This window comes from Streptomyces muensis, assembly GCF_021474425.1.
GTDB lineage: Bacteria > Actinomycetota > Actinomycetes > Streptomycetales > Streptomycetaceae > Streptomyces > Streptomyces muensis.
On sequence record NZ_JAKEIP010000044.1, the window covers coordinates 1 to 46100 of the forward strand.

Genomic DNA, 46100 nt, shown 5'->3' on the forward strand with positions numbered 1-46100 from the left:
CCTCCCGCCCCTCCCAGCGGAGCGCTCACGCGGAGCGTGACCGTTTCGCGGTCGGGTGGGTGGGGTCGGTACGATCGCGTAATGCGCGCGCTCCTGGTATGGCGCCGCTACCCACCTTCAGTCAGGAGAGACCGGTGTCAGACGTCCGTGTGATCATCCAACGCGATTCCGAGCGGGAAGAGCGCGTGGTGACGACGGGCACTACGGCCGCCGACCTCTTCGCCGGCGAGCGCTCGATCATCGCCGCGCGCGTGGGCGGCGAGCTCAGGGATCTGTCGTACGTGCTCGTCGACGGGGAAGAAGTCGAGGGCGTCGAGATCTCCTCCGGGGACGGCCTCAACATCCTCCGCCACTCCACCGCGCATGTCATGGCGCAGGCCGTGCAGGAGCTCTTCCCCGAGGCCAAGCTGGGTATCGGCCCGCCCGTCAAGGACGGCTTCTACTACGACTTCGACGTCGAGAAGCCGTTCACGCCCGAGGATCTCAAGGCCATCGAGAAGAAGATGCAGGAGATCCAGAAGCGGGGGCAGAAGTTCGCCCGCCGCGTGGTCACCGACGAGGCCGCCCGCGAGGAGCTGGCCGACGAGCCCTACAAGCTGGAGCTGATCGGCCTCAAGGGCGCCGCCTCCAGCGACGACGGCGCGGACGTCGAGGTCGGCGCCGGTGAGCTGACGATCTACGACAACCTGGACGCCAAGAGCGGCGAGCTGTGCTGGAAGGACCTCTGCCGCGGTCCCCACCTGCCCACCACCCGCAACATCCCGGCGTTCAAGCTGATGCGCAACGCCGCCGCCTACTGGCGTGGCAGCGAGAAGAACCCGATGCTCCAGCGCATCTACGGCACCGCCTGGCCGTCGAAGGACGAGCTGAAGGCGCACCTGGACTTCCTCGCCGAGGCCGAGAAGCGCGACCACCGCAAGCTGGGCAACGAGCTCGACCTGTTCTCCATCCCGGAGCAGATCGGCTCCGGTCTCGCCGTCTTCCACCCCAAGGGCGGCATCGTCCGCCGGGTCATGGAGGACTACTCGCGCCGCCGGCACGAGGAAGAGGGCTACGAGTTCGTCTACACGCCGCACGCCACGAAGGGGAAGCTCTTCGAGACGTCCGGGCACCTGGACTGGTACGCCGAGGGCATGTACCCGCCCATGCAGCTCGACGAGGGCGTGGACTACTACCTCAAGCCCATGAACTGCCCGATGCACAACCTGATCTTCGACGCGCGCGGGCGTTCCTACCGTGAACTGCCGCTGCGCCTCTTCGAGTTCGGGACCGTGTACCGGTACGAGAAGTCGGGCGTCGTGCACGGCCTGACCCGTGCCCGGGGCTTCACGCAGGACGACGCGCACATCTACTGCACGCGCGAGCAGATGTCGGAGGAGCTCGACAAGACGCTCACCTTCGTCCTCGGGCTGCTGCGTGACTACGGTCTGACCGACTTCTACCTGGAGCTGTCCACCAAGGACCCGGAGAAGTTCGTCGGCTCCGACGAGGTCTGGGAGGAGGCGACCGAGACACTGCGCCAGGTCGCCGAGAAGCAGGGGCTGCCGCTGGTCCCGGACCCGGGCGGCGCCGCCTTCTACGGGCCGAAGATCTCCGTCCAGGCCAGGGACGCCATCGGCCGGACCTGGCAGATGTCGACGATCCAGCTCGACTTCAACCTGCCGGAGCGCTTCGACCTGGAGTACACCTCCGCGGACGGCTCCAAGCAGCGTCCGGTCATGATCCACCGGGCTCTCTTCGGCTCGATCGAGCGGTTCTTCGCGGTGCTGCTGGAGCACTACGCGGGTGCCTTCCCGGCTTGGCTGGCCCCGGTCCAGGCGCTCGGCATCCCGATCGGCGACGGGCACGTGGACTACCTGGAGAAGTTCGCGGCGGCCGCGAAGAAGAAGGGCCTTCGGGTCGAGGTGGACTCCTCCTCGGACCGTATGCAGAAGAAGATCCGCAACGCCCAGAAGCAGAAGGTGCCCTTCATGGTCATCGCGGGCGACGAGGACATGGCCAACAACGCCGTCTCCTTCCGCTACCGCGACGGCTCGCAGGAGAACGGCATCCCCTTCGACGAGGCCATCGCGAAGATCGCGCAGGTCGTCGAGGAGCGGGCGCAGGTCTGATCCGGCCCCGTGTGCGCGTCGGAGGCCCTCGGGGAGTTCAGTCCCCCGGGGGCCTTTCGTCGTCCTCGTGGGAGAAGACGTGCAGCAGCCACGAGGCGAAGGTGCCGGTGACGGCCCCGAGCAGGCCCAGCCCGACGGCCATGATCCCCACCGCGATCAGCCGCCCCCGGAACGTGACGGGGGTGAAGTCGCCGTAGCCGACCGTGGCGAGCGTCGAGCACGTCCACCACACGGCGTCCCCGAAGGACCGCAGGGTCGCGCCCGGCGCGCCGCGCTCCTGGTGGTAGACCGAGAGGGCCCCGGTGAAGCCGAGCAGCACGGTGGACAGACCGGCGTAGACGATCACGCGCGCGTGCACGGTGAGCCAGGGCCGTCCGTGCCGGCGCCGGACGGCGTCGTACGCCTTCACGATCTGCAGCGGCCGCAGCAGCGGCAGGAACAGCACCACCGTGTCCAGCGGATGCCGGTGTACGAAGCTCCAGCGCTGTCCGCTGAGCAGCCAGCGCACGGCGTAGTCGGCACCGAACAGCGCCCAGGCGGCGAAGGTCAGCGCGAGGCAGAGGTCGAGCACGGCGTCCGTGAGATGACCATGGCCCAGGACACGGACCGCGTACGAGGTGAGGAAGACAAACGACGCCACGGCGAGAGGGATCTCGGTGTGCCGCTGCCAGCGTGCCAAGCGGTTGTCGTCGTCCACCGGCCAAGCTTGGCTCGGGCCGACCGGGTGCGAGCCCCGGCGACACGCCGCGAACGGACGAAGCCATATGCTGCACGCATGACGAGTGAGCCGGAGCAGCAGTGGGGAGTGGGGATCCAGGACGCGTTCCAGCGTCTGTGGACGCCCCATCGGATGGCGTACATCCAGGGTGAGAACAAGCCGACCGGTCCCGGCGCGGACGACGGCTGCCCCTTCTGCTCGATCCCGGCCAAGTCCGACGAGGACGGGCTGGTCGTCAAGCGCGGCGAGCAGGTGTACGCGGTGCTCAACCTCTACCCGTACAACGGCGGCCACCTGATGGTCGTGCCCTACCGTCATGTCGCCGACTACACCGACCTGACCGAACCGGAGACCGTCGAGCTCGCCGCCCTGACCAAGCAGGCGATGACGGCCCTGCGCACCGCCTCCGGCGCCCACGGCTTCAACATCGGCATGAACCAGGGCACGGTCGCCGGCGCCGGCATCGCCGCCCACCTCCACCAGCACATCGTCCCGCGCTGGGGTGGCGACACGAACTTCATGCCGGTGGTCGGCCACACCCGGGTGCTGCCGCAGCTGCTGGCGGACACCCGGAAGATGCTGGCGGAAGCCTGGCCTGCGGCTTGACATCTTGGCCGCCGGTGGCATCCATCAGCCCGTCCGGCGTTTGAGGACGGGGCCCGCCAGGGCCGAAAGGGGGGTCTGGGGGCGCAGCCCCCAGGGACGGTCACCCAGCCCCCCTCACCCGGCCAACCGCCGGAGGCCTACGCGTCGTATACGTCTGCCTTCCTGGGCGACGGATCCTGCACAGCCGTACTCAAGAACGCCGACCGTGTACCGAACTTCTCCGTGTCCACGCCGTTCTCCGCAAGCACCTTGATCGCCGAGGCGTGCACCACCCGCAGCACCGGCGTGGCCGCGCGCAGTGCGTCGTCGGCCATGAACCGGTGCCGCCACGGCTGATCCGCCCACGCGTGCCGCAGCCCGAACGGCTCGGGCAGTCCTATGGTCCCGCCGAGCCAGTTCAGCAGCGGCGGGTACCAGGAGATCGGGGCGCGGACCGCCAGCCGTACCACCTCGTCGGTGTTGACCAGCGGAAGCTTCACCTTGCGGGTCTCCCACGGCTTGAACGACTTGGTGACCTCCTTGGTCGGGGCCTCCGGCTTCTCCTGGAAGAGCCCGTTCACGGGGCCGAGGGCGTGCCCGGTCACCTCGATGCGCAGCGTCTCGTGCAGCACGGTCACCGTGATCAGCATGGTGATGATCAACTGGCCGTCCCACAGCGTCCACTGGACGCCCAGGTAGTGCCGGTCGCCGCTGCCGAACTGCTGCTTGTTGCAGATGTCCTGTATGGCGTGCGACTTGACCTGGTACGCCTCGACGTCCGTGCCCTCCGGGCGGGAGACGGCCTTGGCGCCCTCGGCGATCGGGGTGACGACCCAGTGCCGTATCGAGGGCTTGGGGAAACCGCCGGTGTTCAGCGGGCCGCGCTCCAGCATGCGCAGCTGGTCGTGGATCGCGCGGATCACGTCCCAGCTGCGGAACGGATGGATCTCCCGGGTGGGGTCGGCGGGCACCAGGTCCTCCGCCAGCTGCCAGCTGCCCCACCGCGTGCCCATGCCGAGTATCCCCTTGGGGCCGGCGTAGAACACTGAGTTGGACTGCTGCTCGGCGCTCAACTTGGCCAGGGACTGGCGCAGTTGCTCGGCCTGGGTCTCGGTGGGGCTGGTCGGCACCGCCTCCGGCACCTTCGCGCCGACGCTGCTGCCGGCCAGCAGGCTGTCCCAGCGCTCCCGCAGGTCCCGCGCCGTGCGCTCGCAGACCTGCTTGGCCCAGAACCAGCCGACCACGGGCATGAGGACCGAGGCCCGCGCATACCAGCCCCAGAAGCCGGTGAACGGCATACGCAGCAGGAACAGCACGGCGAGCGCGCCCGCCGCGACGAGCAGCACGGAGGCGAGGGCGCCGCCGCGCTTCTCGTCGCGCTTGACGATGGTGGAGCGCAGCGTGAAGACCAGCAGCCAGACCAGCAGCCCGGGCAGGAACAGCACACCGCAGACCACCATGATGGCGCTCAGCATCCGGTCGCGGGCCTTGCGGATGTTGTTCGCGGCCAGACAGTGCTCGACGACGACCTGCGGCTCGGCGCCGAAGGACTGGATCAGGGGTTTGCGGCCGCTGCCGAGCATGCGGTCGACCACGGCCCGGGAGAACGCCTCACCCAGGTTGGGCCGGAAGATCTTCGCCCAGCTGCGGCCCGCCTTGACGTCGGTCTGGTGCCATTCGTTGTCGGCCTTCTTGATGTCCTCGAACGCATTGTCCCGGTAGGCCGCCGAGGCCAGCGCGAACGTCGCCGTCTGATCCCCTCCGGCCGTGCGCGGTACCTGCGGACCGAAGATGTCCGCGTAACCGCTCTCAACGGTCATTCCCGCCCCCGATCGCCGCACTGTCGCTTCTGCGGCCTTCCCGACTTCCGTGCTGCGCACACCTGTTGATCAATGATGAGCGTATCCCCCGCCACTGACAATCGTCGGCGGACGGCCGAAGCCGCCCGCCGACGCGGAGGGGAGCGTTCCGCAAGGGTCATGCGGTGGCGCCTCGGGGCCACTTGGTGGCGCCCGGCGCCAACTACGAGGCTTCGCGCGCCTCTTCACGAATCCTTTCCGCGATCTGCGCCGGCATCGGTTCGTGCCGGGCGTACGAACGGTTGAAGCGTGCGGTGCCGTGCGACAGCGACCGCAGGTCGACGGCGTACCGCCCGATCTCGATCTCGGGCACCTCGGCCTTGATGAGGGTGCGGCCACCGCTGGTCTGCTCGGTGCCGAGGACGCGGCCGCGCCGCCCGGACAGGTCGCTCATCACGGCGCCCACGTAGTCGTCGCCGACGAGGACGGACACCTCGGCCACCGGCTCCAGCAGATGGATCTTCGTGTCGGCCGCCGCCTCACGCAGCGCGAGCGCGCCGGCCGTCTGGAACGCGGCGTCGGAGGAGTCCACCGAGTGCGCCTTGCCGTCGCGCAGCGTGACCCGGATGTCGACCAGCGGATGGCCGGCCGCGACGCCCTTGGCCGCCTGGGCCCTGACACCCTTCTCCACCGACGGGATGAACTGCCGCGGCACCGCGCCGCCGACGACCTTGTCCACGAACTCGATGCCCGAACCGCCCGGCAGCGGCTCCACCTCGATCTCGCAGATCGCGTACTGCCCGTGGCCGCCGGACTGCTTCACATGCCGGCCGCGGCCCGCCGACTTGTTCGCGAACGTCTCCCGCAGGGAGACCTTGTGCGGCACGACGTCGACCTGGACGCCGTAGCGGCTGCGCAGCCGTTCGAGGGCGACGTCCGCGTGCGCCTCGCCCAGGCACCACAGCACCACCTGGTGGGTGGCCTGGTTCTGTTCCAGCCGCATCGTCGGGTCCTCGGCGACCAGCCGGGACAGGCCCTGCGACAGCTTGTCCTCGTCGGCCTTGCTGTGCGCCTGGATGGCGAGCGGCAGCAGCGGGTCGGGCATCTGCCAGGGCTCCATCAGCAGCGGGTCGTCCTTGGCGGACAGCGTGTCCCCGGTCTCCGCGCGGCTCAGCTTCGCCACGCACGCGAGGTCACCGGCGATGCAGTGGCTGAGCGTGCGCTGCTGTTTGCCGAAGGGGGCGGAGAGGGCGCCGACGCGCTCGTCGACGTCGTGGTCCTCGTGCCCACGGTCCTCCAGGCCGTGCCCCGACACATGCACTGTCTCGTCGGGGCGCAGGGTGCCGGAGAAGACGCGGACCAGCGAGACCCGGCCGACGTACGGGTCGGACGCGGTCTTCACGACCTCCGCGACCAGCGGCCCGTCCGGGTCGCACAGCTTCAGCTCGCGTGCCTTGCCGTCGACCGTGGTGACCGAGGGCGCCGCGCGCTCCAGCGGCGTCGGGAAGCCACGCGTGATCAGCTCCAGCAGCTCGACCGTGCCGAGCCCCTGCCGGGCCCCGTCGGTCGCGGGGGCGGCGGCCAGGACGGGGTGGAAGACACCTCGCGCGACGGCCCGCTCCAGATCCTCGATCAGTGTCTTGACGTCGACCTGCTCGCCGCCGAGATACCGGTCCATCAGGGTCTCGTCCTCCGACTCGGAGATGATCCCCTCGATCAGCCGGTTGCGGGCCTCCTCGATCCGCGGCAGCTGCTCCTCGCCCGGATCGGACTCCTTGCGCTCGCCGGAGGCGTAGTCGAACAGCTGCTGCGACAGCAGTCCGATCAGCCCGGTCACCGGCGCGTGCCCGTCCGGTCCCTGCGCACCGTGCAGCGGCAGATACAGCGGGAGCACGGCGTCGGGATCGTCCCCGCCGAACGCCTCCGCGCAGATCCGGGTCATCTCCTCGTAGTCGGCCCGCGCGGACTCCAGATGCGTGACGACGATCGCGCGCGGCATGCCGACGGCCGCGCACTCCTCCCACACCATGCGGGTCGAGCCGTCCACGCCGTCCGAGGCCGAGACGACGAAGAGGGCCGCGTCCGCCGCTCGCAGACCGGCCCTGAGTTCCCCGACGAAGTCGGCGTATCCGGGGGTGTCCAGAAGGTTGACCTTGATGCCGTCCCATTCGACCGGCACCAGGGAGAGCTGCACCGAGCGTTGCTGCCGGTGCTCGATCTCGTCGTAGTCCGAGACGGTGCCGCCGTCCTCCACACGGCCCGCCCGGTTCACCGCTCCCGCGGTCAGCGCGAGAGCTTCCACCAAGGTGGTCTTGCCCGATCCGGAGTGGCCGACCAGCACCACATTCCGTACGGACGCGGGGTGGTCGGCCGCTGTAGCCCTGCCGGCGGCTCCGGGGTGTGCGTTCGCCTTGTCGCCCATGATCCTGCCTCCCGTGCACGGTGAGGTCACTGTGGGCGCGGACATACGGATCCGCGTGCGATGGCGGCTCCGTTGACGCCCGCGGTCCTTCGAGCTTTCCACTCCCGTCACGGTGCGTCCATACGGCGGACGTGATCGCGCCGCCCGCACCCCGTGGACCGGCCCGCTCAGGCCGTGTACGAGTGCCCGACGGCCGCCCGCACGCGCGCGTGGCTACGATGGGCCAGCCGGTGGCCAGCAGGGGCCGCACGGCCACACCGACCCTCGGGAAGGCCATGCTGAACAAGTACGCGCGTGCATTCTTCACGCGTGTCCTCACACCGTTCGCCGCGTTTCTGATCCGGCGGGGCGTCAGCCCCGACACGGTCACGCTCATCGGCACGGCCGGTGTGGTCGCGGGCGCGCTGGTCTTCTACCCCATGGGCGAGTTCTTCTGGGGCACGGTCGTGATCACGCTCTTCGTGTTCTCCGACCTCGTCGACGGCAACATGGCCCGCCAGCTCGGCCGCTCCAGCCGCTGGGGCGCCTTCCTGGACTCCACGCTGGACCGGGTCGCCGACGGCGCCATCTTCGGCGGCTTCATCCTCTGGTACGCCGGTGGCGGCGACGACCTCGTCCTGTGCGCCGTCTCGATCTTCTGCCTGGCCAGCGGCCAGGTGGTGTCGTACACCAAGGCGCGCGGCGAGTCGATCGGTCTGCCGGTCGCGGTCAACGGCCTCGTCGAGCGCGCCGAGCGCCTGGTGATCTCGCTGGTCGCGGCCGGGTTCGCGGGCCTGCACAAGTTCGGGGTACCCGGCATCCAGTACCTGCTGCCCGTCGCCCTGTGGATCGTCGCCGTCGGCAGCCTCGTCACGCTCATCCAGCGGGTCGTCACGGTCCGCCGCGAGTCCGCCGAGGCGGAGGCCGCGGCAGCCGGGCAGGACAAGCCGCAGAACGCCTCTCAAGGGAGCGAGGCCGCCAAGTGAGCGCCCAGGACCGCCTCACGGACGCGCTGTACGGCCTCGGCTGGGGCACCGTCAAGAAGCTCCCCGAGCCGGTCGCCGTACGGCTCGGCCGCACCATCGCCGACCTCGCCTGGAAGCAGCGCGGCAAGGGCGTGCAGCGGCTGGAGAGCAACTACGCGCGCGTGGTGCCGGACGCGAGCCCTCAGCGCCTCGCCGAGCTCTCGCGCGCGGGCATGCGCTCGTACCTGCGCTACTGGATGGAGTCCTTCCGGCTGCCCGCCTGGAGCGCCGAGCGCGTCAAGGGCGGCTTCGACCCCAAGGACGTCCACCACCTGACCGACGGGCTGGCCGCCGGGAACGGCGTGATACTCGCGCTGCCGCACCTGGCCAACTGGGACCTCGCGGGCGCCTGGGTCACCACCAAACTGGAGACGCCCTTCACAACGGTCGCCGAACGCCTCAAGCCCGAGACGCTCTACGACCGCTTCGTCGCCTACCGCGAGGGCCTCGGCATGGAGGTCCTGCCGCACAGCGGCGGCACCGCCTTCGGCACCCTGGCCCGCAGACTGCGCGACGGCGGCCTGGTCTGCCTGGTCTCCGACCGCGACCTGTCCGCGTCCGGCGTCGAGGTCGAGTTCTTCGGCGACAAGGCCCGGATGCCGGCCGGCCCGGCGCTGCTGGCCCAGCAGACCGGGGCGCTCCTGCTGCCGGTCACGCTCTGGTACGACGACTCACCCGTGATGCAGGGCCGCGTCCACCCCCCGATCGAGGTACCGGAGTCAGGCACCCGGGCCGAGAAGACGTCTGTGATGACACAGGCGCTGGCCGACGCCTTCGCCACCGGCATCGCCGAACATCCGGAGGACTGGCACATGCTCCAGCGCTTGTGGCTCGCCGACCTGGACCCCTCGAAGGGACCCTCGTGAGGATCGGCATCGTCTGCCCCTACTCCTGGGACGTCCCGGGCGGCGTCCAGTTCCACATCCGCGACCTCGCCGAGTACTTCATCCGGCTCGGCCACGAGGTGTCCGTCCTGGCCCCGGCCGACGACGACACCCCGCTGCCGCCGTACGTGGTCTCGGCGGGGCGCGCCGTACCGGTCCCGTACAACGGCTCGGTCGCCCGCCTGAACTTCGGCTTCCTCTCGGCGGCCCGGGTCCGCCGCTGGCTGCACGACGGCGAGTTCGACGTCATCCACATCCACGAGCCCGCCTCGCCGTCCCTGGGCCTGCTGACCTGCTGGGCGGCCCAGGGCCCGATCGTGGCGACCTTCCACACGTCCAACCCGCGTTCCCGGGCGATGATCGCGGCCTACGCCATCCTCCAGGCGGCCCTGGAGAAGATCAGCGCGCGCATCGCCGTGAGCGAGTACGCCCGCCGCACGCTGGTGGAACACCTCGGCGGCGACGCCGTCGTCATCCCCAACGGCGTCGACGTCGACTTCTTCGCCAAGGCCGAGGCCAACCCCGACTGGCAGGGCGACACCATCGGCTTCATCGGCCGCATCGACGAGCCCCGCAAGGGCCTGCCGGTCCTGATGAAGGCCCTGCCGAAGATCCTCGCCGCCCGCCCGCAGACCAGGCTCCTGGTGGCCGGCCGCGGCGACGAGGAGGAAGCGGTCGAGTCCCTGCCCGCCGAACTGCGCTCCCGCGTCGAGTTCCTCGGCATGATCAGCGACGAGGACAAGGCCCGCTTCCTGCGCAGCGTCGACCTGTACGTCGCCCCCAACACCGGCGGCGAGAGCTTCGGGATCATCCTCGTCGAGGCGATGTCGGCCGGCGCGCCCGTCCTCGCCTCCGACCTCGACGCCTTCGCCCAGGTCCTCGACCAGGGCGCCGCCGGCGAACTCTTCGCCAACGAGGACGCCGACGCCCTCGCCGAGGCCGCCGTACGCCTCCTGGAGGACCCGGCCCGCCGGACGGAGCTGCGGGAGCGGGGGAGCGTGCATGTGCGCCGCTTCGACTGGTCGACCGTCGGTGCGGACATCCTTTCGGTCTACGAGACGGTCACGGCGGGCGCGGCAGCGGTGGCGGCGGACGAGCGAACCGGGGGGAGCGGGCTGCGGGCACGCCTGGGTCTGGCACGGGACTGAGGTCTTTCAGCCCGTCCGGCGTTTGAGGACGAGGCCGTTCAGGCCGAAGCGGGGGTCTGGGGGCAGCAGCCCCCGGTCGACGGCCACGACAGCGACCCCGCACAACACCAACGCCCCGCCTGCCTCCCTGCCAAGCCCGCGCAGCTAGTCTGCGGCGCGTGACCGCAACTCTCATCTGGATCCTCGTAGCCCTCGTCGCGATCGGCCTCTACCTGAGCTGGACCGCAGGCCGCCTCGACCGGCTGCACGCCCGGATCGACGCGGCACGCGCCGCGCTCGACGCCCAGTTGCTGCGCCGCGCCTCCGTGGCCCAGGAACTGGCCACCTCAGGCGTACTGGATCCGGCCGCTTCCATCGTCCTCTACGAGGCGGCCCACGCCGCCCGGCAGGCCGAGGAGGAGCAGCGGGAGGTCGCCGAGAGCGAGCTGAGCCAGGCCCTGCGGGCGGTCTTCGCGGAGCCCCAGCAGGTGGAGGCCGTACGCGACGCTCCAGGCGGCGAGGAGGCGGCCCGTGAGCTGACCGAGGCGGTACGCAGGGTCCCGATGGCCCGCCGCTTCCACAACGACGCCGTACGGGCCGCCAGGGCCCTGCGACGGCACCGCAAGGTCCGCTGGTTCCGACTGGCGGGCCACGCCCCGTTCCCGCTCGCCTTCGAGATGGACGACGAGCCGCCGGCGGCCCTGGTGGACCGGGCGGCCTAGGACGCGCCGAAGTCCGGGAGCGTGAGGGATCCGTCCTCGGCGAGCGCGAACCCGGGGTTGTGCGCGACCTCCCAGGCATGGCCGTCCGGGTCGACGAAGCACCCGGAGTAGAAGCCGACGGCATTGGTGGCCGCAGGCTTGGTGACGGTCGCTCCGGCCCGTTCCGCGGCCGTCAGCAGAGCGTCGACCTCGGCGTCGGAGCGCACGTTGTGGGCCAGGGCGATCCCGCCGAACCCGGCCCCCGTGCCGTCCGTCAGCCCGCAGTCGCGCGCGAGCTTGTCCCGGCCCCACAGGACCAGGGCCAGCCCGCCCGCCTGGAAGAAGACGGTCTCCTCGACCTCCTGTCCCCGCCAGCCCAGGGCCTCGTAGAAGGCCCGCGAGCGCGCCACATCGGAAACTCCCAGCGTGACCAGACTGATGCGCTGTTCCATGCGAGGACACTAACGCCGCACGGGAGCCCAGCTCCGGCAAAACGATCCACCGCCTCACTATTGGCCCTTGAAGTGGCCCCCACCCCTCACGTTTCCTCGTTGCTTGCAGTAGCCCCTTTTCCACCGAGCGAGGTCACCCGTGTCCATCTCCGAAAACCAGGCCCCCGAGACCGGCACCGCGCGCGTGAAGCGCGGCATGGCCGAGCAGCTCAAGGGCGGCGTGATCATGGACGTCGTCACGCCGGAGCAGGCGAAGATCGCCGAGGACGCGGGCGCCGTCGCCGTCATGGCCCTGGAGCGGGTCCCCGCCGACATCCGCAAGGACGGCGGCGTTGCCCGTATGTCCGACCCGGACATGATCGAAGGCATCATCGACGCCGTCTCCATCCCGGTCATGGCCAAGTCCCGCATCGGCCACTTCGTCGAGGCCCAGGTCCTGCAGTCCCTCGGCGTCGACTACATCGACGAGTCCGAGGTCCTCACCCCGGCCGACGAGGTCAACCACGCCGACAAGTGGGCCTTCACCACGCCGTTCGTCTGCGGCGCCACCAACCTCGGCGAGGCCCTGCGCCGCATCGCCGAGGGCGCCGCGATGATCCGCTCCAAGGGCGAGGCCGGCACCGGCAACGTCGTCGAGGCCGTCCGCCACCTGCGCCAGATCAAGAACGAGATCGCCAAGCTGCGCGGCTTCGACAACAACGAGCTGTACGCCGCCGCCAAGGAGCTGCGCGCCCCGTACGAGCTGGTCAAGGAAGTCTCCGAGCTCGGCAAGCTCCCGGTCGTGCTGTTCTCCGCCGGTGGCGTCGCCACCCCCGCCGACGCCGCCCTGATGCGCCAGCTCGGCGCCGAGGGCGTCTTCGTCGGCTCCGGCATCTTCAAGTCCGGCGACCCGGCCAAGCGCGCCGCCGCCATCGTGAAGGCGACCACCTTCTACGACGACCCGAAGATCATCGCGGACGCGTCCCGCAACCTGGGCGAGGCCATGGTCGGCATCAACTGCGACACCCTCCCCGAGGCCGAGCGCTACGCCAACCGCGGCTGGTAAGCACCCCTCCGGCATCCCTCCAAGGACTGCACGTACATGACTGACGCACCCGTCATAGGCGTCCTCGCCCTCCAGGGCGACGTACGGGAGCACCTCATCGCCCTGGCCGCGGCCGACGCCGTGGCCAGGCCGGTGCGGCGCCCCGAAGAGCTCGCCGAGGTCGACGGCCTCGTCATCCCCGGCGGCGAGTCAACGACCATCTCCAAGCTCGCCGTCCTCTTCGGCGTGATGGAGCCCCTACGCGCGCGCGTGCGGGCCGGCATGCCCGTCTACGGCACCTGCGCCGGCATGATCATGCTCGCCGACAAGATCCTCGACCCGCGCTCCGGCCAGGAGACGATCGGCGGCATCGACATGATCGTGCGCCGCAACGCCTTCGGCCGGCAGAACGAGTCCTTCGAGGCGGCGGTGGACGTCAAGGGCGTCGCGGGCGATCCTGTGGAGGGCGTCTTCATCCGCGCCCCCTGGGTCGAGTCCGTCGGCGCCGAGGCCGAGGTCCTCGCCGAGCACGACGGCCACATCGTCGCGGTCCGCCAGGGCAACGCGCTGGCCACGTCGTTCCATCCGGAACTGACCGGCGACCACCGTGTGCACGGCCTGTTCGTCGACATGGTGCACGCGAACCGGACGGCCGAGTCCTTGTAGGATCTCTGGCGTTCGTTCATAGATGGGTTACGCGAAGGAGACAGGCAGATGTCCGGCCACTCTAAATGGGCCACGACGAAGCACAAGAAGGCCGTGATCGACGCCAAGCGCGGCAAGCTCTTCGCGAAGCTGATCAAGAACATCGAGGTCGCGGCGCGGATGGGCGGCGTGGACCTCGAAGGCAACCCGACGCTCTACGACGCCGTACAGAAGGCCAAGAAGCAGTCGGTCCCCAACAAGAACATCGACTCCGCGATCAAGCGCGGTGGCGGTCTCGAGGCCGGTGGCGCCGACTACGAGACGATCATGTACGAGGGCTACGGCCCGAACGGCGTCGCGGTGCTCATCGAGTGCCTCACCGACAACCGCAACCGTGCCGCCTCCGACGTCCGCGTCGCCATGACCCGCAACGGCGGCAACATGGCCGACCCGGGTTCGGTGTCGTACATGTTCAGCCGCAAGGGCGTCGTCATCGTCCCCAAGGGCGAGCTGACCGAGGACGACGTCCTCGGTGCCGTCCTGGACGCCGGCGCCGAGGAGGTCAACGACCTCGGTGAGTCCTTCGAGGTCATCAGCGAGGCCACCGACCTGGTCGCGGTCCGCACCGCCCTCCAGGAGGCCGGCATCGACTACGATTCCGCCGACTCCAGCTTCGTGCCGTCCGTCCAGGTCGAGCTCGACGAGGAGGGCGCCAAGAAGATCTTCAAGCTGATCGACGCGCTCGAGGACAGCGACGACGTGCAGAACGTCTTCGCCAACTTCGACGTCAGCGACGAGATCATGGAGAAGGTCGACGCGTAACGCTGCCGCGAGTTGAGCGGATTCCGGCGGGCCGGTGGGACACACCCCACCGGCCCGCCGCCGTTGTCAGTGGCACCCGATAGCCTGCACAAACTGGGGGTACCGCCCAGCGAAGCTGGGGGAGATCGAAAGGGAGGGCGCGTGCGCGTGCTGGGGGTGGACCCGGGGCTGACCCGATGCGGTGTCGGCGTGGTCGAGGGCGTCGCAGGGCGCCCGCTCACCATGCTCGGCGTCGGTGTCGTACGCACGCCCGCGGACGCCGAGTTGGGCCACCGCCTCGTCGCCGTCGAGCAGGGCATCGAGCAGTGGCTGGACGAGCACCAGCCCGAATTCGTCGCCGTGGAGCGGGTGTTCAGCCAGCACAACGTCCGTACGGTGATGGGCACCGCCCAGGCCAGCGCGGTCGCCATGCTCTGTGCCGCCCGCCGCGGCATCCCCGTCGCCCTGCACACCCCCAGCGAGGTCAAGGCCGCCGTCACCGGCAGCGGCCGCGCCGACAAGGCCCAGGTCGGCGCCATGGTCACCCGCCTGCTCCGGCTCTCCGCGCCGCCGAAACCGGCCGACGCCGCCGACGCCCTCGCGCTCGCCATCTGCCACATCTGGCGCGCCCCCGCGCAGAACCGACTCCAGCAGGCCGTGGCCCTGCACACAGCCAAGGCACCCTCGAAAGGCCGTCTCGCATGATCGCGTTCGTCAGCGGCCCGGTCGCCGCCCTCGCCCCCGACTCCGCGGTGGTGGAGGTCGGCGGGATCGGCATCGCCGTCCAGTGCACGCCGAACACCCTCTCGGGACTGCGGACGGGCCAGCAGACCAAGCTGGCCACCTCCCTCGTCGTCCGCGAGGACTCCCTCACCCTGTACGGCTTCGCCGACGACGACGAGCGGCAGACCTTCGAACTGCTCCAGACCGCGAGCGGCGTCGGCCCGCGCCTGGCCCAGGCCATGCTGGCCGTGCACTCGCCCGACGCCCTGCGCAGAGCGGTCGCCACCGGCGACGAGAAGTCGCTCACCGCAGTCCCCGGCATCGGCAAGAAGGGCGCCCAGAAGCTGTTGCTGGAGCTGAAGGACCGCCTCGGCGAGCCCCTCGGCACGCCCGCCGTCGGCGCACCGGTCACCCAGGGCTGGCGCGACCAGCTGCACGCCGCCCTGATCGGCCTCGGCTATGCGACCCGCGAGGCCGACGAGGCCGTCGCCGCCGTGGCCCCGCAGGCCGAGGCCGCCGAGGGCACGCCCCAGGTCGGACAGCTGCTGAAGGCCGCCCTTCAGTCCCTCAACAGAGCACGCTGAGCGCCGGACCCGACGACACGGGCCGTACGCGCCCGCATACGACACACGCCCGTACGACACCCACCGCGACCCCCGAGGCACACTCCATGAACTGGGACGACACGACCGACACCCCCGCCCCCGAGCGGCTGGTGGGCCCTGTCGCCGACCGTGAGGACCAGGCCGTCGAGGCCGCGCTGCGCCCGAAGGACCTGGACGAGTTCATCGGCCAGGAGAAGGTCCGCGAACAGCTCGACCTCGTCCTGCGCGCCGCCCGCGCGCGCGGCGCCACCGCCGACCATGTGCTGCTCTCCGGCGCCCCCGGCCTCGGCAAGACCACCCTGTCGATGATCATCGCCGCCGAGATGGGCGCCCCCATCCGCATCACCTCCGGCCCCGCCATCCAGCACGCGGGCGACCTCGCGGCGATCCTCTCCTCCCTCCAGGAGGGCGAGGTCCTCTTCCTCGACGAGATCCACCGCATGTCCCGGCCCGCCGAGGAGATGCTGTACATGGCGATGGAGGACTTCCGCGTCGACGTGATCGTCGGCAAGGGCCCCGGCGCCACCGCCATCCCGCTCGAACTGCCCCCGTTCACCCTGGTCGGCGCCACCACGCGCGCGGGACTGCTGCCGCCCCCGCTGCGCGACCGCTTCGGCTTCACCGCGCACATGGAGTTCTACGAGCCCGCCGAGCTGGAGCGCGTCATCCACCGCTCGGCGAACCTGCTCGACGTCGAGATCGAAGCCGACGGCGCCACTGAGATCGCCGGCCGCTCCCGCGGCACCCCCCGTATCGCCAACCGCCTGCTGCGCCGGGTCCGGGACTACGCCCAGGTCAAGGCCGACGGGATCATCACCAGGGACATCGCGGCGGCCGCCCTCGCCGTCTACGAGGTCGACGCCCGCGGACTCGACCGCCTCGACCGCGGCGTCCTGGAGGCCCTGCTGAAGCTGTTCGGCGGCGGCCCGGTCGGCCTGTCGACACTCGCGGTCGCGGTGGGGGAGGAGCGCGAGACCGTCGAGGAGGTCGCCGAACCCTTCCTCGTCCGGGAGGGCCTGCTCGCCCGCACCCCGCGCGGCCGGGTCGCCACCCCCGCCGCATGGGCGCATCTCGGCCTGACGCCGCCACGCGCGCAAGCTGCGGGAAACGGACAACAGGACCTGTTCGGGACGTGATGGCCCGGTCACGGCGAGCACACTGGCCGGAGCAGGAACCCCGGTGCCATGCTGAGCGTTGTTCCATGCGCGGAGACTCGCTTAGACTCCGCCGATGCCGCCTTTGTCGGCGGCACACATACCCCCAACCATCAGGCCGCTCACCATCGCGGTCGTGTGAAGGAAGTTCCGACCCGTGAGTCTCGTGACCCTCCTCCCGTTCATCGTGCTCATCGGGGCCATGTTCCTGATGACCCGGTCGGCCAAGAAGAAGCAGCAGCAGGCCGCCGACATGCGGAACAACATGCAGCCCGGATCCGGTGTCCGCACCATCGGAGGCATGTACGCCACGGTCAAGGAGGTCAGTGACGACACCGTCCTCCTTGACGCCGGCCCGGGCGTGGAGCTCCTCTTCGCCAAGAACGCGATCGGTGCCGTCCTCTCCGACGACGAGTACAACCGCATCGTGCACGGCATCGAGCACGACCTGAAGTCCGACGTCGTCCCGGACGACGCCTCCTCTCTCACCGAGACCGACGAGCCCGCCGCTGCCGCCGACTCCGACGAGAAGTCCGTCGACCTCGGTAAGAAGGACGAGGACAAGGCCGAGGAGTCCGCCGACGCCGTGTCCGCCGAGGCGAAGACGGACGACGAGCCGAAGAAGACCGACGGCGACTCCGACGCGAAGTAGCCATGTTCCGGGGCGCGCGGGCGGGCCACGCCTGCGCGCCCCCGGGCATGCTGAGCTCGCACGGGATCCCGACACCATGTCATGGCCGCCCGCCCGTTGACCCGGAGCGAGGCGGCCCGAGAGGGAGTACGAGAAGGTGGCAGCACCTAAGAAGGGCCGCAGCGCGGGCGCCCAGAGCAAGCCAGGGCGCTCGCTGGCCCTCATCCTGATCGCCATCGCGGCGCTCACCGGAGGGATGTTCGCCTCGGGGCACACCAAGCCGCGACTCGGCATCGACCTGGCCGGCGGTACGAGCATCACGCTGCGCGCGGTGGCCGAGCCCGGCCAGGAATCCGCGATCAACAAGACCAACATGGACACCGCGGTCGAGATCATGGAACGCCGTGTCAATGGTCTGGGTGTCTCGGAGTCCGAGGTACAGACCCAGGGCGACCAGAACATCATCGTCAACATCCCCAAGGGCACCAACTCCAAGGAAGCCCGGGACCAGGTCGGCACCACCGCGAAGCTCTACTTCCGCCCGGTCCTCACCACCGAGATCTCCGGTGGCGACGCCACGGCCACGCCCACGCCGAGCGCCTCCAGCAGCGCGTCGGGCGACTCCACCGACAAGGCGACCTCCTCCGCGTCCCCCTCCGGCTCCACCAGCCCGTCGCCGAGCTCCACCACGCAGGGCCGCGCGGTCACCGACGCTCTGAAGGCCGACCCCACGCCGTCGAAGAGCGCCTCCTCCAGCGCCTCCCCGTCCCCGAGCGGCAGCGCCTCCGGCGACCAGGCGACCGGCGCCCTCGAAGCGCAGTACGCCAAGCTGGACTGCACGAAGGAGGCGGTCCGCGCCAAGGCCGGTGACGGCGCCAAGCCGACCGACCCGACCGTCGCCTGCGGCCAGAACTCGCAGGGCCAGTGGCAGAAGTACATCCTCGGCCCCGCCGAGGTCGACGGCACGGACGTCGACGAGGCCCAGGCCGTGTGGAACGCGCAGAACGCGGCCGGCTGGACCGTGACCATGAAGTTCACCGGCGAGGGCGGCAAGAAGTTCGCCGACATCACCGGCAAGCTCGCCAAGAACCAGCCGCCGCAGAACCAGTTCGCCATCGTCCTGGACGGCGAGGTCGTCTCCGACCCCTCCGTCAGCGAGGCCCTGACGGGCGGCAACGCCGAGATCTCCGGCAACTTCACCCAGCAGTCGGCCGAGAGCCTCGCCAACATGCTGTCCTACGGCGCCCTGCCGCTGACCTTCCAGGAGGACAGCGTCACCACGGTGACCGCGGCGCTCGGCGGTGAGCAGCTGAAGGCCGGTCTGATCGCCGGTGCCATCGGTCTCGCCCTGGTCGTGATCTACCTGCTGGTCTACTACCGCGGCCTGTCGATCATCGCCATCCTGTCGCTGCTGGTCTCCGCCGCGCTGACCTACACGATCATGTCGCTGCTCGGCCCGACCATCGGCTTCGCACTGAACCTGCCGGCCGTCTGCGGTGCCATCGTCGCCATCGGCATCACAGCGGACTCGTTCATCGTCTACTTCGAACGCGTCCGCGACGAGATCCGCGAGGGCCGCTCGCTGCGCCCCGCCGTCGAGCGGGCCTGGCCGCGCGCCCGGCGCACCATCCTGGTCTCGGACTTCGTGTCGTTCCTCGCCGCCGCGGTGCTCTTCATCGTCACCGTCGGCAAGGTCCAGGGCTTCGCGTTCACGCTCGGCCTGACCACCCTGCTTGACGTGGTCGTCGTGTTCCTGTTCACCAAGCCGCTGCTGACGCTCATGGCCCGCAGCAAGTTCTTCGGCAGCGGACACAGCTGGTCCGGCCTCGATCCCAAGCGACTCGGTGCCCGGCCGCCGCTGCGCCGCACCCGCCGTCCCTCCGCCCCCGTCGAGACGAAGGAGGCGTGAGATGTCGAAGCTCGGCAACCTCGGCGCCCGACTGCACCGTGGCGAGGTCGGCTACGACTTCGTCGGCAACCGCAAGATCTGGTACGGCCTGTCGATCCTGATCACCATCACGGCCATCGTCGGCCTGGCGGTGCGCGGCCTGAACATGGGCATCGAGTTCCAGGGCGGCGCGGTCTTCAACACCCCGAAGACCAGCGTCTCGGTCTCCCAGGCGCAGGAGTACGCGGAGAAGGCCTCCGGCCACGACGCGATCGTCCAGAAGCTCGGCAGCGGCGACAAGGCGACCCTGCGCATCCAGGTCGCCGGTATCGACACCAAGCAGGCCGACCAGGTCTCGGCGCAGCTGGCCAAGGACCTGGGCGTCGCCGAGAAGGACGTCACCGGCGAGCTCGTCGGCCCCAGCTGGGGTGAGCAGATCGCCAACAAGGCCTGGCAGGGCCTCGGGATCTTCCTGGTCCTCGTGGTGATCTATCTGGCCATCGCGTTCGAGTGGCGCATGGCACTGGCGGCGTTCGTCGCCCTGATCCACGACATCACCATCACCGTCGGCATCTACGCCCTCGTCGGCTTCGAGGTCACGCCGGGCACGGTGATCGGTCTGCTCACGATCCTCGGTTACTCGCTCTACGACACGGTCGTCGTCTTCGACAGCCTCAAGGAGCAGACGAAGGACATCACCAAGCAGACCCGCTGGACCTACAGCGACATCGCCAACCGTTCGATCAACAGCACCCTGGTCCGCTCCATCAACACCACGGTGGTCGCGCTGCTGCCGGTGGCGGGTCTGCTGTTCATCGGTGGCGGCTTCCTCGGCGCCGGCATGCTCAACGACATCTCGCTGTCGCTGTTCGTCGGTCTCGCCGCCGGTGCGTACTCCTCGATCTTCATCGCCACGCCGCTCGTCGCCGACCTCAAGGAGCGCGAGCCGCAGATGAAGGCCCTGAAGAAGCGCGTGCTCGCCAAGCGCGCGCAGGCCTCCGCCCAGGGCGAGGCGCCGGACGCCCCGACCACCGAGGCGCCCTTCGACGACGAGCCGGAGGACGCCGCCCCCGCGGTCGTCGGCCCCCGCAACCAGCCGGCGTCCCGCAACCGGGGCCGCGGCCGCCCGTCCGGGAAGCGCCGATGACCGACATCAAGGAGCTCCTGCTCAGCCGCATCCGCGATGTGGCGGACTACCCGGAGCCGGGCGTGATGTTCAAGGACATCACCCCGCTCCTGGCCGACCCGGCGGCGTTCACCGCGCTCACCGACGCACTGGCCGAGATCGCCGCGAACACCGGCGCCACCAAGGTCGTCGGCCTGGAGGCCCGCGGCTTCATCCTCGGCGCCCCGGTCGCCGTCCGCGCGGGCCTGGGCTTCATCCCCGTACGCAAGGCGGGCAAGCTCCCCGGGGCGACCCTCAGCCAGGCGTACGACCTGGAGTACGGCTCCGCGGAGATCGAGGTCCACGCCGAGGACCTGGCCGCGGGCGACCGCGTCCTGGTCATCGACGACGTCCTCGCGACCGGCGGCACCGCGGAGGCCTCGATCCAGCTGATCCGCCGCGCGGGCGCCGACGTCGCAGGCCTCGCCGTCCTCATGGAACTCGGCTTCCTGAGCGGCCGAGCCCGCCTGGAACCCTCCCTGGCGGGAGCCCCTCTGGAAGCGCTGCTGGTGATCTGAGCACGACACGAGAACGGCCGTCCCGGTGCAGCTGGGGCGGCCGTTTCGCGCCCCAGAGGGGCGCGGGGCTGTATCGATTTGCGGCTCCGCCGCGTGGGCGCGACCAGCCACGACGCCGCAGCAGTCGGCAACGTTCCCCCGCCTGTCACATCCCCTCCGGAATGTCGGCGGCAGCCCCGCGCGTTTCTTCGGTAGACGGCCCTCACATCGGCCTGAAGGCGATCCTCGGCCGCAGGATCGCTACCATGGGGTCTCCGGAGCCTGACCGGGGGACCCGGATCGCGCACGAGGAGCCCTCTTGCCAGACGAGGCCCAGCACCTGACCGCCGCCAAGCCCGAGTCCGCCTCGGCGCCCGCGGCGAAGCCCGCACCGAACGCGCCGCACGCGAAGAACGACTCGCGCGGGTCGGTCGAGCATGCCCAGTCCGCGCCCGTCGACAAGCCGGCCGAGCAGGCCCGGCCCAAGCCTGCCCCGCCCGAGCGGCCCGTCAACACGCCCGCGGCCCGACCGAACACCGGCCAGCCCGCCCGTTCCGGCTCCTCCAACCGCGTCCGCGCCCGCCTCGCCCGTCTCGGCGTCCAGCGCTCCAACCCGTACAACCCGGTCCTGGAGCCGCTGCTGCGGATAGTCCGCAGCAACGACCCGAAGATCGAGACGGCCACGCTCCGTACGATCGAGAAGGCCTACCAGGTCGCCGAGCGCTGGCACCGCGGCCAGAAGCGCAAGAGCGGCGACCCGTACATCACGCACCCCCTCGCGGTGACCACCATCCTCGCCGAGCTGGGCATGGATCCGGCCACCCTCATGGCGGGCCTGCTGCACGACACCGTCGAGGACACCGAGTACGGCCTCGACCAGCTCCGCCGCGACTTCGGCGACTCCGTCGCCCTGCTCGTCGACGGCGTCACCAAGCTGGACAAGGTCAAGTTCGGCGAGGCCGCGCAGGCCGAGACCGTGCGCAAGATGGTCGTCGCCATGGCCAAGGACCCGCGCGTCCTGGTCATCAAGCTCGCCGACCGCCTGCACAACATGCGCACCATGCGCTACCTCAAGCGCGAGAAGCAGGAGAAGAAGGCGCGCGAGACGCTGGAGATCTACGCGCCGCTCGCCCATCGCCTCGGCATGAACACCATCAAATGGGAGCTGGAGGACCTCGCCTTCGCGATCCTCTACCCCAAGATGTACGACGAGATCGTACGGCTGGTGGCCGAGCGGGCACCGAAGCGTGACGAGTATCTGGCCATAGTGACCGACGAGGTCCAGCAGGACCTGCGCGCCGCCCGCATCAAGGCGACCGTCACCGGCCGCCCGAAGCACTACTACAGCGTCTACCAGAAGATGATCGTGCGAGGTCGGGACTTCGCCGAGATCTACGACCTCGTCGGCATCCGAGTCCTTGTCGACACCGTCCGCGACTGCTACGCCGCCCTCGGCACCGTGCACGCGCGATGGAACCCGGTCCCCGGCCGGTTCAAGGACTACATCGCGATGCCCAAGTTCAACATGTACCAGTCGCTGCACACGACGGTCATCGGCCCCAACGGCAAGCCCGTCGAGCTGCAGATCCGCACCTTCGACATGCACCGCCGCGCCGAGTACGGCATCGCCGCGCACTGGAAGTACAAGCAGGAGGCCGTCGCCGGCGCCTCCAAGGTGCGCAGCGACGTGCCCAAGGCCGGCAAGGGCAAGGACGACCATCTCAACGACATGGCGTGGCTGCGCCAGCTGCTGGACTGGCAGAAGGAGACCGAGGACCCGGGCGAGTTCCTGGAGTCCCTTCGCTTCGACCTGTCCCGTAACGAGGTCTTCGTCTTCACCCCGAAGGGCGACGTCATAGCGCTCCCGGCCGGCGCGACACCCGTCGACTTCGCGTACGCCGTCCACACCGAGGTCGGCCACCGCACCATAGGAGCGCGGGTCAACGGCCGCCTCGTACCGCTCGAATCCACCCTGGACAACGGCGACCTGGTCGAGGTCTTCACCTCCAAGGCACCCGGCGCGGGCCCCTCCCGCGACTGGCTCGGCTTCGTGAAGTCGCCGCGCGCCCGCAACAAGATCCGGGCGTGGTTCTCCAAGGAGCGTCGCGACGAGGCCATCGAGCAGGGCAAGGACGCCATCGTCCGCGCGATGCGCAAGCAGAACCTGCCGATCCAGCGCATCCTCACCGGCGACTCCCTGGTCACCCTCGCGCACGAGATGCGCTACGCCGACATCTCCGCGCTGTACGCGGCGATCGGCGAGGGACATGTCTCCGCGCAGAACATCGTGCAGAAGCTCGTCCAGGCCCTCGGCGGCGAGGAGGCCGCCACGGAGGAGATCGACGAGTCGGTCCCGCCGGCCCGCGGTCGCAGTCGCAAGCGGCGCTCCAGCGCCGACCCGGGCGTCATCGTCAAGGGCGTCGAGGACGTATGGGTCAAGCTGGCCCGCTGTTGTACGCCCGTCCCCGGCGACCCGATCATCGGCTTCGTCACCCGCGGTAGCGGAGTATCGGTTCACCGCAGCGACTGTGTGAACGTCGAGTCACTGTCCCGCGAGCCCGAGCGCATCCTCGAGGTCGAGTGGGCCCCGACCCAGTCCTCGGTCTTCCTGGTCGCCATCCAGGTCGAGGCACTGGACCGCTCCAGGCTCCTCTCCGACGTCACCCGCGTCCTGTCCGACCAGCACGTCAACATCCTCTCCGCGGCCGTCCAGACCTCCCGCGACCGCGTCGCCACCTCCCGCTTCACCTTCGAGATGGGCGACCCGAAGCACCTCGGGCACGTCCTGAAGGCGGTCAGGGGAGTGGAGGGCGTGTACGACGTCTACCGCGTGACGTCGGCGCGCAGCCGCTCGTAGGACACACGACGAGAAGGGCCCCGTACCGCGTGTACGGGGCCCTTCTCGTCGTTGCAGCGGGGAACCCGCCGGTTCTCAGCGGGAACCTGCCGGTTGGTCAGCCGCCGAACTCCTGGAGACCCTTGAGAGCCTGGTCCAGCAGCTCCTGGCTCCTCTCCAGCTCGGCCTCCAGCTTGGCCGCCCGCGCGTTGTTGCCCTGGGCGCGGGCCTGCTCGATCTGGCCCTTCAGCTTGTCCACGGCGGCCTGGAACTGGCCGGTCATCCCTTCGGCACGCGCGCGTGCCTCCGGGTTGGTCCGGCGCCACTCGGAGTCCTCGGCCTCCTGGATGGCCCGCTCGACGGCGTGCATCCGGCCCTCGACCTTGGGCCGGGCGTCGCGCGGCACATGGCCGATGGCCTCCCAGCGCTCGTTGATCGAGCGGAAGGCGGCACGCGCGCCCTTCAGGTCGCTGATCGGCAGGAGCTTCTCGGCCTCCTCGGCCAGCTCCTCCTTCAGTTTCAGGTTCTCGGCCTGCTCGGCGTCGCGCTCGGCGAAGACCGAGCTGCGGGCCGCGAAGAAGACGTCCTGGGCGCCGCGGAAGCGGTTCCACAGGTCGTCCTCGTGCTCGCGCTGGGCGCGCCCGGCGGCCTTCCACTCCGACATCAGCTCGCGGTAGCGGGCCGCCGTCGGACCCCAGTCCGTCGACCCGGACAGCGCCTCGGCCTCGGAGACCAGCCGCTCCTTGGTCTTGCGGGCCTCCTCGCGCTGCGCGTCGAGCTGCGCGAAGTGCGCCTTGCGGCGCTTGGAGAAGGCCGACCGGGCGTGCGAGAAGCGGTGCCACAGCTCGTCGTCCGACTTGCGGTCGAGCCTCGGCAGGCCCTTCCACGTGTCCACCAGGGCCCGCAACCGCTCACCGGCGGCCCGCCACTGGTCGGACTGCGCCAGCTCCTCGGCCTCGGTGACCAGCGCCTCCTTGGCGTGGCGCGCCTCGTCCGACTGCTTCGCCCGCTGCTGCTTGCGCTCCTCGCGCCGCTTCTCGACCGTCTCGACGAGCTTGTCCAACCGGGTCTTCAGGGCGTCCAGATCGCCGACCGCGTGGTGGGCGTCGACCTGCTCGCGAATGTGGTCGATCGCGGTCTGCGCGTCCTTCGCGGACAGGTCGGTGGTCTTCACTCGCTTCTCGAGGAGGCCGATCTCGACAACCAGGCCCTCGTACTTGCGCTCGAAATAGGCCAGCGCCTCCTCAGGAGTGCCTGCCTGCCAAGAACCGACGACCTGCTCGCCGTCGGCCGTACGCACGTACACGGTCCCCGTCTCGTCGACGCGGCCCCACGGGTCGCTGCTCACAGCGCCTCCTCCACATGATGCCTGCGAGGGGCTTGTGTCCCCCCGGGCATCGTCCACAGTTTCGTCACGGCCAACATAGGCGACCGGCGGGTTGCCTGTCCGCATCCCGCGCGACCGAAATTTCGCAGTTGGCGGTCAGGATTTGGTGACCGTCGCCTTGTTGATGACCACCGTCGCGTTCGGCGCCCCGTCGCCCGCGCCGGTGCTCTCTCCGGCGTCGGCAATCTTCTTGAGTACCTTCATGCCGGATTCGGAAACGGTACCGAACGGTGTGTAGCTGGGCGGCAGCTGACTGTCCTGGTACACGAGGAAGAACTGGCTGCCGCCGGAGTGCTTCTGTCCGGTGTTCGCCATCGCCACGGTGCCCGCGGGATAGATGTTGTCCTTGAGGCTTTTGTCCTTCAGGTTCTCGTCCGGAATCGTGTACCCGGGACCGCCCGTGCCGGTGCCCGTCGGGTCACCGCACTGCAGCACGTAGATGTTGCTGGTGGTGAGCCGGTGGCACTTGGAGTGGTTGAAGTAGCCCTTCTCGGCGAGGAAGTCGAACGAGTTGACGGTGTGCGGGGCGGCCGACGCCTTCAGATCGATGTCTATGTCACCGCACGTCGTCGCGAGCTTCATCGTGTACTTCGCCGACTTGTCGATCGTCAGCGCCGGCTCCTTCTTCCAGGTCGTCGTCGGAGCCTTGCCCTCGGCGGCCTTCTCGCACGGGTCCGGGGCCTTGCTGGGCGCCGCGCTGGGCGTGACCTCCGCGCCCGCGTTCTCCTTGCTGTCGTCGTCCTTCTTCAGGACTCCGGTCGTGTACAGCGCGAGGCTGCCGATGACCACGACGCCGAGCACCGACGCGATCACCGAGTTGCGCATGCGCGCCTTGCGCCGGGCGGACGTGCGCCGCTGCTGCTGCCGCAAGAACTTCTCCCGGGCGAGCTGACGCCGCCGCTGTTCCTGGCTGACCACCGGGTTCTCTCCTCATGCGTCGTGTGTGTCGACCGGTACGCGTGCGTCCTGTGAGCCGACTGCCTGCGTGTGCCCCGTACCGTATATGGGTTCGCTGAGGAATCGGCAGCGCCGGTAGGCTCTGACCACAGGCGGAGCCCGCCGACAAACCACTCGTGTCGACACAAACGAAGGACGATCGTGCTCATTGCCGGGTTCCCCGCCGGGGCCTGGGGGACGAACTGTTATCTCGTCGCCCCCGCCGCCGGCGAGGAGTGCGTGATCATCGACCCGGGCCACGAAGCGGCCCCCGGCGTCGAGGAAGCACTGAAGAAGCATCGGCTCAAGCCCGTCGCCGTCGTCCTCACCCACGGCCACATCGACCATGTGGCCTCGGTCGTCCCGGTGTGCGGCGCCCATGACGTACCGGCCTGGATCCACCCCGAGGACCGGTACATGATGAGCGACCCCGAGAAGGCGCTCGGCCGCTCCATCGGCATGCAGCTGATGGGCGAGCTGACCATCGGGGAGCCGGACGACGTCAAGGAGCTGACCGACGGCTCGAAGCTGGAGCTGGCGGGTCTGGAGCTGACGGTCGCGCACGCGCCGGGCCATACCAAGGGGTCGGTGACCTTCGGCCTGCCCGAGGCGGCGGACATCCCGCCGATCTTCTTCTCGGGCGACCTGCTGTTCGCCGGCTCCATCGGACGCACCGACATGCCCGGCGGCGACATGGCCGAGATGCTCGACTCGCTGGCCCGCGTGTGCCTGCCGCTCGACGACTCGACCGTGGTGCTGTCCGGCCACGGCCCCCAGACGACCATCGGCCAGGAGCGCGCCACCAACCCCTATCTGCGGCAGGTGGCCGCCGGCCCGGGAGCGAACACCGATGCCGCTCCCCGACGAGGAATGTGACGAGAGACTTCCCGTGAGCACCTTCAAGGCCCCCAAGGGCACGTACGACCTGATCCCGCCGGACTCCGCCAAGTTCCTGGCCGTCCGCGAGGCGATCTCCGCGCCCCTGCGCAACTCCGGCTACGGCTACATCGAGACGCCCGGCTTCGAGAGCGTCGATCTGTTCGCGCGCGGTGTCGGCGAGTCCACCGACATCGTGACCAAGGAGATGTACGCCTTCGAGACCAAGGGCGGCGACAAGCTCGCCCTGCGCCCCGAGGGCACGGCCTCGGTCCTGCGCGCGGCCCTGGAGGCCAACCTGCACAAGGCCGGCAACCTCCCGGTCAAGCTCTGGTACTCCGGCTCGTACTACCGCTACGAGCGCCCCCAGAAGGGCCGCTACAGGCACTTCTCGCAGGTCGGCGCCGAGGCGATCGGCGCCGAGGACCCGGCGCTCGACGCCGAGCTGATCATCCTGGCCGACCAGGCGTACCGCTCGCTGGGCCTGAGCGACTTCCGGATCCTGCTGAACAGCCTGGGCGACAAGGAGTGCCGCCCGGTCTACCGAGCCGCGCTCCAGGACTTCCTGCGCGGCCTGGACCTCGACGAGGACACCCTGCGCCGCGCGGAGATCAACCCGTTGCGCGTCCTCGACGACAAGCGCGAGTCGGTGCAGAAGCAGCTGGGCGACGCCCCGCTGCTGCGCGACTACCTCTGCGACGCCTGCAAGACGTACCACGAGGAGGTCCGCGAGCTGATCACGGCGGCCGGTGTCTCCTTCGAGGACGACCCGAAGCTGGTGCGCGGCCTGGACTACTACACGCGTACGACCTTCGAGTTCGTCCACGACGGCCTGGGCTCCCAGTCCGCGGTGGGCGGCGGCGGCCGCTACGACGGACTGTCCGAGATGATCGGCGGCCCCGCGCTGCCGTCCGTCGGCTGGGCCCTCGGCGTCGACCGCACGGTCCTCGCCCTGGAGGCGGAGGGCGTCGAGCTCGAACTCCCCTCCACGACCAGCGTGTTCGCGGTGCCGCTCGGCGAGGAGGCCCGCCGCGTGCTGTTCGCCAAGGTCACCGAGTTGCGCAAGGTCGGTATCGCGGCGGACTTCTCCTACGGCGCCAAGGGCCTCAAGGGCGCCATGAAGAACGCCAACCGCAGTGGTGCCCGCTACACGATCGTGGCCGGCGAACGCGACCTCGCCGAGGGCGTCGTCCAGCTCAAGGACATGGAATCCGGTGAGCAGGCGGCCGTCGGCGTCAACGAGATCGTGGCGGAACTGGAAGCCCGACTGGGCTGATTTCCACAGCGCTGCATTCGGAAGAGCGGGGGCCGGCCGGTCCCCGCTCTTCGCAGTTCCGGCGGTGTCCTGAACCGGTTGCCTTTACCCCCTCGCGGGCTTTTGCTTATGCGCCACGAACGGCGGACACGCGGCTGCGTACGGCACAATGTGCCGTGCCCGGAGGTCCAACTCTCAAGTGACGGAATCGGCGTGATGAGCAAGACGACAGTCAAAGACGTCTCCACCGAGCCCGAGCGGGAGCCTGCCGAAGCGCCGCCGCGACTGCTGGGCGGCAGCCGTGCGTTCGCGCTGCTGCTGGTGATCACCGGCGCTGCCGGACTGCTCGCCGCGTGGGTCATCACGATCGACAAGTTCAAGATCCTCGAGGCCAAGATCGCGGGGACGACCTTCACACCCGGCTGCAGCCTCAACCCGATCGTGTCCTGCGGCAGCGTCATGCAGAGCAAGCAGGCGTCCGTCTTCGGGTTCCCCAACCCCATGCTCGGCCTCGTCTGCTACGGCATCGTCATCTGCGTCGGCATGAGCCTGCTCGCCGGCGCCCGCTTCCCGCGCTGGTACTGGCTGACCTTCAACTTCGGCACCCTCTTCGGCGTCGCCTTCTGCACCTGGCTGATGTACCAGTCGCTCTACAACATCGGCGCGCTGTGCCTGTGGTGCTCGCTGGCCTGGGCGGCCACGCTCACCATGTTCTGGTACGTGACCTCCTTCAACATCCGCAACGGCTTCCTGCCCGCCCCGCGCCCGCTGAAGAACTTCCTCGCCGAGTTCACCTGGGTGCTCCCGGTGACCCACTGCGGCGTGATCGTCATGCTGATCCTGACCCGCTGGGGCAGCCAGCTCTGGGCCGCCTGACCCGCTCCGCACCCGTTGTCAGTGCCGTGATTTAGGGTTTCAGCGTGGAGCCCGACCTGTTCACCGCCGCAGCAGAAGAACGCCAGGAGAAGGACCCCGCGGGGAGCCCCCTGGCGGTGCGCATGCGCCCGCGCACCCTGGACGAGGTGGTGGGCCAGCAGCACCTGCTGAAGCCGGGCTCGCCCCTGCGCAGGCTCGTCGGGGAGTCCGGGGGCGGCCCCGCCGGACCGTCCTCGGTGATCCTCTGGGGGCCGCCCGGCACCGGCAAGACCACCTTGGCGTACGTCGTCTCCAAGGCCACCAACAAGCGCTTCGTCGAGCTCTCCGCCATCACCGCCGGGGTGAAGGAGGTCCGCGCGGTCATCGACGGCGCCCGCCGCGCCACCGGAGGCTTCGGCAAGGAGACCGTCCTCTTCCTCGACGAGATCCACCGCTTCAGCAAGGCCCAGCAGGACTCCCTCCTCCCGGCCGTCGAGAACCGCTGGGTCACCCTGATCGCGGCGACCACCGAGAACCCGTACTTCTCGGTCATCTCCCCCCTGCTGTCCCGCTCCCTCCTACTCACCCTCGAACCCCTCACCGACGACGACATCAGAGGCCTGCTGAAGCGGGCGCTGAGCGACGAGCGAGGTCTGAAGGACGCCGTCGGCCTCCCCGAGGACACCGAGGAGCACCTGCTGCGGATCGCCGGCGGTGACGCCCGCCGCGCCCTGACGGCCCTGGAGGCCGCGGCCGGTGCCGCCCTCGACCAGGGCGAGAGCGACATCAGCCTGCGGACCCTGGAACAGACAGTCGACCGCGCGGCCGTGAAGTACGACCGCGACGGCGACCAGCACTACGACGTCGCCAGCGCCCTCATCAAGTCCATCCGCGGCTCCGACGTCGACGCCGCCCTGCACTACCTGGCCCGCATGATCGAGGCCGGCGAGGACCCCCGCTTCATCGCCCGCCGCCTGATGATCTCCGCCAGCGAGGACATCGGCCTCGCCGACCCGAACGCCCTGCCCATAGCGGTCGCCGCCGCCCAGGCCGTCGCCATGATCGGCTTCCCCGAGGCCGCCCTCACCCTCAGCCACGCCACCATCGCCCTCGCGCTCGCACCGAAGTCCAACGCCGCGACGACCGCGATCGGCGCCGCCCTGGAGGACGTACGCAAGGGACTGGCCGGCCCTGTGCCGCCGCACCTGCGCGACGGGCACTACAAGGGCGCCGCCAAGCTCGGGCACGCGCAGGGCTACGTGTACCCGCACGACCTGTCCGAGGGCATCGCCGAGCAGCAGTACGCGCCGGACGCCCTCAAGGACCGCGAGTACTACACCCCGACCCGGCACGGCGCCGAGGCGCGCTACGCGGACGCCGTGGAGTGGACGAGGAAACACCTCGGTCGCAAGCGGTCCTGAGCACCCTGTAAACTTCCCCGAAGTGCTGTGTCCCGTGCAGTCAGAACGGGACGGTCAGCCGGAACCCCCAGTGGGTTCCAGGAGCGTCGCGCACCGTTCGAATGGTGTCGCGGGCAACCCACCACCACTCGCCCCAGGGGGAGACCGGTCGGTGGGTCACTCGCGTGCTGCACGTATGTGCCCAGACCAGGGAGCGGCTGCCCACCAGGCCCGGCAACGGACCCGGAGGGTTTCCCCGGCTGCGGATGCGACCTCCCTCAACCCTGACGAGCCGAACACTGAGAAATGAGAGATTGTGGCGAACCAGTCCCGCCCCAAGGTCAAGAAGTCGCGTGCCCTCGGCATCGCGCTGACCCCGAAGGCCGTCAAGTACTTCGAGGCCCGTCCCTACCCGCCGGGTGAGCACGGCCGTGGCCGCAAGCAGAACTCGGACTACAAGGTCCGTCTGCTGGAGAAGCAGCGTCTGCGTGCGCAGTACGACGTGTCCGAGCGCCAGCTCGTCCGCGCCTACGAGCGTGCCTCCAAGGTTCAGGGCAAGACCGGTGAGGCCCTGATCATCGAGCTCGAGCGTCGTCTCGACGCCCTGGTCCTGCGTTCGGGCATCGCCCGCACCATCTACCAGGCCCGTCAGATGGTCGTGCACGGCCACATCGAGGTCAACGGCCAGAAGGTCGACAAGCCGTCCTTCCGCGTCAAGCCCGACGACGTCGTGATGGTCCGTGAGCGCAGCCGCGAGAAGACCCTCTTCTCCATCGCCCGTGAGGGTGGCTTCGCCCCCGAGGGTGAGACCCCGCGCTACCTCCAGGTGAACCTCAAGGCCCTGGCGTTCCGCCTGGACCGTGAGCCGAACCGCAAGGAGATCCCGGTGATCTGCGACGAGCAGCTCGTCGTCGAGTACTACGCCCGTTGATCCTTCGACGGTCGTAGGACTCCTGCGCCTGAGCCCGTCGTCTCCCCGCCCTTCCGGGTGGGCGGGGCGGCGGGCTTTCGCGTGCTCCCCATGCGGTGCGAAGCGCCGGGGTCGGCGCGATAGGCTCAGCGTGCACTAGTGATTTCTCGAATGAGCAGGAAGTAGGTGCCAGGTGTCCGGTGGAGAGGTTGCCGGGATCCTGGTGGCCGTCTTCTGGGCGATTCTGGTCTCCTTCCTCGCCGTCGCGCTGGCGAGGCTGGCCCAGACGCTCAAGGCGACCACCAAGCTCGTCGCGGACGTGACCGACCAGGCCGTCCCGCTCCTGGCAGAGGCCTCCACCGCGGTGCGCTCCGCGCAGACCCAGATCGACCGGGTCGACGCCATCGCCTCCGACGTCCAGGAGGTCACCTCGAACGCCTCCGCCCTGTCGACCACCGTCGCCTCCACCTTCGGCGGCCCCCTCGTCAAGGTCGCGGCCTTCGGCTACGGCGTGCGCCGGGCCCTCGGCGGCCGCAAGGACGACGTGCCCGCCAAAGAGGCCCGGCGTACCGTGATCGTGGGCCGCACGGTTCCGGCCGCGCGACGGGGCAAGCGAAACCTCCGCGGAAAGAGGGACTGAGACCCAGCATGTTCCGCCGTACGTTCTGGTTCACCACGGGCGTCGCCGCCGGTGTGTGGGCCACCACCAAGGTCAACCGGAAGCTGAAGCAGCTGACCCCCGAGAGCCTCGCCGCGACCGCGACGAACAAGGCGATCGAGGCAGGTCACCGGCTCAAGGACCGCGCGGTGGGCTTCGCGCTCGACGTCCGCGACAACATGGCCCAGCGCGAGGAGGAACTGGGCGACGCGCTCGGGCTGAACGCCCCCGTCGACCACGAACTCCCCGCACCCCGGCGGTTCGCCGCCATCGAGAACCGCAACAACCCGAAGTACGTCGACAGGACGACGTACTCGTACAACCGAAACGAGGACCACTGATGGAGTCGGCCGAGATTCGCCGCCGCTGGCTGAGCTTCTTCGAGGAGCGCGGGCACACCGTCGTCCCTTCGGCGTCGCTCATCGCGGACGACCCGACTCTGCTCCTCGTCCCGGCCGGCATGGTGCCGTTCAAGCCCTACTTCCTGGGTGAGGTCAAGCCGCCCTTCGACCGCGCCACCAGCGTCCAGAAGTGCGTGCGCACGCCGGACATCGAAGAGGTCGGCAAGACCACCCGGCACGGCACGTTCTTCCAGATGTGCGGCAACTTCTCCTTCGGCGACTACTTCAAGGAAGGCGCCATCAAGCTCGCCTGGGAGCTGCTCACCAGCCCCCAGGACAAGGGTGGTTACGGCCTGGAGCCGGAGAAGCTCTGGATCACCGTCTACAAGGACGACGACGAGGCCGAGCGCATCTGGCACGACGTCGTCGGAGTGCCGAAGGAGCGCATCCAGCGCCTCGGCATGAAGGACAACTACTGGTCCATGGGCGTCCCCGGCCCCTGCGGCCCCTGCTCCGAGATCAACTACGACCGCGGCCCCGAGTTCGGCGTCGAGGGCGGCCCCGCCGTCAACGACGAGCGGTACGTGGAGATCTGGAACCTCGTCTTCATGCAGTACGAGCGCGGCGAGGGCGTCGGCAAGGACAACTTCGAGATCCTCGGCGAGCTCCCCAGCAAGAACATCGACACGGGCCTCGGCCTGGAGCGCCTCGCCATGATTCTGCAGGGCGTGCAGAACATGTACGAGATCGACACCTCCATGGCCGTCATCAAGAAGGCCACCGAGCTGACCGGTGTCGCCTACGGTGACGCCCACGCCTCGGACGTCTCCCTGCGCGTGGTCACCGACCACATGCGCACGTCCGTGATGCTCATCGGCGACGGCGTCACCCCCGGCAACGAGGGCCGCGGTTACGTCCTGCGCCGCATCATGCGCCGCGCCATCCGCAACATGCGCCTGCTCGGCGCCACCGGTCCGGTCGTCAAGGACCTGATCGACGTCGTCATCGGCATGATGGGCCAGCAGTACCCCGAGCTCGTCACCGACCGCGAGCGCATCGAGAAGGTCGCCCTCGCCGAGGAGAACGCCTTCCTCAAGACGCTGAAGGCCGGCACCAACATCCTCGACACGGCCGTCTCCGACACCAAGGCCGCGGGCTCCACCGTGCTCGCCGGCGACAAGGCCTTCCTGCTCCACGACACCTGGGGCTTCCCGATCGACCTCACCCTGGAGATGGCCGCCGAACAGGGCCTCTCCGTGGACGAGGACGGCTTCCGGCGCCTGATGAAGGAGCAGCGGGAGCGCGCCAAGGCCGACGCCCAGGCCAAGAAGACCGGGCACGCGGGCGCCGGCGCCTACCGGGAGATCGCCGACAAGGTCGGCGAGACCGACTTCATCGGCTACAGCGACACCGAGGGCGAGTCCACGATCGTCGGCATCCTCGTCGACGGCGCATCCTCCCCGGCCGCCACCGAGGGCGACGAGGTCGAGATCGTCCTCGACCGCACGCCGTTCTACGCCGAGGGCGGTGGCCAGATCGGCGACACCGGCCGCATCAAGGTCGACACCGGTGCGGTCATCGAGGTCCGCGACTGCCAGAAGCCGGTCCCGGGCGTCTACGTCCACAAGGGCGTCGTCCAGGTCGGCGAGGTGACGGTCGGCGCCAAGGCCCACGCCTCCATCGACTCGCTCCGCCGCCGGGCCATCGCCCGCGCCCACTCGGCCACGCACCTCACCCACCAGGCGCTGCGCGACGCCCTCGGCCCGACGGCCGCGCAGGCCGGCTCCGAGAACCAGCCCGGCCGCTTCCGCTTCGACTTCGGCTCGCCGTCCGCCGTTCCGACGGCCGTGATGACCGACGTCGAGCAGAAGATCAACGAGGTGCTCGCCCGCGATCTCGACGTGCGCGCCGAGGTCATGGGCATCGACGAGGCCAAGAAGCAGGGCGCCATCGCCGAGTTCGGCGAGAAGTACGGCGAGCGGGTCCGCGTCGTGACCATCGGCGACTTCTCCAAGGAGCTGTGCGGCGGCACGCACGTCCACAACACCGCCCAGCTCGGCCTGGTGAAGCTGCTCGGCGAGTCGTCGATCGGCTCCGGTGTGCGCCGTATCGAGGCTCTTGTCGGCGTGGACGCCTACAACTTCCTGGCCCGTGAGCACACGGTCGTCGCTCAGCTCCAGGAGCTGATCAAGGGCCGACCGGAGGAGCTCCCGGAGAAGGTCTCCGCCATGCTCGGCAAGTTGAAGGACGCCGAGAAGGAGATCGAGAAGTTCCGCGCCGAGAAGGTGCTGCAGGCCGCGGCCGGTCTCGTCGAGTCCGCCAAGGACATCCGCGGTATCGCCGTCGTCACCGGTCAGGTCCCGGACGGCACCACGGCCGACGACCTGCGCAAGCTGGTCCTCGACGTGCGCGGCCGCATCCAGGGCGGACGCGCCGCCGTGGTCGCCCTGTTCACGGTCAACAACGGCAAGCCGCTCACGGTCATCGCCACCAACGAGGCCGCCCGCGAGCGTGGCCTCAAGGCCGGTGACCTGGTCCGTACCGCCGCCAAGACCCTCGGCGGCGGCGGTGGCGGCAAGCCGGACGTCGCCCAGGGCGGCGGCCAGAACCCGGACGCCGTCGGCGAGGCCGTCGACGCCGTCGAGCGGCTCGTGACGGAAACGGCCAAGTGAGCGACAGCACACCCGCAGGTGGTGACGGCCCGGGCATCCGCCGGGGCCGTCGCCTCGCGATCGACGTCGGCGACGCCCGTATCGGCGTCGCCTCGTGCGACCCCGACGGGATCCTCGCCACACCGGTGGAGACGGTCCCGGGCCGGGACGTTCCCGCAGCTCACCGCCGCCTCAGGCAACTCGTCGAGGAGTACGAGCCGATCGAGGTCGTCGTCGGTCTGCCCCGCTCGCTCAAGGGCGGGGAGGGTCCGGCCGCCGTCAAAGTCAGGGGTTTCGCCCAGGAACTGGCACGCATGATCGCGCCCGTACCGGTCAGGCTCGTGGATGAGCGGATGACAACCGTGACGGCCAGTCAGGGACTGCGTGCCTCGGGGGTGAAGTCGAAGAAGGGCCGGTCGGTGATCGACCAGGCGGCCGCTGTGATCATTTTGCAGCAGGCGCTCGAATCCGAACGGGTGTCAGGTAAAGCACCCGGAGAGAGCGTCGAAGTGGTTATCTGATCGCGATACGGTAACGTTCCGCGCGATGCAGCAGTGTTCGAACAGGTGCTGCACAGCAGGGAGGCCAGGTAGCTTGTGGGCTTGAGTGCTCAGAGGCTACTGGCCTCGCGGCTCTAGGGGATCGGTCACTCGCTCCCCAGCCCCTCGGGTTGGGGCTTGTCCGGCATAGGCGGAGAAGCCCATGAGTGACCAGCCCGAGTTACCGCGTGGAGGAGGTGTGATCGGTGACTACGTTTCAGGTGAGTGAGAAGACCCACCAGGCCGTGCTTCCTCAGCGGCCTGCTCTGGAATCCGTGGCAGCAGACACCCCTGGGAGCAGGGACGAAACGGGCTACGGACGCTCCATGCGTACGGATGGAGCAACTGGCCTGGAACATGGGCGAGGGGAGATGCGCGAGTCTGACCTCCAGGCTCTCGCACGTCACCCTGAGGCTGTCGTGCCAGCGACAGCTGAGGGAGGAAACGCTGCCGGTAACGGCAGTGCCATTCAGAATGTTGGTTCAGGTGCGGCCTTTGTGGGCGTGTTGGACCGGCGAGGTGTCCCACTGATGCCCTGCCATCCCGCACGTGCCCGTGAACTCCTTGCTAAGGGGCGAGCGGTTGTAGCGCGGCACACTCCCTTTGTTATCAGGCTCAAGGACCGAGAGGCGGAGAACTCGGTCGTGCCTGGCGTTGCCGTGCGTATTGATCCGGGGTCCAAGGGCACGGGCATCGCGGTCACTGTTGATGTTGACGTGGCTAATGGTGATAGTGGTGCAGTCTCCACCACACGGCGAGGGCTGGTGGCGGTCGAACTGCGACATCGGGGGGCACAAATCCATAAAGCAGTGCTGCAGCGAGCCGCGTACAGGCGTTCAAGGAGATCGAGAAACCTTCGCTACCGTGCGCCTCGGTTCGATAATCGCAGGCGACCAGTGGGGTGGTTGGCTCCATCACTGCAACATCGAGTTGACACTACCTGTTCTACCGTCCGCCGGCTGATCCGATACTTCCCTGTCTCAGAACTTCACGTGGAGCGAGTCTCGTTCGATACGCATGCCATGAGTCGAGGAAAAAATCGGCTTGAGGCTAGTGAATATCAGCAGGGAACCCTCGTCGGATACGAAGTCCGCCAATATCTCCTGGAAAAATGGGGTAGGGCATGCGCGTACTGCGGAACAAGTGATGTTCCCCTGCAAGTGGAACATATTCAGCCCAGGGCTCGTGGTGGATCTGACCGCATCTCCAATCTGACACTTGCGTGTGCGCCTTGTAATGCGGAAAAGGGTGCGCGGTCTGTGGAAGAGTTCTTGAGTCAGCGCCCTGCTGCACTGAAGCGGATCTTTGCGCAGACGAAGGTTCCGTTGAAAGATGCGGCTGTCATGAATGCAACAAGATGGCAAATTGTTGATCAATTGCGTTCAATGGGGCTGTCCGTCCGTGCTTGGTCCGGCGGGCGCACGCAATACAACCGAGTTGGCCATGGTTTGGCGAAAACCCACACTCTTGATGCCTTGGCTGTAGGTGAGGTTAAGGACGGCACGAGGATCATTCGACACCCAAGGACGGTACTGATCGCGACTGCGACGGGCCGTGGGACGTACGCTCGTACCCGCTCAGATCGGTATGGGTTTCCACGCCTGATTCTGCCCCGCACCAAACAGTGCTCCGGCTATGCCACAGGTGATCTCGTCCGGGCGGTCATCCCTTCTGGAAAATATGCAGGCACCTGGACTGGGCGAGTCGCCGTGCGGACCACAGGGCGTTTCAACGTCCGTTCCGAGCGAGGTGTCGCTCAGGGCATCCACCACCGTTATATCCAATTGGTTCAGCGGGCCGACGGCTACGGCTATATCACCCGAGAGGAGGAAGGCGCGCACTGCTTCGCCGATGGTGCAAGCATGCGTGTCGACCGCTCTGATGACTGAGTATGGCCGGGGCCCAGGCTCCGAACCGTGGCATCCCGAGGACCCGTGGTATGGGGACGGGGGATGGGAAGGGCAGCAGGCCCAAGCGGGTCAGCAGGCTGCCTACGGCGGCCAGCCGCAGCACTATCCGGAGCAGCCGCAGCACTACGGCGAGTGGGGCAACGGCCAGCAGGCCGCATACGGTCAGGCGCAGCAGTACCCGCAGCAGTACGAACAGCAGCAGCACGCGGGCCAAGAACAGCAGTCGTACGACAACAACGGCTGGGCCAACGGTCCGCACGGGCAAGTCCAGTACCCCGACCCGGCAGACCCGTACGGGCAGCAGCTCGCGGGGTACGGCGGTGAGCAGCCCGACTACTACGGCACCCCCGACGCCTACCTGCCGCCGGCGCCGCCGAGCCGGCGGCAGGGCGAACCGGAGCCGCCTCGGACCGACTGGGATCCTGGTCCTGACCAGGGCGAACATGCCTTCTTCGCCGGTGGCGGCGACGAGGGCGAAGACGACTCCGACGACGGGTCGGGAGGCGGCCGCGGCCGCGGTGACCGCAAGGGCCGGGGCGGAAAGCCCAAGAAGCGGCGCAGCGGAATGGCCTGTCTGGTGGTCGTGCTGATCTTCGGCGGCGGCGTCTCCGGAGTCGGATATTTCGGCTATCAGTTCTATCAGGATCGTTACGGCCCGGCGCCCGACTACGCGGGTGATGGTAACGGCGAGCAGGTCACCGTCGTCATCCCCAAGGGTGCGGGCGGCTATGTCATTGGGCAGAAGCTGAAGGCGGCTGGCGTCATCCTGAGCGTCGACGCGTTCGTTTCCGCGCAGAGCTCGGATCCCAACGGCAAATCGATCCAGGACGGCGTCTACACGCTGGAGAAGCAGATGTCGGCTGAGAGTGCTGTCGAATTGATGCTTAGTCCGGATAGCCGTGACAACCTGATCATCGCAGAGGGTTCACGGAACACGGCGGTCTACGCGTTGATCGACAAGCGCCTTGGGGTGGAGGAGGGCACCACGGCAGGCGTTGCAAAGAAGAGGTATATGGACCTCGGTCTTCCCGACTGGGCGCTGGACCATCCGGATTTGAAGGACCCGCTGGAAGGATTCCTCTATCCCTCCAGCTACGCGGCCAGCGAGGGGCAGAAACCCGAGACCGTCCTCAAGGAAATGGTCGCCCGCGCCACAGAGAAGTACGAACAGATGGGCCTGGAGAAGAAGGCCGAGAACCTGGGCCTTGACGGACCGTGGCAGTTGCTCACGGTGGCGAGTCTCGCGCAGGCCGAAGGCACGAGCCACGACGACTTCCGCAAGATGGCCGAGGTGGTTTACAACCGCCTCAAGCCGGGAAACTCAGAAACTTATGGCTCCTTGGAGTTCGACTCCACGTACAACTACGTGAAGAACCAGAGCGAGATTGACCTGAGCATCGCCGAGTTGAGGCAATACGACAACCCGTACAACACGTACTTCGTCAAGGGGCTGCCCCCTGGCCCTATCGACAACCCCGGCGAAGAGGCGCTCAAGGGTGCGCTCAACCCGACGGACGATGGCTGGTACTACTTCATTTCGTTGGACGGCAAGACCAGTAAGTTCACGAAGACGCTCGCGGAGCACGAAAAACTTGTCCGGGAGTTCAACGCGTCGAGGAGGAACAAGGACTGATCCTGGCTTGCTGGTTTCGCGACTCGTACCCAACGGCGAGTCGAGGCTGCCGTGGCCGATGCGTGAGATGCTCGGCTGGCCAACATGCGTGAGGCGCTGCTGGCGCCAGTGTGGGTGGTGCCAGCCGAACGGAGCTATAGAAGCGCAGCGTTAGGCGAGGCGGCACTCGTCCCGAGGATGTGTCTACCAAGCTCAGCGAGTTGAAACGGCACAACTGTCGAACTGACGAGCCGTCATGAAGTCATATAACGGGCTGTGTTACTCTGTTGCAGAGTGATCGCCAATCATTCTTGGCAGATTCCTTTGTCGCCTGTCTCTTGTGTGGACGCAGGAGGAGAACATGAGAATATCCCGCCTCGGATCCGTTGCGGTCATGGGGCTGGCTGCCGTTGGTCTCGCGGCAGTTCCGGCATTCGCTAGTGGTGGTACCTACTCGGTCGGGGGCGGTGCTTATGCTGCCTGGACGACCAACGGTGACAAGCTCACTGTTTGTGACGAGAAGAAGGATGATCACGCCGCTGTTGCGAAGCTCTGGTACAAGCGGCCGGGTCAATCTGAGAGTCGATATGGGAACACCTTTGCCTATGGTGGAGCTAACAGTTGCGAAACTAGAGAGCTTCCCTGGCTTGAAGAAGGTTCCAAAATTAGGATCCAGGCCTGTCTTGGCAAGCAGAGTAGAATTCTAGAAAATACCTGTGGTTTGATCAGGAACGACGTCGCCTAATTGTAGTTGAGTGCGGATCGTGCTGTTGTTGAGGCGGAAAACCGGTTTGTCGGAGGCCGGGAACAACCGTCAGGTCGGGAGCCTTGCTAAGATCATGGATTCGTCTTCGGGGTGCTCTCTATGCCGGATTTGCGAGGCTCAGGAACGCTTTCAATGATGCCAGGGTCGACGCCTGACGCCCGCCGGGCTGCCGTTCTAGGTTCGCCCATCGCCCACTCCCTCTCCCCGGTGCTGCACCGCGCCGCCTACGAGGAACTCGGGCTCACGGGCTGGTCGTACGACCGGTTCGAGATCGACGAGGCCGCTCTGCCCGGGTTCCTCAAGGAACTCGGGCCGGAGTGGGCCGGCCTGTCACTGACCATGCCGCTCAAGCGGGCCGTCATCCCCCTGCTCGACGAGATCAGCGAGACGGCGGCCTCCGTCGAAGCGGTCAACACCGTCGTCCTCGGCGAGGACGGCCGACGCGTCGGCGACAACACCGACATCCCCGGGATGGTCGCCGCGCTGCGCGAGCGCGGCATCGAACAGGTCGACTCGGCCGCCATCCTCGGCGCCGGCGCCACGGCTTCCTCCGCACTGGCAGCGCTCGCCCGCGTCTGCACCGGTGAGATCGTGGCGTACGTACGCAGCGAGGCCCGCGCCGCCGAGATGCGGCAGTGGGGCGAACGCCTCGACGTCGAGCTCCGTACGGCGGACTGGGCCGAGGCCGGCCAGGCACTGCGCGCCCCGCTGGTGATCGCGACCACCCCGGCCGGTACGACGGACGCCCTCGCCGCGGCCGTACCGGAGCGCCCCGCCACCCTGTTCGACGTGCTCTACGACCCCTGGCCGACCGCCCTCGCTGCGCGCTGGTCCATGTACGGCGGAGCCGTCGTCGGCGGGCTCGACCTGCTGGTGCACCAGGCGGTCCTCCAGGTGGAGCAGATGACCGGCCGCGCCCCGGCGCCCGTCGAGGCCATGCGAAAAGCGGGGGAGCGCGCTCTCGCGGCCCGCTAGGATCCGCTGAGTTTCCGCAGGGGGCGGAGCAGAACTAGGGGGAGTACCAAACGTGTCAGACGTGTCCACCGGTGTGCCGTTGGCGTCCGGCAAGAGCGAGATATTCCAGGCCGTCCTGCAGTTCATGCCGGACTGGGTGCAGATCCCCGCGCTGGTCCTGATCGTGCTGCTCGTCGTCGGGTCGTGGGGCTTCAAGCTGAAGCGCAGGATCGACCGTCGGCGTGCGGCGCGCACGGGACAGGCCGTCCAGGTGACGGAGCGGCACGGGCAGGGGCGGGGCGCCGACTACCTGGGGCCGTACGCGCCCCAGCAGGCCGCGCCGCAGCCCGCGCAGCAGCCGAGCGGTGCCGATTTCCTCGGCGCCTACGCGCCGCAGCAGCGCCAGGGCAACGGCCAGGCCTGATCCGGTCCGGGGCCCGGCGCCGCCGCACCGCCGTCCGCTTGGTGGACCGGCGGCCGGGGACCGGGCCCGGACGTGGGAGGATCGAAGGTGGCGGGCCGGGGCCGCGCACCTGGTCGCGCCGTCGCCGTACGCGAGGACGCGCGTACGCAGGGCAGTACCAGGGCGCGAGCACTGAGGAGCACCGTTGAGCAGGTTGCGCTGGCTGACCGCGGGGGAGTCCCACGGTCCCGCACTCGTGGCGACGCTGGAGGGCCTTCCCGCCGGCGTGCCGATCACCACGGAGATGGTGGCGGACCACCTGGCCCGGCGCCGGCTCGGTTATGGACGCGGCGCGCGCATGAAGTTCGAGCGCGACGAGGTCACCTTCCTCGGTGGCGTACGGCACGGCCTCACCCTCGGCTCCCCGGTCGCGATCATGGTGGGCAACACCGAGTGGCCGAAGTGGGAACAGGTCATGGCGGCCGACCCGATCGACCCCGAGATCCTCGCGGGCCTCGCCCGCAACGCACCGCTGACCCGGCCCCGTCCCGGCCACGCCGACCTCGCCGGCATGCAGAAGTACGGCTTCGACGAGGCCCGGCCCATCCTGGAGCGCGCCTCGGCCCGTGAGACGGCGGCCCGGGTGGCGCTGGGCGCGGTGGCCCGGTCGTACCTGAAGGAGACGGCCGGCATCGAGATCGTCAGCCACGTCGTCGAGCTGTGCTCCGTGAAGGCCCCGCAGGGCGTGTACCCAACGCCGGCCGACGTCGAGAAGCTGGACGCCGACCCGCTGCGCTGCCTGGACGCCGACGCCTCGAAGGCGATGGTCGCGGAGGTCGACCAGGCCCACAAGGACGGCGACACCCTCGGCGGTGTCGTCGAGATCCTGGCCTACGGCGTCCCCGTCGGCCTCGGCTCGCACGTCCACTGGGACCGCAAGCTGGACGCCCGCCTGGCCGGGGCGCTCATGGGCATCCAGGCCATCAAGGGCGTCGAGCTCGGCGACGGCTTCGAGCTCGCGCGCGTGCCCGGTTCCAAGGCGCACGACGAGATCGTGAACACGCCCGAGGGCATCCGCCGTGTCTCCGGTCGCTCCGGCGGCACCGAGGGCGGCCTGACCACCGGTGAGCTGCTGCGGGTGCGTGCCGCGATGAAGCCGATCGCGACCGTGCCGCGCGCCCTGCAGACGGTGGACGTCACCACCGGCGAGGCGGCGCAGGCCCACCACCAGCGCTCCGACGTGTCCGCCGTCCCGGCCGCAGGCATCGTCGCCGAGGCCATGGTGGCCCTCGTCCTCGCGGACGCGGTGGCGGAGAAGTTCGGCGGCGACTCGGTGACCGAGACCCGCCGCAACGTACGGTCCTACCTCGACAACCTGGCCATCCGGTGAGCGCCACGCCCGTGGTCGTCCTGGTCGGTCCGATGGGCGTGGGCAAGTCGACCGTCGGCCGGCTGCTCGCCGAGCGGCTCGGCGTGGTCTACCGGGACACCGACGACGACATCGTGGCCGAGCAGGGCCGGACCATCGCCGAGATCTTCGTCGACGAGGGCGAGGCCGCCTTCCGCGCGATCGAGAAGCAGGCGGTGCACCGGGCGCTCGCCGAGCACGACGGGGTCCTGGCCCTCGGCGGCGGCGCGATCCTCGACGAGGACACGCGTGCGCTGCTGGCCGGGCAGCGGGTGGTGTACCTGTCGATGGACGTCGAGGAGGCGGTCAAGCGCACCGGCCTCAACGCGGCCCGCCCGCTCCTCGCGGTCAACCCGCGCAAGCAGTGGCGCGAGCTGATGGAGGCCCGCCGTCATCTGTATGAGGGCGTGGCCACGGCGGTCGTGGCCACCGACGGCCGTACGCCCGAAGAAGTGGCCCAAGCTGCCCTGGACACACTGGAGTTGAAGACTGTATCTCCCGGGGGACAACCCCCGGACCCCCGGCAGGAGGACGTCATGGCAGCGCCCGTCACAAGGATCCAGGTCGGCGGCACCGCGGGCAGCGAGCCCTACGAGGTCCTGGTGGGCCGTCAACTCCTGGGCGAGCTCGGCGGATTGATCGGCGACAAGGCCCAGCGGGTCGCCGTCCTGCACCCCGAGGCGCTGGCCGAGACCGGCGACGCGCTGCGGGCCGACCTCGCCGAGCAGGGCTACGAGGCCGTCGCCATCCAGGTGCCCAACGCCGAGGAGGCCAAGACCGCCGAGGTCGCCGCCTACTGCTGGAAGGCGCTCGGGCAGTCCGGGTTCACCCGCACCGACGTCGTCGTCGGCGTCGGGGGCGGCGCGACCACCGACCTCGCCGGGTTCGTGGCCGCGACCTGGCTGCGCGGGGTGCGCTGGATCGCCGTACCGACGACCGTGCTCGCCATGGTCGACGCGGCCGTCGGCGGCAAGACCGGCATCAACACCGCCGAGGGCAAGAACCTCGTCGGCGCCTTCCACCCGCCGGCCGGTGTGCTCTGCGACCTCGCCGCGCTGGACTCCCTGCCGGTCAACGACTACGTCTCCGGGCTCGCCGAGATCATCAAGGCCGGCTTCATCGCCGACCCGGTGATCCTGGAGCTCATCGAGTCCGACCCCGAGGCCGCCCGCACCCCGGCCGGCCCGCACACGGCCGAGCTGATCGAGCGTTCCATCCGGGTCAAGGCCGAGGTCGTCTCCTCGGACCTGAAGGAGGCTGGCCTGAGGGAGATCCTCAACTACGGCCACACCCTCGCCCACGCCATCGAGAAGAACGAGCGCTACAAGTGGCGGCACGGCGCCGCGGTCTCGGTCGGCATGCACTTCGCCGCCGAACTCGGGCGTCTGGCAGGCCGGTTGGACGACGCCACTGCGGACCGGCACCGCACGGTCCTCGAATCCGTCGGCCTTCCCCTCCACTACCGCTACGACCAGTGGCCCAAGCTGCTGGAGACGATGAAGGTCGACAAGAAGTCCCGCGGCAATCTGCTGCGCTTCATCGTGCTGGACGGCCTGGCCAAGCCGACCGTCCTGGAGGGACCGGACCCGGCCGTGCTGCTCGCCGCGTACGGCGAAGTCGGCCAGTAAGTCCACCGAACCACCCTTCCGTCCGATTCGCCTGTGGCGATGGGCACTTCGGACCGCCACCGGCCGTTCACCAAACGGCGGCCGGGGGCGGTACCGTTCGGTAGCGAGCGGGGTTCAACCCTGCTGCCAGCGCCAATGGCCATGGAAGACGAGACGGAGTGGCACCGGATGCAGCATGCAGTGGGTTCTCCGCTGCCGCCGCCCCACCAGTCGGGGCACGGCTGGACGCCGGCCGCACAACACCCGGGTCCGCAGCACCCGGGCACGCATCAGGGCCCTGCCCCGCAGGCCCCGCACCAGGGATCCGCTCCCGTGCCTCCGCCGCCTCCGGCACCGGGCTTCACCCCGCCCGGCCCGGCCCCGCACCCCACGCAGCACGCCCACGTCCCGCCGGCGCCCGAGACCACCGGACACGTACCGCTGCCGCCGGGCGGCCCCGTCGGCATGCCGAGCGCCCCGCCCGCCACGGCGACACCCGACCCCGCCGCCACGACCCTCGCCGTCCTGCTCATCGGCCCGGCCGGGGCCGGCAAGACCAGCGTCGCCAAGTACTGGGCCGACCACCGCCGGGTCCCCACGGCCCACATCAGCCTCGACGACGTCCGCGAATGGGTTCGCTCGGGCTTCGCCGACCCCCAGTCCGGCTGGAACGACCACTCCGAGGCGCAGTACCGCCTGGCCCGCCGCACCTGCGGCTTCGCCGCCCGTAACTTCCTGGCCAACGGCATCTCGTGCATCCTCGACGACGCGGTCTTCCCCGACCGCCCCGTGGTCGGCCTCGGCGGCTGGAAGCGCCACGTCGGCCCTGGCCTCCTCCCGGTCGTCCTCCTCCCCGGCCTGGAGATCGTCCTGGAGCGCAACGCCGAACGCTCCGGCAACCGCCGCCTCACCGACGAAGAGGTCGCCCGCATCCACGGCCGCATGGCCGGCTGGTACGGCTCCGGCCTCCCCATCATCGACAACTCCCAACTGGACATCCCCCAAACAGCCCAGGTCCTCAACGACGTCCTCTCCCGCTCCATCGCCAGCCCTCCGAACTGGTAGCCCGAGAGCCCGCCCGCTTCGAAGCGCGCGGGGCCGTGTAGAGCCCCGGTCCCGGACCACGGCCGCACCACGCCCCGAAGCTGGTGCCGACGGGGGTCGTCTGCCTTCAGGGGGCGGGGTTGTGTAGGGGTGCGGCTCGGGCGCGTGGCCGCGTGCAGCCTCGGGGCTGGTGGCCGATGGGGGCGTCGGTCCTCGGGGACGCGGGGCTGTGCTGGGGTGCGGGCGAGTGAAGCCTGGGTGCTGGTGGTGGACGGGGGCGTCTGTCCTCCTGGGTGCGGGGTTGTGTAGGGGAGCGGCTCGGGTGCGTGGCCACGTCAAGCGTCGGGCTGGTGACCGACGGAGTCGTCTGTCCTCGGGGTGCGGGGCTGTGTTGGAGCGCGGGTGCGGTGCGTGGGTGCGCGAAGCCTCGGGCCTGGTGGCCGATCGGGTCGTTTGTTCTCCGAGGTGCGGCGTTTGGTAGGGGGCGTGGGTGCGTGATGCCTCGGTGCCGGTGGCGGACGAGGGCTGTGTGTCCTCATGCGGGCGGGGTTGTGTAGGCGTGAGGCTGGGGGCGTGGGCGCGTGGTGCCTCGGTGCCGGTGGCCGAGAGGGGCGTTTGTCCTCCGCGGTGCGGGACCACGTAGACGCGCGGGCTCCGCGCATGGGCGCCAAGCCCCCGAGCTGGTAGCCGAGGGCACGCCCCACCCCCCAGGGGCGCGGGGAACTGCGCGACAAGCCCCCACGAACCCGCAGCCGCCCACTACCACGCCCGGCACCCTCGAACCGCCCCCTCACGAACCCGCAGCCGCCCCACCAC

The 46100-nt window shown here is 69.3% G+C and carries 39 protein-coding genes; 33 read left to right on the forward strand and 6 right to left on the reverse strand.

All coding sequences use genetic code 11. The features are described from left to right. Nucleotides 1–134 precede the first annotated feature (134 nt). On the forward strand, nt 135–2111 hold the full coding sequence (thrS, locus tag L0P92_RS14115; RefSeq protein ID WP_234762991.1) for a threonine--tRNA ligase: 1977 nt from the start codon (nt 135–137) through the stop codon (nt 2109–2111). 37 nt (nt 2112–2148) lie between these two features. Here thrS and L0P92_RS14120 read toward each other — a convergent pair whose 3' ends face one another. Next, nucleotides 2149–2808 (reverse strand): potassium channel family protein, encoded by a 660-nt coding sequence (locus L0P92_RS14120; RefSeq protein WP_234762992.1) that lies wholly within the window; start codon nt 2806–2808, stop codon nt 2149–2151. 78 nt (nt 2809–2886) lie between these two features. Between L0P92_RS14120 and L0P92_RS14125 the strand changes: the two genes are divergently transcribed. Next, nucleotides 2887–3435, forward strand: coding sequence for an HIT family protein (locus L0P92_RS14125; protein WP_234762993.1), 549 nt, complete (start codon nt 2887–2889; stop codon nt 3433–3435). Nucleotides 3436–3572: 137 nt separating this feature from the next. On the opposite strand, the gene L0P92_RS14130 is transcribed toward L0P92_RS14125, so the two are convergent. Continuing rightward, nucleotides 3573–5234, reverse strand: coding sequence for an AbeC-like domain-containing protein (locus tag L0P92_RS14130; protein ID WP_234762994.1), 1662 nt, complete (start codon nt 5232–5234; stop codon nt 3573–3575). Nucleotides 5235–5436: 202 nt separating this feature from the next. Further along, nucleotides 5437–7635: an elongation factor G-like protein EF-G2 gene (locus L0P92_RS14135; RefSeq protein WP_234762995.1), complete on the reverse strand. Its 2199-nt coding sequence runs from the start codon at nt 7633–7635 to the stop codon at nt 5437–5439. Between the two features lie 218 nt (nt 7636–7853). Here L0P92_RS14135 and pgsA point away from each other — a divergent pair, with 218 nt between their 5' ends. From pgsA to L0P92_RS14155, 4 genes are all read left to right on the forward strand, one after another. Further along, the gene (pgsA, locus tag L0P92_RS14140; RefSeq protein ID WP_234763022.1) at nt 7854–8600 is read left to right on the forward strand and encodes a phosphatidylinositol phosphate synthase; all 747 of its coding nucleotides are present in this window, start codon (nt 7854–7856) and stop codon (nt 8598–8600) included. Next, nucleotides 8597–9505, forward strand: coding sequence for a phosphatidylinositol mannoside acyltransferase (locus L0P92_RS14145; RefSeq protein WP_234762996.1), 909 nt, complete (start codon nt 8597–8599; stop codon nt 9503–9505). Before pgsA ends, L0P92_RS14145 begins: the two co-directional genes overlap by 4 nt. Next, entirely contained in the window at nt 9502–10671 is a 1170-nt protein-coding gene (locus tag L0P92_RS14150) for a glycosyltransferase family 4 protein (RefSeq protein WP_234762997.1), read from the forward strand. Before L0P92_RS14145 ends, L0P92_RS14150 begins: the two co-directional genes overlap by 4 nt. Nucleotides 10672–10829: 158 nt before the next feature. Continuing rightward, nucleotides 10830–11372, forward strand: coding sequence for a LemA family protein (locus L0P92_RS14155; RefSeq protein ID WP_234762998.1), 543 nt, complete (start codon nt 10830–10832; stop codon nt 11370–11372). Here L0P92_RS14155 and L0P92_RS14160 read toward each other — a convergent pair. Next, nucleotides 11369–11803, reverse strand: a complete 435-nt coding sequence (locus tag L0P92_RS14160) for a VOC family protein (RefSeq protein ID WP_234762999.1) — start codon at nt 11801–11803, stop codon at nt 11369–11371. The genes L0P92_RS14155 and L0P92_RS14160 overlap by 4 nt on opposite strands. 139 nt (nt 11804–11942) lie before the next feature. Here L0P92_RS14160 and pdxS point away from each other — a divergent pair, with 139 nt between their 5' ends. From pdxS to relA, 11 genes are all read left to right on the forward strand, one after another. Beyond that, nucleotides 11943–12848 (forward strand): pyridoxal 5'-phosphate synthase lyase subunit PdxS, encoded by a 906-nt coding sequence (pdxS, locus tag L0P92_RS14165; protein WP_505016540.1) that lies wholly within the window; start codon nt 11943–11945, stop codon nt 12846–12848. Nucleotides 12849–12884: 36 nt separating this feature from the next. After that, a complete protein-coding gene (gene pdxT, locus L0P92_RS14170) occupies nt 12885–13493 on the forward strand; it encodes a pyridoxal 5'-phosphate synthase glutaminase subunit PdxT (protein ID WP_234763000.1) in 609 nt (202 codons plus the stop codon). Between the two features lie 48 nt (nt 13494–13541). Further along, nucleotides 13542–14294: a YebC/PmpR family DNA-binding transcriptional regulator gene (locus L0P92_RS14175; RefSeq protein WP_048581096.1), complete on the forward strand. Its 753-nt coding sequence runs from the start codon at nt 13542–13544 to the stop codon at nt 14292–14294. Nucleotides 14295–14435: 141 nt separating this feature from the next. Then, the gene (gene ruvC / locus L0P92_RS14180; RefSeq protein ID WP_234763001.1) at nt 14436–14978 is read left to right on the forward strand and encodes a crossover junction endodeoxyribonuclease RuvC; all 543 of its coding nucleotides are present in this window, start codon (nt 14436–14438) and stop codon (nt 14976–14978) included. After that, nucleotides 14975–15580, forward strand: coding sequence for a Holliday junction branch migration protein RuvA (ruvA, locus tag L0P92_RS14185; RefSeq protein WP_234763002.1), 606 nt, complete (start codon nt 14975–14977; stop codon nt 15578–15580). Before ruvC ends, ruvA begins: the two co-directional genes overlap by 4 nt. Before the next feature lie 86 nt (nt 15581–15666). Then, nucleotides 15667–16737: a Holliday junction branch migration DNA helicase RuvB gene (gene ruvB / locus L0P92_RS14190; RefSeq protein WP_234763003.1), complete on the forward strand. Its 1071-nt coding sequence runs from the start codon at nt 15667–15669 to the stop codon at nt 16735–16737. Between the two features lie 175 nt (nt 16738–16912). Next, nucleotides 16913–17407 carry a preprotein translocase subunit YajC gene (gene yajC / locus L0P92_RS14195; protein WP_234763004.1) on the forward strand — a complete coding sequence of 165 codons (495 nt, stop codon included), beginning with the start codon at nt 16913–16915 and terminating at the stop codon, nt 17405–17407. Between the two features lie 136 nt (nt 17408–17543). After that, on the forward strand, nt 17544–19295 hold the full coding sequence (gene secD, locus L0P92_RS14200) for a protein translocase subunit SecD (protein ID WP_234763005.1): 1752 nt from the start codon (nt 17544–17546) through the stop codon (nt 19293–19295). A gap of 1 nt (nt 19296) precedes the next feature. Continuing rightward, nucleotides 19297–20421, forward strand: a complete 1125-nt coding sequence (gene secF, locus L0P92_RS14205; RefSeq protein WP_234763006.1) for a protein translocase subunit SecF — start codon at nt 19297–19299, stop codon at nt 20419–20421. Further along, nucleotides 20418–20957: an adenine phosphoribosyltransferase gene (locus L0P92_RS14210; RefSeq protein ID WP_234763007.1), complete on the forward strand. Its 540-nt coding sequence runs from the start codon at nt 20418–20420 to the stop codon at nt 20955–20957. Before secF ends, L0P92_RS14210 begins: the two co-directional genes overlap by 4 nt. A gap of 298 nt (nt 20958–21255) precedes the next feature. Beyond that, nucleotides 21256–23793, forward strand: a complete 2538-nt coding sequence (gene relA / locus L0P92_RS14215) for a GTP pyrophosphokinase (RefSeq protein ID WP_234763008.1) — start codon at nt 21256–21258, stop codon at nt 23791–23793. 97 nt (nt 23794–23890) lie between these two features. Here the strand turns inward: relA and L0P92_RS14220 are convergent, their stop codons facing one another. Then, nucleotides 23891–25120: a DUF349 domain-containing protein gene (locus L0P92_RS14220; RefSeq protein WP_234763009.1), complete on the reverse strand. Its 1230-nt coding sequence runs from the start codon at nt 25118–25120 to the stop codon at nt 23891–23893. A 135-nt stretch (nt 25121–25255) separates the two neighbouring features. Further along, nucleotides 25256–26077 (reverse strand): peptidylprolyl isomerase, encoded by an 822-nt coding sequence (locus tag L0P92_RS14225; protein ID WP_234763010.1) that lies wholly within the window; start codon nt 26075–26077, stop codon nt 25256–25258. Nucleotides 26078–26257: 180 nt separating this feature from the next. On the opposite strand from L0P92_RS14225, the gene L0P92_RS14230 reads away from it, so the two are divergent. The 16 genes from L0P92_RS14230 to L0P92_RS14305 all read left to right on the forward strand — a co-directional run bounded on the left by L0P92_RS14230 (nt 26258) and on the right by L0P92_RS14305 (nt 45305). Next, complete coding sequence (locus L0P92_RS14230) at nt 26258–26971, forward strand: MBL fold metallo-hydrolase (RefSeq protein ID WP_234763011.1); 714 nt, start codon at nt 26258–26260, stop codon at nt 26969–26971. A 13-nt stretch (nt 26972–26984) separates the two neighbouring features. Further along, nucleotides 26985–28247: a histidine--tRNA ligase gene (gene hisS, locus L0P92_RS14235; protein WP_234763012.1), complete on the forward strand. Its 1263-nt coding sequence runs from the start codon at nt 26985–26987 to the stop codon at nt 28245–28247. Between the two features lie 195 nt (nt 28248–28442). Continuing rightward, a complete protein-coding gene (locus tag L0P92_RS14240; RefSeq protein ID WP_234763013.1) occupies nt 28443–29102 on the forward strand; it encodes a vitamin K epoxide reductase family protein in 660 nt (219 codons plus the stop codon). Between the two features lie 44 nt (nt 29103–29146). Continuing rightward, the gene (locus L0P92_RS14245; RefSeq protein WP_234763014.1) at nt 29147–30502 is read left to right on the forward strand and encodes a replication-associated recombination protein A; all 1356 of its coding nucleotides are present in this window, start codon (nt 29147–29149) and stop codon (nt 30500–30502) included. 295 nt (nt 30503–30797) lie between these two features. After that, a complete protein-coding gene (rpsD, locus tag L0P92_RS14250) occupies nt 30798–31412 on the forward strand; it encodes a 30S ribosomal protein S4 (protein WP_062674288.1) in 615 nt (204 codons plus the stop codon). A 172-nt stretch (nt 31413–31584) separates the two neighbouring features. Then, the gene (locus tag L0P92_RS14255) at nt 31585–32031 is read left to right on the forward strand and encodes a DUF948 domain-containing protein (protein WP_234763015.1); all 447 of its coding nucleotides are present in this window, start codon (nt 31585–31587) and stop codon (nt 32029–32031) included. Between the two features lie 8 nt (nt 32032–32039). Further along, entirely contained in the window at nt 32040–32390 is a 351-nt protein-coding gene (locus L0P92_RS14260; RefSeq protein ID WP_234763016.1) for a hypothetical protein, read from the forward strand. Further along, nucleotides 32390–35062: an alanine--tRNA ligase gene (gene alaS, locus L0P92_RS14265; RefSeq protein WP_234763017.1), complete on the forward strand. Its 2673-nt coding sequence runs from the start codon at nt 32390–32392 to the stop codon at nt 35060–35062. The genes L0P92_RS14260 and alaS overlap by 1 nt, the downstream gene beginning before the upstream one ends. Then, complete coding sequence (gene ruvX / locus L0P92_RS14270) at nt 35059–35562, forward strand: Holliday junction resolvase RuvX (RefSeq protein ID WP_234763018.1); 504 nt, start codon at nt 35059–35061, stop codon at nt 35560–35562. The genes alaS and ruvX overlap by 4 nt, the downstream gene beginning before the upstream one ends. Nucleotides 35563–35951: 389 nt before the next feature. Next, a complete protein-coding gene (gene iscB, locus L0P92_RS14275; protein WP_273634034.1) occupies nt 35952–37469 on the forward strand; it encodes an RNA-guided endonuclease IscB in 1518 nt (505 codons plus the stop codon). Then, the gene (gene mltG, locus L0P92_RS14280; protein ID WP_234763024.1) at nt 37462–39123 is read left to right on the forward strand and encodes an endolytic transglycosylase MltG; all 1662 of its coding nucleotides are present in this window, start codon (nt 37462–37464) and stop codon (nt 39121–39123) included. Before iscB ends, mltG begins: the two co-directional genes overlap by 8 nt. Before the next feature lie 880 nt (nt 39124–40003). Beyond that, nucleotides 40004–40843: a shikimate dehydrogenase gene (locus L0P92_RS14285; RefSeq protein ID WP_234763025.1), complete on the forward strand. Its 840-nt coding sequence runs from the start codon at nt 40004–40006 to the stop codon at nt 40841–40843. Between the two features lie 52 nt (nt 40844–40895). Beyond that, complete coding sequence (locus L0P92_RS14290; RefSeq protein WP_308289720.1) at nt 40896–41246, forward strand: hypothetical protein; 351 nt, start codon at nt 40896–40898, stop codon at nt 41244–41246. 184 nt (nt 41247–41430) lie between these two features. Next, complete coding sequence (gene aroC / locus L0P92_RS14295) at nt 41431–42615, forward strand: chorismate synthase (RefSeq protein ID WP_234763020.1); 1185 nt, start codon at nt 41431–41433, stop codon at nt 42613–42615. Between the two features lie 32 nt (nt 42616–42647). Beyond that, a complete protein-coding gene (gene aroB / locus L0P92_RS14300) occupies nt 42648–44261 on the forward strand; it encodes a 3-dehydroquinate synthase (protein WP_234763027.1) in 1614 nt (537 codons plus the stop codon). A gap of 168 nt (nt 44262–44429) precedes the next feature. Next, nucleotides 44430–45305, forward strand: coding sequence for a Pro-rich N-terminal domain-containing protein (locus L0P92_RS14305; RefSeq protein ID WP_234763021.1), 876 nt, complete (start codon nt 44430–44432; stop codon nt 45303–45305). Nucleotides 45306–46100 lie beyond the last annotated feature (795 nt).

Excerpts from the sequence above, each read along its gene's own strand:
- L0P92_RS14285 (WP_234763025.1), top strand. The coding sequence starts at position 40,004 with ATGCCAGGGTCGACGCCTGACGCCCGCCGGGCTGCCGTTCTAGGTTCG.
- iscB (WP_273634034.1), top strand. The coding sequence starts at position 35,952 with ATGCGCGAGTCTGACCTCCAGGCTCTCGCACGTCACCCTGAGGCTGTC.
- L0P92_RS14160 (WP_234762999.1), bottom strand. The coding sequence starts at position 11,803 with ATGGAACAGCGCATCAGTCTGGTCACGCTGGGAGTTTCCGATGTGGCG.
- ruvB (WP_234763003.1), top strand. The coding sequence starts at position 15,667 with ATGAACTGGGACGACACGACCGACACCCCCGCCCCCGAGCGGCTGGTG.
- secF (WP_234763006.1), top strand. The coding sequence starts at position 19,297 with ATGTCGAAGCTCGGCAACCTCGGCGCCCGACTGCACCGTGGCGAGGTC.
- pdxT (WP_234763000.1), top strand. The coding sequence starts at position 12,885 with ATGACTGACGCACCCGTCATAGGCGTCCTCGCCCTCCAGGGCGACGTA.
- L0P92_RS14210 (WP_234763007.1), top strand. The coding sequence starts at position 20,418 with ATGACCGACATCAAGGAGCTCCTGCTCAGCCGCATCCGCGATGTGGCG.
- L0P92_RS14135 (WP_234762995.1), bottom strand. The coding sequence starts at position 7,635 with ATGGGCGACAAGGCGAACGCACACCCCGGAGCCGCCGGCAGGGCTACA.
- aroB (WP_234763027.1), top strand. The coding sequence starts at position 42,648 with ATGGGCGTGGGCAAGTCGACCGTCGGCCGGCTGCTCGCCGAGCGGCTC.
- mltG (WP_234763024.1), top strand. The coding sequence starts at position 37,462 with ATGACTGAGTATGGCCGGGGCCCAGGCTCCGAACCGTGGCATCCCGAG.
- pgsA (WP_234763022.1), top strand. The coding sequence starts at position 7,854 with ATGGGCCAGCCGGTGGCCAGCAGGGGCCGCACGGCCACACCGACCCTC.
- alaS (WP_234763017.1), top strand. The coding sequence starts at position 32,390 with ATGGAGTCGGCCGAGATTCGCCGCCGCTGGCTGAGCTTCTTCGAGGAG.
- L0P92_RS14175 (WP_048581096.1), top strand. The coding sequence starts at position 13,542 with ATGTCCGGCCACTCTAAATGGGCCACGACGAAGCACAAGAAGGCCGTG.
- L0P92_RS14130 (WP_234762994.1), bottom strand. The coding sequence starts at position 5,234 with ATGACCGTTGAGAGCGGTTACGCGGACATCTTCGGTCCGCAGGTACCG.
- ruvA (WP_234763002.1), top strand. The coding sequence starts at position 14,975 with ATGATCGCGTTCGTCAGCGGCCCGGTCGCCGCCCTCGCCCCCGACTCC.
- L0P92_RS14260 (WP_234763016.1), top strand. The coding sequence starts at position 32,040 with ATGTTCCGCCGTACGTTCTGGTTCACCACGGGCGTCGCCGCCGGTGTG.
- L0P92_RS14240 (WP_234763013.1), top strand. The coding sequence starts at position 28,443 with ATGAGCAAGACGACAGTCAAAGACGTCTCCACCGAGCCCGAGCGGGAG.
- L0P92_RS14125 (WP_234762993.1), top strand. The coding sequence starts at position 2,887 with ATGACGAGTGAGCCGGAGCAGCAGTGGGGAGTGGGGATCCAGGACGCG.
- L0P92_RS14305 (WP_234763021.1), top strand. The coding sequence starts at position 44,430 with ATGCAGCATGCAGTGGGTTCTCCGCTGCCGCCGCCCCACCAGTCGGGG.